Origin of the sequence: Actinomadura sp. KC06, assembly GCF_004348735.1 — a bacterium.
Classification (GTDB): Bacteria; Actinomycetota; Actinomycetes; order Streptosporangiales; family Streptosporangiaceae; genus Spirillospora.
In genome coordinates, this window is sequence record NZ_SMKT01000019.1 from 1 (window position 1) to 56,451 (window position 56,451).

Here is a 56,451-nt window from a genome sequence, read left to right on the forward strand (position 1 = left end):
GCTCACACGAGCCCGCCCGGGCCCGCCCGCACGAGCCCGCCCGAAGCCGGGACGGCCAGGCCCGTGACCGCGTACGACGTCCGGCGGACGCTTCCGCTGCGGGTGGAGGCGGTGCGCCAGTTCCGCCGCCGCCGCACGCTGGTCGCGTTCGGGATCCTGCTCGTCCTGCCGTGGGTGCTGGTCGTCGCGTTCAAGGTCGGCGGCGACCCCGGCACGGACGGCGTGCCCGGCCTGGTCGACGTCGCCACGTCCAGCGCCCTGAACTTCGCCCTGTTCGCGTTGTTCGTCTCGACCGGATTCCTGCTCGTCGTCGCGGTGGCCCTGTTCTGCGGCGACACCGTCGCGAGCGAAGCGGGCTGGTCGTCGCTGCGCTACCTCCTCGCCGCGCCCGTGCCGCGCGGCCGCCTGCTCCGCCAGAAGCTGATCGTCGCGCTGTCGTACGCGGTCGTCGCGGTCGTCAGCCTGCCGCTGATGTCGCTGCTCGCCGGGACGGTCGCGTTCGGCTGGGGCGACGTCGAGCTCCCGACCGGCGGCACCGTCCCGGTGAGCACGGCGCTCGACCGGATGGCGATCATCGTCGGGTACGCCCTCGTCTCGCAGCTCGTCGTCGCGGCGCTGGCGTTCCTGCTCTCGGTCACCACCGACTCTCCGCTCGGCGCGGTCGGCGGCGCGGTCGGCCTCGTCATCGTCAGCAACATCCTGGACGCCGTCACCGCGCTCGGCTCCTGGCGCGACTTCCTCCCGACCCACTGGATGTACGCGTGGATGGACGCCCTCCAGCCCGAGATCGCCTGGACGGGCATGGCCAAGGGCGCGGCCGTCTCGATCGCTTACGCGGTCGTGCTGTTCGCGCTCGCGTTCCGCCGCTTCCGCAGCCGCGACATCGTGTCCTGACCCCGGCGACATCGCGTCCTGACCAGGGGCTGCCGACCGTCCGGGCACACTCCGCGACGTTCGCGCGGCTGAAAATCGGTCGAACGGGCAGAGGTTGTCGCATAAGCTCGGCGAACCTCGCGCAGGGTGAAGGCGTCCTACTTAGAGCAGCGCGACATCGGCTCGATCGCCGGGTTAGATCCAGCCCGGCGGGGGGAGATGATCAACATGGCACGGCAGCAGCTCATCAAACGCCCCAGGCCCCCACGTCAACCGAGCCAGCCCGACCTGCGGACCCCTTCGGGCCGCCTCCTGCCGTACTGACCGCTTCGTCCGCAGGGCCTTCCCGCGTTCGGGAAGGCCCTGCGGCATTGTGAAAGTGCTCACTCGGGGCGGACGCCGCGCTGCGTCCAGTCGGCCAGCCGGGCGAAGGCGATCAGGAAGTCGGCCTGCATCGGGCGGACGAGCGCGGGAAACGCGCCGCTCAGCCCGTCCGTGTGAGTGCCGCCGGGCACGCGGTAGTAGCGGTGCAGCCCTTCCCGCCCGGCCCTTTTGACCATCTGCGCGTACACGTCGCCGTACTTGCTGATCGGCGTCAGGACGTCGAGCGTCCCCTGAACGCTGATGAGCGGACGGTGAATCCGCCCCGTCAACGACACCCGCCGGACGGCGTCCTGCACCTCGCGCGGGCGGGAGCCGTATTCGTAATCGGTATCGCATCCCGCGCCCGTCCCCTCCGCGCAGAAGGGCGTCCCCGCCTCCCGCGCGCCGTCATAGGACGGGTCGAGCTCCTCCCGGACGATCCGCTGGAGGAAATCCCACAGGTTCTTGTGGTGATAGCCCCAGAGCGGCTCCGAACCGGCCGGATATCCGGCGGCGAGCATCTCCTCGTGCGCCCCCGGCTTGCCCGCCGCATACCGCGGATAGGCGCGCAGCGCGGGGGGCAACGTCGTGAGCAGGCTCGGCCCCTTGGACGCGAAGAACAGCGAGTTCCAGTCGACCCCGCCGGTGTAAAGCCAGGGGAATCGTTCGAGCTGCCCGCGGACGAGGTAACCACCGGCCGACAACCCCGCCACGTACGTGTACCGCGGCTCGCGTCCGTACTTCTGCGCCGCGACGCGCTTGGCCGCCTGCGTCAGCTGCGCCATCCGCAGGTGCCATTCCTGAATGGCGTCACCCGGGCGGCGCCCGTCCGTGTGGATGGCCGGCCCGGTGTTGCCCTTGTCCGTCGCCGCGAACGCGTACCCCCTGGCCAGGACGTGGTCGCCGATGATGCGGTCGTTCGCGTACTGCTCCCTTACGCCGGGCGGGCCGCTGACGACCAGCCCGCCGTTCCAACGCCGCGGCAGTCGGATCACGAACTGCGAATCCTGGTTCCACCCGTGCGTTGGGTTGGTCTTGGACGAGTCAGGGAAATGGCCGTCGATCTGGATTCCGGGAACGCCCGACGGATTGACCGTCCCGGGAGCCTCCAGCCCGGCCCAGTCGGCCGGGTCGGTATGCCCGGCCGGAACCGTCCCCGCCGTTGTCAGATCGGGCAGGCAAACCGCGACGGATCGCACGGCGCCCGGAACCCGCAGGCCCCGTTCACCGCACCCCGCATCCGCCGCCGCGCCGACCGGCACTGCCATCGCGGCCAGCAGGACGGAAACGAGCGCTATGGCACGCAACATGTCGAACACCTTCCGTGAGAGACATCACGCACCGTAATGAGCGTCGCCATTCACGGATAAGTGCGAAACAGCCGGACCCGCTTGGCCCGAACGGCACATGACCTTTGGCCAGATTCCGTCCCGCCGGTGGCCGGGGCGTCCACGCCCACGTAGCCTCCGTCCATGGCCTCGACGCGCCCGGTGCCCTGGGTGTCGCCCCTCCTCTGCCTCGCGGTACTGGCCGGAGGCGCGTACTACGCACTCGTGGACACCGGTCCGTCATTCCAGGTCGCGGCCTTCTCCGCGCTCCTGCTCCTCCTGATCGGACTCGACGCCGCCGAACGCCGCGTTCCAGCGGCCGTCCTCCTCCTCGTCCAGACCGGCCTCTACGTCGCCGTCAACGCGCTCGACGACTCCGGCATCGCGCGGGCCCTGTTCGTCCTCGTCCCGTTCACCGCGTACTTCACGTTCGGACGCCGCACCGCTATCGTCCTCGGCACGGCCTTCGTCGCGGCGCTCCCGGTGCTGTTCACCGTCCGGGTCCCGGGCTGGCAGACCCGCGCGGAGCACGTCTCCGACGTCGTGATGTTCGCGCTCGGCATCGTCCTCGCGATCACGATGGCGGCCGTCGCCGTCCGCGAACGGGAGGCCCGCGTCCGGCTGGAAGGGATCATGCACGAGGTCGAGGCGCTGTCGGCGGCCCAGGAGCGCAACCGCCTCGCCCGCGAGATCCACGACAGCCTCGGCCACCACCTCACCGCGATCGCCGTCCAGCTGGAGAAGGCCGACGCGTTCGCCGAGCTCGACCCGTCCGGTGCTCGGGAGGCCGTCGGCAACGCCCGCTGGTCGGCGGACCGCGCGCTGACCGAGGTCCGCCAGTCGGTGCGTGCCCTAGGACGACGCCCATTCCGCCTCACCGACGCCCTGACCGACCTCATCAACCACCTGGACGGCCTGACCATCAGCCTCGACGTGACCGGCGACGAGGAAGGCCGTCCACTCGCCTCCCTCACCGCCCTCTACCGCGCAGCCCAGGAGGCCCTGACCAACGCCTGCCGCCACTCCGGCGCCACCAACGTCCGACTGACCCTCGCCTATGAGGACACAGGCGCGACCCTCACCATCAAGGACAACGGCCAGGGCTTCCCCGCCCATGAAGACGCCGAGGGATTCGGGCTGCGCGGCATGCGCGACCGCATCGCGCTCCTCGACGGCAGCCTCGACCTGGCGAGCGGCCCCGCGGGCACCACGATCTCGATCCGGGTGCCGTGGTGAACCCGGTCCGCGTCCTCGTCGTCGACGACCAGGAACTGGTCCGCGAGGGGATCGCGTCGCTCCTCGGCATCCAGCCCGGCATCGAGGTGATCGGCACCGCCGCCGACGGGGCCGCCGCCGTCGAGGCCGCCGCGTCCGCCGACGTCGTCCTGATGGACGTCCGCATGCCCGGCATGGACGGCGTCACCGCCACCGCCGAGGTCCTCGCCCGCCACCCGTCCTGCAAGGTCGTGATGCTCACCACGTTCGACGACGACGAGTACGTCGTCCAGGCCATGCGCGCGGGGGCGTCCGGCTACCTCCTCAAGAACCTCCCGGCGGCCGAACTCGCCGCCGCCGTCCGGCTGGCCCGCTCCGGCGTCGCCCAGCTCGACTCCACGATCACCCGCCGCCTGGCCGCCGCCCTCCCCGACCCGGGCCTCCTCACCCCACGCGAGACCGAGGTGCTGCGCCTGATCGCCGCCGGCGCCACCAACAAGGAGATCGCCAAGCGCCTCTACCTCAGCGAAGGCACGGTCAAGAACCACATCTCCCGCATCCTGCAACGCCTGGGCCTCCGCGACCGCACCCAGGCCGCCCTCTACGCCCGCGACCAGAACCTCATCTAACGCAATTCACGCTCCAGAACGGCCGCGACCTCCCGATACCGGCTGACCGGCACGAGATGTACCCCGTCGAACGCGCCGCTTTCCCGGACGGCCAGCACCTGCTCGCAAGCCGCCGCGACCCCCGCCGAACGATCCCGCTCAACGGCCTCGACGAGCTCCGCGGGAATGTCGATATCCGGAATGGACGACGCCAAATTCCGGGCCATTCCCCCACTCGCCAAGACCATCACGCCGGCGTAGACGGGACCGTCCACCTCGACGCTCTCCCGCCACCGCAACAGATTCTCGATCGAGTAACTGACCTGGACGAACATGAAGTCCGCGGCCTTCTTCCACTCCGGCACCTTACGCAGACCGGACGTCACCCCGACCTGGAACGGCCCGCAGCCCGCGAACGCCGCGTCGTCCCCGGCGGCCCGCGTCTCGTCCATCATCGCCCGGACGGTCAGCTCACTCGTCCGTCCGCCCGCCGAGGGCTTGTCCCCGTAAACGAACAGGAACCGCTCCACCCCATACGCCGCCGCCGTCAGCAAATCCCGACGAAAGCCCAGCAGATTACGGTCGCGCGAGTTCAAGCAGGCGATCCCCCGCGCCCCCATGGCCTGAACCTCGTGAGCGACGGCCACACTCGACACGGTGGCACGTCCAATATGGTTGTCCGGAATCAGAAACGAATCCGCGACAGGGCTCAGCACACCGATCTGATGCCGCACCCGCGTCAAATCCGGCCGCATCGGCGGCTCGACTTCACAAACGACCTCGAACCCCATCCCCCGACCCTACCCACGTCCTCTGACAGCCGGGTTCACATCACCGGGAAAGGCGCGAGAGAAACCGTTCCCGATCGACGACGACACGCTCAACGCGCCCGCTGCCCACCACTGTGCCGTGCTCATCAGTGGCCGTACACCCGAAGACGAGCCGCGCCCCTTCGACCTCCAGCAATTCGGCTTCGACCGTCACGCGCACGCCCACAGCACTGGCCGCCCGATGCTCCAACTCCACACGCGTGCCGACCGACGTCTGCCCTCCGTCCAGAGACGGCCGGACGGCCTCGACCGTCACCGCCTCCATGACCGCGAGCAGCCTCGGCGTCGCCAGTACGGGGACGTCGCCGCTCCCCACGGTGGACGCGGTGTCCTCGTCCCCGACCACAATGGACGTCTCCGCCCGCAGCCCCGGCTCCACGCGTCACACCTCCGACCACGTGCCAGGACCGGCCGCCACCCCGCCGAATGCCATGCCCCGACCGTACCTTCACAACGAGCCTCCTCCCGGTAGCGCGGACTCCCCCGACCGCGTAGCCGCGAGGTTCAGCCCCGCTCTCAACGGGGATCCCCTCCCCGGCATGACCCGACCGCACCCTCTTCCTTGGGAGTGACCATGACCGACCCGGTGACCCGTCTGGACGAACGGTTCAGCGATCCCAGCGCCCAAGCGACGTCCTGGACCACCACACGCGAAGCGCTGGAAAACGCACAACTGTTCTGGATCACCACCGTCCGCCCGGACGGACGTCCCCACGTCACGCCCCTGGTGGCCGTGTGGCTTGACGACGCCCTGCACTTCTGCACCGGCCCGGGCGAGCAGAAAGCACGGAACCTCGCCGGGAATCCCCAGGTCGTCCTGACCACCGGCTGCAACCGATGGGACGAGGGACTCGACGTGATGGTCGAAGGCACGGCCCAACGCGTCACCGACCGCGCCACCCTCGAACGCCTCGCCACCGCCTGGGCGGCCAAATGGGAAGGCCAATGGCAATACCAGGTCACCGAAACCGGCTTCTCCCACAACAAAGCCGACGACGTGCACGTCTTCACGGTTCGCCCGGCAAAGGCCCTCGCCTTCGGCAAAGGCGACTTCACCCACACCACCCACCGATTCCCCACCTGACCCCTGGCGGCCCATGCCGCACTAGCCTGCCGCTCATGCGCATGCTGCACCTCGGGCTGCGGGTCACCGACCTGGAACGCTCGCTCACCTTCTACACCGCATTGGGCTACGCCGAACTCGGCCGTGTCCCCGAGACGGACTTCGGCAGCCTGACCATGCTCAAGCTGCCCGACGACCCGTTCGTCAGCCTCGAACTCGTCCACGACCCCGCGCGACCGGTCAACGACACCGGCGCCGTCAACCACCTCGTCGTCCAGGTGGACGATCTCGACACCACGATCGCCGACCTAGCGGACAAGGGCGTCACGGCCGAACCGCCGGCGGAACTGGGCCCGGGATTCAGGACGTCCTGGCTGACCGACCCCGACGGCTACAAGATCGAACTCGTCCAGTGGCCCCCCGGCCACCCACCCGGCATGACAGAAGCCGACTTCACCTGACAAACAGCGCAGAGATGCAGCGGCGCGGCCACGGTCGCCGCGATCCTGATCGGCGACGCCCCATCGTGTTCGCTCCGATCGTGGCCGCCTTCTGGGCCGTCTTGATCGTCCTGGGGCGGTGGCCCTCCTGACCTCCCGCATCCTGCCTCCTCTCATAGCCCGCTCGGCGCCGGTCCTTCTGCTTCCGCTGAGGGCTGCACCGGCAGACCCGGGGAATCGCCGGTCGGCTCGTCGGGATCAGCAAGGAAATCAGAATTGACCTTGAGCGGGCCGGCCACCCCTACTGGGAGTACGCGGGCTTCCGCAGCTATTTGTTCTTCCGCCAGCGCAGCACCATTTGCCACCGGCCGACTCTGCGGCGAACACCGTCAACCATCTCCGGCCCCTCTCGGCTGATCTGTTCGTTCCTCGGCTCGTCCGAGTAGGTCAAACGGCCATGCGAGCCCACACCCATTTCCCGGCCGGGGCAGTTTCGGTCACTCCACACTCCGAGGTCAGCGCCTGCACGATCGGCAGGCCCCGGCCGCCCGTCCGGAGTCGTATCCCGGGTTCAGCGCCTCAGGGTCCGCAGCCATGTCACCGGCCACAACGCCCAGCGCCCGCTTACGGACTGGCTTGCCGTCCGAGGAGTCCCACACCGCCAGCAGGACCCCGAGAGGCTCCCGCGCGAGCCTCACCCGGATCTCCCGCTCGTCCCCCATTTCAGTGAGTTGGTCACCAACTCACTGGCGATCAGCGCCATGTCGTCGCGCAGCCTGCCCAGCCCCCAGGACGCAAGCCGCAACTCAACCAGCGTGCGCACCTGAGCCGGAGCCGTCGCCGATGCCAGGAATGTCGTGTCCAGCGCCTCAACGGTCCCCACGCTCGCCGCCGTCCCGCTACGGGTCATCACGACCACCGCCTGATCTGCCGCAGGACCAACAGCGTCCGGTCCGCCGCCGCCGACTCCTTCCCCACATCACCGATGACGTGTCCGCGCTCACCACCCCACCGGAAGCGCTGACCATCACAAGCGATCACTTGCTCACCACGCACGCCCAGCGACACCACGAGCGTGTCCCCGTACACCTGCGCCAGGCATCGCCGCTGGGAGAGTTGCTCCGCCAACTCGTCCAGCGGCCTGCCCGCACCGTCTGCCATGAGCCGTCCTTCCGTCGAGCACGGGGGATGCAAAGGAGCAGCACCCAGCGCCACCGCGATCGACCGGAGTTGACCGGTGGGGAGGTACCGCCGTTCCAGGGCTCTGAGCCTGTCTTTCTCACCGGATCTCCCGGAGGCACCAGCCGGGGAGCCAGGGAGGGGCCAGACTTAAGGGAGAGAGGGGCCAGCGTGGGCGACGCAAAGCGGAAGCGATTCGGCGCGTACCTCGCACAGATGCGCAGGGACGCACACAAGAGCCAGAGACAACTGGCAGAGACGTTGTGCCGGATGTCCGGGACCGTCTCTGTGACGCGGCACGAGGTCAGCCGATGGGAACGAGGTGAGCGCGTTCCGGATGTCTGGCTACCCGCCCTCGCGACGGCCCTGAGCGTTCCACTTGACACGCTTGAACGCGGAGCCGCCCATGCGCGAGGCGAGGACATCAGCGCCGGGCCGCGCAGTCCGGCTGAGGCGCTCGCCTACTTCTTGCCCGATCACGACGTGGATCTTGGCCCCCTAGCGAGCGAAGCAGGCCGCCGAGTGGGAGCCACCACAGCCGCCACCCTTGCCGACCGGGCGCACAGCCTGCGACTGGCCGACGACGTCATCGCCGGTGGCGATCTACTCGCCCCCGCGCTCCGGGAACTGGACGGTGCCATCCGGCTCTACCGGGAGACGACGCATTCCGAGGAGACCGGCCGCTCTCTTCTGAGCAGCATCGGAGAGATGGCGCAGATCACGGGATGGATCGCCAGCGACGCAGGCGAGCACGAGCAGGCGGCGCGCGTCTACCGGCTTGGAGTCTCGGCCGCTAGGGAAGCCGGAGACCTCGCCCTGGTTGGCAACCTCGCCGGAAGCCTCGCCTACCAGCTCTCCAACACTGGCCGCGAAGACGACGGGCTGAGCCTCGCCCTTGCGGCGCTAGAAGAGGCAGGGCCGGACGCCCCGGCCAAGGCCCGCGCGCTCTACCTTGACCGAGTCGCATGGGCCCACACCAAAGCAGGCGACACCCACCAGCGATGCGCGCTCTCGCCGAGGCCCACGAAGCCATGGCCAACGAGGACTCGCAGGAGTCCCCAGACTGGGCCTATTGGGTCTCCCCCGAGGAACTCGATGTGATGGACGCCCGCGTCTACACGGAGCTTCGGAAACCGTTGCGCGCCGTTCCGCTCCTGCAAGAGGTGCTCAGCCGCTACGACTCCACCCACACCCGCGAACTGGCCCTCTACCTCTCATGGCTCGCGGTCGCACTCGTAGACGCGAACGAGCCAGAGGAGGCTGCCCTGGCGGCGCGCAGGATGCTCGACCTTTCGGCCGACTTCGCGAGCGACCGCACGACCCAGCGAGGCCGCATCGTCCTCACGAAGCTGGAGCCGTTCCGCGACATCCCCGAGGTACGCGAAGTGCTCGACACGTACGCGGCCTGACGGGCGTTCCAGCAGGTCAGCCTTTACTCAGCCCGGGCGACGCCCACAGGACAACTAAGGCCCGTGCCGCCTAGGCCGCAGTAGCCGTTGGGGTTTTTATTGCTTGAAAGATACTGCTGGTGGTAGTCCTCGGCGTAGTAGAAGTCGGTGGCGGGGGTTAGGTCGGTGGTGATTTCGCCGTAGCCGGCCTTGGTCAGGACGGGTTGGTAGGCGTCTCGGGAGGCTTCGGCGGCCTTCTTCTGGGCGTCGGTGCGGTAGAAGATGGCCGAGCGGTACTGGGTGCCTACGTCGTTGCCCTGGCGCATGCCCTGGGTGGGGTCGTGGGACTCCCAGAAGACGCGGAGCAGGTCGTCGTAGGTGACCTTGGCGGGGTCGTAGACGACGCGGACGGCCTCCGCGTGACCGGTCTGGCCGCTGCAGACCTCTTCGTAGGTGGGGTTCGGGGTGTAGCCGCCCTCGTAGCCGGCGGCGGTGGAGATGACGCCGGGGGTCTGCCAGAACTTGCGTTCGGCGCCCCAGAAGCAGCCGAGGGCGAACTCGGCGATTTCGGCGCCGTCCGGGTAGGGCGGGGCGAGCGGGGCGTTGAGGACCTCGTGGCGCGGCGGGACCGGGATGGGCTCGTCCCTGCCAGGGAGGGCCTTCTCCGGGGTGACCATCTGGGTCTTCGCGAAGCCGAACATGCCCTCAGGTTAGCTCGCCGCCGGAGTCATGAGTGTTTCTCTTATGGCTGATTACGTCCTGGTAGGTTGCTTTCGTGGTGAGGCGGGGGATCGCGTTCGGGGTCGCGGCGTACGTGCTGTGGGGGTTGTTCCCGCTGTACTGGCCGCTGCTGAAGCCGGCGGGCGCGGTCGAGATCCTCGCGCACCGGATCATGTGGTCGCTGGTCGCGGTGGGGGCGGTGCTCGCCGCGCGGCGGAGCCTGCGGTGGGTCAGGACGCTGACCGTCCGGCAGGTCGTGCTGCTGGCGCTGGCGGCGGTGATGGTCACGGTCAACTGGGGCACGTATATCTACGCCGTCAACAGCGGGCAGACGATCGAGGCGGCGCTGGGGTACTTCATCAACCCGCTGATCAGCGTGCTGTTCGGTGTCGTCGTTTTCCGGGAGCGGCTGCGGACGTGGCAGTGGTGCGCGGTCGGGATGGGCACGCTGGCGGTGGTCGTGCTGACCGTCGACTACGGGCGTCCTCCCTGGATCGCGCTGGTGCTGGCGGTGGCCTTCGGGACGTACGGGCTGATCAAGAAGTTCGTCGACATGCCGTCGGCGGAGGGCTTGGCGGTCGAGACGGCCGTGCTGTTCCTGCCCGCCTTGGGCTTCGTGCTCGTGTTGGAGGGCGGAGGCGAGGGGACGTTCGGGCATCAGGGCGTCGGACAGGCGGTTCTGCTGGCCGCGGCGGGTGTGGTGACGGCTGTGCCGATGATGTTCTTCAACGCGGCGGCGATCAGGTTGCCGCTGACGGTCATCGGCATGTTGCAGTACCTGGCGCCTGTCCTGCAGTTCGCCATCGGAGTGTTCGTCCAGCACGAGGAGATGCCGGCGAGCCGCTGGACGGGCTTCCTGCTGGTGTGGCTCGCGCTGGTGATGCTCACCTGGGACGGTCTGCGGGCCGCCCGCCGCGAAGCGCTCCCCGAGACCGCCTAGGGAGGCTAAAGTGCCGGACGTCACACGCGCCCGGATCCGAGGGAGCTCTCGTTGCGGCTGGTCAGCGTCATCATCCTGGGAACGGCACTCGTCGCCGTCGGCCTCCTGGCTCCAGGAACGGGTGACGCGACCCCGGCCGAACGCGACGGTGTCTCAGTGCGGCCCGAGATAGTGAAGCCGGGAGAGCGGGTCCGGGTCTCGGTTCCGCGATGCGATGGCGTGAGGTCTGCGACGTCCGCGGCGTTCACCGGCCGGGCAGTGGACGGCGCGGCCACCGTCAGGCCGAACGCCGAACCCCGGACGTACGCGGTCGTGGCCTACTGCGGGTCGCGGAAGGTGACGGGCGAGGTGCGGGTGGCGGAGCGTCATGGATGGCCGGACCTGCTGCCCGCCGACCGAAACGTCCGCTGACCTTCCTGCGGACTCGTCACCGGACGATTTCGCAAGCATATTCGATAGCAATTATCCCGAATTGTCGATCGAGCTCAGTTGAGATCTTTCTGACTGGACTGACGAATCGCTTGCAAAGTGAGCCACGTCACGCATGGATGACCAAACCTACCCCCGGCTGGACACTTGTTTTCGTCAAATGATCATGTGATACTTCCTACAACTCGGTCAGAACGCCCATCTAACTACAAAATGCCCACGCAGCTCGATCTGCCTGAAAGTCCTCAAAGGTCACGAGCCGGTGGTCTTCTTGGCGCCGGCTTCACAGAGGGGTCGAGAATGTCCGTCGATGCCCGTATCCGGACCGTCCATAAGGCACAGACGCTCTCAATCAGCCACCTGCCAGGGCTTCTGCGTGACCCTCTAAGAGAGTTCGAGGAGATGGGCAGGGAAGCGGACGGCCGGATCGTGCGCGCGAACCTCGGCCCCTTCCGCCCGTATCTGATCACACATCCGGATCACCTTCAGCACGTCCTGCGCGACAACGTCGACAACTACCGGCGTGACGGCATGATGTGGAAGCCGCTCAGCCGGCTGGTGGGCGAGACCTCCGATGCGGATCCGTCCTGGCCCGTCAAGAGGAGGGTGTACCAGGACCTGCTCTCGGGACCGAGCACCGCGCTGGTCGCCGACAAGATGGTGGCGACGATCTCCGATGCCGTGGGCGAACTGGGCGAACGAGCCGACCCGGAACGACCGGTCGACGCCTACGAGGAGATGACCCGCATCGTGTACCGGACGATAATCCGCGTGCTCATCGGTGATCGGATCTCGGTGTCGCAGATCGACGAACTCGGCCAGGTGATGGTGACCGCCACGACCTCTTCGTTCCGATCGCGGATGCTGATGCCCTTCGTCCCGCTCTCGGTGCCGCTCCCGGGGGACAGGACCTTCAACCGATCCGTCCAGGCGGTGGACGACCTCATCTTCCCCATCGTCCGCGAGGCGCGCCGGAACGGCGCCGGCGGACGGGACGTCGTGTCCCTGCTCCTCAACGCGCGGGGCGAGGACGGCAAGGGGATCGATGACCGCGCGGTGCGGGACGGGATCACGGGCCTGTTCGTCGCGGCCACGGACACCACGGTCTCGGTACTGACGTTCCTGTGGGCGGCGCTGGACCTCAATCCCGAAGTCCGTGCCAGGCTCTACGACGAGATGGACCGGGTAGTAGGGGAGGGTCCGCCGTCGTTCGAGCACGTGGCGGACCTGACCTACACCAAGATGGTCCTGCACGAGGCGCTGCGCCTGTACTCGGTCGCCTGGATCGCCCCGCGGGTCGTCGAGGCGGACGACCTCATCGACGGAGTCCGCATCAAGGCGGGCGCCATCGTCGCCGTCAGCCCCTTCCTCACACACCGCCTGCCCGGAATATGGCCGCAGCCGTACGTCTTCGACCCGGAGCGATTCGCCACGGGCAGATCTCGGCACAGGTTCGCGTTCATGGCGTTCGGTGGCGGCCCCAACCAGTGCGCGGGACGCGTCTTCTTCTTCATCGAGGCACCGCTCATCCTGGCCACGCTGCTCAGCAAGTATCGGCCGATACTTCACAGCCCACATCCGGTTGAGCCGCGAGTGGACATCACGCTGAAGCCCCGCGACCGCGTGAAGATCACGCTTGAGCCCGTTCGGCGCTGAGCGACGGCGCGCCACGTCCGCATCCCGCACCGCGTGAGAAGGCCCGACAATGACCTCCAGCGAGCATGCCCTCGAGTTCGACGACCTGCCTCCCGCCGTGGAGATCGGCAGGATCTGCGCCGTGGCCGGGCAGGCCGCACGAGACACCCAGCGCTGGACCGCCCAGTACGGCCGCCTGTTCTCTGCCAAGCCCTTCGACACGACTCTGTACCACACGGTCTGCCAATGCATGTCATTCAGTGCGCCGTGGGCCGCAAGCGAAGAGTTGCGACTTGCGAACCGCGCGGCGCTGTGGGGCTTCGGTGCGGACTGGCTCGTCGACTACGCGGCGACGTCCCGGACGGCGGTGGAGGAGATCGTGGCCGGGTGCCTGGCCGTTGCGGACGGCGCCGTACCGCCCGACGACGACCTCCTGCTCTCGCTCGCCGACATCCGCGACGAGCTGGCGGAGGCGCCCGCCTGGGGCGCGCTCCGGCCCGTCTGGCGCGACCACCTCGCCCGCTTCCTGCGGGCGATGGCGCGCGAGTGGGACTGGCGGGAGGCCGGGGAGAAGGGGCGTCCCACCTTCGCCGAATACCTCGACAACGCGGACAACTTCGGATTCTCCTTCGCCTTCGTGTCGCACTGGGCATTCACGAGCCCGCCACCGACGGAACATGACATCGCGACCATCCAGAACGCCGGCCTGGCGGCCCAGCGCACAGGACGATTGATCAACGATCTCGGCACCTACGAGCGAGACCTCGAGTGGGGCGATCTCAACGCGCTGCTGCTCGGTGTCGGCCGCGAAGAGGTCGCCCGGCGCATCGCCGAGTTGACTCGCGAGTTCCAGGAGGCGGCGGCCCCGATGCGGGCCGACCATCCGCGTCTGGCCCGGTACCTCGAGCGCCAGCTCGATTTCTGCACCGGCTTCTACGGAGGTTCCGACTACTGGGGAAACCTGTGAGATCCGACTGCGCCTCATCGTGCGGAACTGAGCAGGAGGCTGCGGACACCAACGTGACCGCGGTGGCACATGAGCTACTGACCAGCCTTCTCACTCGTCCCTGGGGGCAGGTTTCCCTGTCCGTCTACGAAACGGGTCGCCTGATCTCGCTGTCTCCGTGGCTCGCGGGCCACAGTCGACGCGTCCAGTACATTCTGGATGCCCAGCGGCCGGACGGTCTCTGGGGCGCACCGGGCGCCTATGCGGTCGTCCCGACGCTGAGCGCGGTGGAGGCCTTGCTCACCGTGCTCCGGAGCCGCGCGGGCGGCGGGACGGATGATGAGGGGAACTCCGCGAGCAAAAGGAACGAGGCGGATCTCGGGAAGGTGTCCGGCGCGCTAGACCGGGCGTTGCCTCCGCTCCTGCGGCGATTGCCCGCCCTGAACTTCGGCATGTTCCCGGACCTGCCCGCGAGCGATCTGATCGTCGGCTCCCTGGTCGGCTCGATCAATCGGCACCTGGACCGGCTCGGCGGCTCCTCTCCGCCGTTCACCGGCCGCATCTCGACAGACGCTCGGCTGGGAACACCGAAGGGTCTGGACGGAGGACGTCTCGCCAAGATGCGCACGGCTCTCATCGCGGGCATCAACCTTCCGGAGAAGGTGCTGCACGCACTGGAGGTCGCCGGCGACCTCGCCGGCGGGGCGCGCACCGTCCACCCGGGTTCCAGCGGCGCGATCGGCGCGTCTCCCGCGGCCACCGCCGCATGGCTCGGCGGACGGGGCGCGTTTCGTCCGCGGCATCCGGCCCGGCTCTTCCTGGAGGCCGTCGCCGATGACCATGCGGGGCCGGTGCCGTGCGGCTTCCCCATCACCGTCTTCGAGCGAGCCTGGGTTCTGAGCACCCTCGCCCGCGCGGGGGTCATCTCCACCGCCCCGGCCGCGCTGATGAGGAATCTCGAGGCCGCGCTCGGACCGGTCGGGACCCCCGCCGCGGAGGGACTTCCCGCGGACGCGGATACGACGTCTGCCACCCTGTACGCCCTCGGACTGCTCGGGGTGTCTCGGTCCCCAGAGGCCCTGTGGACGTATGAAACACCCACGCACTTCTGCACCTGGCCAGGTGAAGGGGGCTTCTCGATCACGGTCAACGCCCATGTGCTCGAAGCGTTCGGCCAGTACCTGCACAACGTCCTGAAGTGCGGAGAGTCCCTCCCGGCGTCCGTTCCGCGATACGCGAAGGCCGTCGACGAGCTCGTGACCCTGCTCAGCGACCAGCAGCGTGCGGACGGAAGCTGGGTGGACAGGTGGCACGCGTCCCCCTACTACGCGACGGCGTGCTGTGTCGCGGCGCTGGCCCGCTTCGGCGGGGCCAGGGCGGCCGGGGTCCTCGAACTGGCCCGCGCATGGGTACTGGAAACGCAGCGTCCCGACGGCTCTTGGGGGCTATGGGGCGGGACGGCGGAGGAAACGGCGTACGCACTGCAGATACTGCTGCCAACCCCCTCGGACACCGGAGCGCCTGAGCCGACAGAGATGTATAAGGAATCCATAACTCGGGGGGATAAATTCCTCTCGGTACTCTGGGCTCGCTCGAACAATGGACACATTGAGGGTCCGGCGCTGTGGCACGACAAGGACCTCTACCTTCCCGTGGCCATCGTGCGCGCCTCCATCCTGGCCGCTCAGCACCTCGCCAGGAAGTACGTCCCGTAGCATCGAACAGACCCAACGGCAACATGTCGTTCATGTTTCCTGCATCACAAGACGCGGCGACATTAACGAAAAACCCATCACTGATGGGAACAAAGTACGTCATCTGAGCCCGCGAGGTTGCTAAGGTACTGGCGCGTGCGAGGCGATCGCTTCCCGTCGCACTGCACGCCCGCTCACCACGGCCCCGAACCCCCTCTGCGGCGGTCCGCCGGCCGCTCGGGAACTCGTTGAGGACTGGTTGATGCGCATCCGCAACTCACGTCTGCGGACGAAAATTGCCGCCCTGCTCCTATCGCTCACCGCGTTGTGGGCCTTCGCCGCATGGGTGACCATGCGGGAGGGACTGAACCTCCTGGCCATCAACACGCTCGACCAGAAGATCGGCCGTCCCGCCGTCGAACTGGTCACCCAATTGCAGCAGGAGCGGCGCCTCTCGCTGGTCTACCTCGGCAGCCAGGGACGCCAGCAGCGGGCCGCGCTGGACCAGCAGCGCCGGAAGGTCGACGGGGCGGTGTCCGACTACCGGGAGAAGACCTCGAGCGGCGCCGTCTCCCGTGTGGCGGGCGACGCCGTCGAGCGACGGATCGAGGAATCATTCGCCCGGCTGGACGCGCTCGGCGCCGCCCGGAGCGCCGTCGACGGCCGCTCCGTAGACCGGAATGTGGCCGCCAAGCCGTTCAACGACGTCATCGACGCGGCCTACCGCCTCTACGGCTCGGCCGGCAACGTGGACGACGAAGCCATCGCCAAGGACAGCCGTACCCTCAACTCCCTGACCAGGGCCAAGGAGGTCCTCTCTCGTGAGGACGCGTTCCTCGCCGGGGTCATCGCGTCCGGACGCTTCACCCCCGCCGAGCATGCGCAGTTCGTCGAACTCCGCGGCGTCCAGCGGTTCCTGCACACCGAGGCCGCGGCGGAACTTCCCAAGGCTGATCTCGCCCAGTACAACGCGGTGCTCAAGAGCGACGCGTACGCGCGACTCCGGCTGCTGGAGGAACGCGTCATCCAGAGCAGGCCCGGCGGTGCGGCGCCGAGGATCCGGGCCGAGGAATGGCGAGCGGCGATGGCCCCCGTCCAGGAGCTGTTGGAGCAGGTGGTCCTCGACGGCGGGGACCGGCTGGTCGAGCGCGCCAAGCCGATGGCCTTCGGCATCATCGTGCGATTGCTGCTGGCCGGAGGTCTGGGACTGCTGGCGGTCATCGCGTCCATCGTGATGTCGATCACCACCGCGCGTGCGCTGGTGCGGCAGCTCGAACGGCTGCGGAGCGCGGCGTGGGAGCTGGCGGAGCAGCGGTTGCCCGGGGTCGTCGAGCGGCTCGGGCATGGGGAGACGGTGGACGTCGCCGTGGAGGCGCCGCCGCTGGAGTTCGGTGCGGACGAGATCGGGCAGGTGGGGCGCGCGTTCAACGCCGTGCAGGAGACCGCGATCCGGACCGCCGTCGAGCAGGCCGAGCTGCGGCGCGGTGTCCGGGACGTCCTGCTCAGCCTGGCCCGCCGCACCCAGACGCTCGTGCACCGGCAGCTGACCATGCTCGACACCATGGAGCGCCGCCGCGACATCGAGGTCAAGGAGCTGGAGGAGCTGTTCAAGCTCGACCACCTCGCGACCCGGATGCGGCGCAACGCCGAGAACCTCATCGTGCTGTCCGGCGCGCTGCCCGCCCGCGGGTGGCGCAACTCCGTCCCGATGGTGGACGTCGTCCGCGCCGCGGTCGGCGAGGTCGAGGACTACACCCGCGTCACCGTGCTGCCGTTCGGGCCGGTCGAGCTGGCCGGACGCGCCGTCGGCGACCTCACCCACCTGCTCGCCGAGCTGATCGAGAACGCCGTGTCGTTCTCCCCGCCCGAGACCGTCGTGCAGGTCGGCGGGCATCTGGTGGCCAGCGGCTACGCGATCGACATCGAGGACCGCGGGCTCGGCATGTCCGACGAGAGGCTCGCCGAGATCAACGCGCGGATCGCCGACCCGCCCGACTTCAACCTGCAGAGTTCTGTCCAGCTCGGCCTGTTCGTGGTCAGCAGGCTCGCCGAGCGGTACAACGTGCAGGTATCGCTGAAGCGCTCCGCCTACGGCGGCACCACCGCCGTCGTCGTCATCCCCCGGGATCTCGTCGTCGAGCAGAGTCCGGCGCCCGCCACCACCAAGAACGGCCTGGAAGTGCGCCGGCCGGCCGCGGTCGGCGCCGCGTCCGGCGGCGGAGGCACGGGGCCGCAGCCCGCGCTGATCGCGGTGCCGCCGCCCGAGTCGGCTCCAGGGGCGTCGGGTGAACCGAACGGGCAGACCGCCGCCGGCGAGCCGCAGGCGGACCAGCCCGCCCGGCACGACGACGGCGACCCACGGCCTGACGCGGATCCGCGGCCCGAGGCGGAGGACTCCCATCCCCGGCCGGAGGACCAGCCGCCAGTGCCCGACATCTCCATCACGCCGTCCGGCCTGCCCGTCCGGGTTCCGCAGGCGAACCTCGCCGAGCCCCTGCGCGGCGACGAACCGGCCGCCGCAGGCGAGCCGGACGAGCACGACGACCCCGGCCGCTCCCCTGAAGAGATCCAGCGGATCATGGGCGCCTACCAGCGCGGGACCCGGCAGGGCCGCACGGACGCAGCCCAGAACGAACAGGCCGTCCCGGCCGAACAGCGCGACAAGATCCTCGGCACCAACGCAGCGGAAGGCGAGGAAGATCAGTGACGCAGAAGACCGGTTCCTCATCCGATCTGGGCTGGTTGCTGGACGACCTGGTCCACCGGCTGCCGCACGCCCGGAGCGCGGTCGTCCTGTCGGCGGACGGCCTGCTCATGGCCGCCTCCGAGGGCCTGCCGCAGGACGACGGCGAGCACCTCGCCGCCGTCGCCGCCGGGATCCAGAGCCTCGCCAAGGGGGCCGGGACCCGGTTCGGCGGCGGGCCCGTCCGGCAGACGATCGTGGAGATGCAGTCGGCGTACCTGCTGGTGACGGTGGCCGGCAAGGGCGCCTGCCTCGCGGTCCTGGCCGAGGAGGACGCCGACGTGGGCCTCACCGCCTACGAGATGGCCATGCTCGTCACGGCGATGGGGCACCATCTCACGTCGCCGTCCCGTGCGGAGAGCGCGGAGGGACAGGCCGGATGATCCCGCCCGACGACCCGTCGCCCGATTTCTGGGCGGAGGCGCCGCCGCCGGAGCCGGAGCCGGAACCGGACGCCGCGGAGCGCTGGCTCGACGAGAGCGCCGGCCCGATGGTGCGCCCGTACGTGATGACGAGCGGCCGCACCGAGCCGTCCCGCGGCACGTTCGACCTGATCACGATGGTGGTCGCGGTCGGCGTGGAACCCGACACCACGATCGGGCTCGGGCCCGAGCATCTGGCCATCGTCCGGCTCTGCCAGGACGTGATGTCGGTCGCCGAGATCACCGGCCACCTCGACCTTCCCGTCGCGACGGTGCGGGTGATGCTCGGCGATCTGCTCGACAAGGGGTTCGTCTCCCTGCAGGAACCCGAACCGGAGGCGGACATGCACGACATCAGGATCTACAAGGCGGTGATCGATGGTCTCCGGGCCCTCTAGGCGCAGCACCCCGGCAGGGGGTGTGCGCGCCCGCCGGCTCCCCACCGCGGTCAAGATCGTGATCGCGGGCGGCTTCGGGGTCGGCAAGACCACCATGGTGGGCACGGTCTCGGAGACCCAGCCGCTGCGCACCGAGGAACTCCTCACCGACCGCGGCGTCGGCGTGGACGACGTCGCCGGCGTCGAACGCAAGGACACCACCACGGTCGCGATGGACTTCGGCCGCATCACGATGCGGGACGAGTACGTCGTCTACCTGTTCGGCACCCCCGGCCAGAAGCGGTTCTGGTTCATGTGGGACGAGGTCGCGCTCGGCGCGCTCGGCGCGGTCGTCCTCGCCGACACGCGGCGCCTGTCCGACTGCTTCCCGTCGGTCGACTACTTCGAGCGCCGCAAGACGCCGTTCGTCGTCGCCGTCAACTGCTTCGAGGGCGCCAAGCGGTACGACCTCGCGGAGATCGAGATGGCCCTCAACCTGGGCCCCAAGGTTCCCGTGATGCTCTGCGACGCGCGCAGGCTCGACTCCTGCAAGGAGGTCCTCATCGACCTCGTCGTGCATGCGATGAAGTACCGCGGCCTGTCCGAGGAGGCCCAGCCGCAGAACGTGTGAAGGCCGCGTCAGCCCGTCCTGGAGACGACGTAGTCGCAGAGGTGGGTGAGGGCGTCGCGGGCCGGGATGGCGGGGAGGGTGAGGAGTTCGGCGCGGGCGTCCTCGGCCCAGCGGCGGAGGTCGGCGCGGGCGCGGTCCATCGCGGGGTGGGCGCGCAGCAGCGCGAGGGCCTCGGCGTGGAGCGCGTCGTCGGACAGGTCGCGGACGAGGAGTTCGCGGAGGCGGGCGTCGTCCGCGCCCGAACCGATCCCGGCGAGGACGTGGTGCATCGGCAGAGTCCGGATGCCTTCGCGGAGGTCGGTGCCGGGGGTCTTGCCCGACTCTTCCGTCTCGGACGCGATGTCCAGGATGTCGTCGGAGAGCTGGAACGCCACGCCGATCTTCTCGCACGCGGACGTGACCGTCCGGACGACCTGGTCGGGTGCGCCCGCGAGCAGGGCGCCGAAATGGCCGGAGACGGCGATGAGGGAACCGGTCTTGTCGGCCACGACCTGCAGGTAGTGCTCGAGCTGGTCGGCTCCGGGACGCGGCCCGACGGTCTCCTGGATCTGGCCGCGGACGAGCCGTCCGAACGCGCGGGCCTGGATCCGGACGGCGTCAGGGCCGAGGTCGGCGAGCAGGTCGGACGCGCGGGCGAACAGGTAGTCGCCGGTGAGGATCGCGACGGTGTTCGTCCAGCGGGAGTTGGCGGACTGCTGGCCGCGGCGGACGGTCGCCTCGTCCATCACGTCGTCGTGGTAGAGGGTGCCGAGGTGCGTCAGCTCCACGACGACCGCGGCGGGGACGACGCCCGGCGCGGACGGGTCGCCGAAGTGGGAGGCCAGCAGCACGAGCATCGGCCGGAACCGCTTGCCGCCCGCCTCGACCAGGTGCTTGGAGGCGTCGGAGAGCAGCGGGTCCTCGCCGCGGACGCGGTCGAGGAGGAGGGCCTCGACGGCGGCGAGGCGCTCCTTGGCGTCGGCCGCGAGAGCCGCGTCGACGGAAAGCCCGAACGGGCCGGTCTCGGTGGCCGGCCCGCCGGGCTTCTCAGTGGAAGGGTTGCTCACCCAGGACTCCCTACCGGACGAACATGTGGGTCGTGGCTTGTCCCGCAAGGTCCAGAATGGGCTGTGGGAGCACGCCGAGTACCACAGTAGCCGTCGCGCCGAGCGCGACCGCGACCGCGGTCGCCGGCCCGGCCACCACGACCGGCCCGTCCGCGTCCGGCTCGCTGAAGAACATGACGACGATCACACGGACGTAGAAGAACGCGGCCACGGCGGACGAGATGACCGCGACGACGACCAGCGGCGTCGCGCCCTCCTCGATCGCCGCCTTGAACACCGCGAACTTCCCGGTGAAGCCGCTTGTCAGCGGGATGCCCGCGAACGCCAGCAGGAAGAAGGCGAACACGCCCGCGACGACCGGGGAGCGTTTGCCCAGGCCGGCCCACCGCGACAGGTGGCCCGCCTCGCCGCCCGCGTCCCGCACCATCGTGACGACGGCGAACGCGCCGACGGAGGTGAACCCGTAGGCGAGCAGGTAGAACAGGGTGCTGGACAGGCCGTCCGGGGACGAGGCGATCACGCCCATGAGCAGGAAGCCCGCGTGCGCGATCGACGAGTACGCCAGCATCCGCTTGATGTCGGTCTGGGTGATCGCGATGATCGACCCGATGGCCATCGTGAGAATGGCCACACCCCACATGAACGGCCGCCAGTCCCATTCGAGGGTCTCGAACACGACGTAGTAGACGCGCAGGATCGCGCCGAACGCGGACACGACCGTGCAGGACGCCATCAGCGCGGTGATCGGCGTCGGGGCGCCCTGGTACACGTCCGGCTTCCACATGTGGAACGGGACGCCGCCGAGCTTGAACAGCAGCCCGACCGACAGGAGCGCGACCCCGGCGAGGAGCAGCGTCTCGTTGCCGGCGTCCTTGCCGATCTGCGCGGAGATGTCCGACAGCCGCACCGACCCGGCGTAGCCGTAGAGGAGCGCGGCGCCGTACAGGAAGAACGCCGAGGAGAACGCGCCGAGCAGGAAGTACTTGACCGCCGCCTCCTGCGACAGCAGCCGCCGCCGGCGGGCGAGCCCGCACAGCAGGTACAGCGGCAGCGACAGGACCTCCAGCGCGACGAACATCGTGAGCAGGTCGTTCGACGCCGGGAACATCAGCATGCCGCCGACGGCGAACATCATCAGCGGGAAGACCTCGGTCTGGATGACGCCCGCCTGGGTGGTTCGCTGCTCGGCCTCGCTGCCAGGCAGCGCGGACGCCTGCGCGGCGAAGTGCCCGCCGACCGCTCCGGCCCGGCCGTCGCCGCGCTCGGCGATCAGCAGGAGGCTGACGAGCGCGAGCACCAGGATGGTGCCCTGCAGGAACAGGGTGGGGCCGTCCACGGCGAGGGCGCCTTCGGCGGCGACGTGGTGCGGGTCGTCGCGCCATGCGAGCGCCGCCGTCCAGGCGAAGCCTCCGGCGAGGCCGAGGAACGCGAGCGGCACCTGCAGGTAGTAGCGCCACGTGCGGCCGACGAACGCCTCGACCAGCACGCCCGCCACGGCGACGCCGAAGACCAGCAGCATCGGGGCGAGCTGCCCGTACTCGATGTGCGGCGCGGGGATGTCACCCCCCTGCGCGAGGATCATGGTCCCGTGGGCGCCGGTGTTCATGGACGGGCTCCGTTCTCGGCGACGTTACCGGTGATGTCCGGCGCCGGGTCGTGCTTGTCGACCCGCACCAGCGTCTCCTTCACCGAAGGGTTGATCACGTTCAGCACCGGCTGGGGGAAGACGCCCATCGCGATGATGATCGCGATGATCGGGGCGACGGCCCATTTCTCGCGGGCGTTCAGGTCCTTCATGCCCTCGACGGCCGGGGCCTTCGGGCCGCCCATGGTCCGCTGGTACATCCACAGGATGTAGATCGCCGCCAGGACGACACCGCTGACGGCGAGCGCACCGGCCCACTTGTAGCGGTCGAACGTCCCGACGATGACGAGGAACTCCGAGACGAACGTGGACAGGCCGGGCAGCGACAGCCCGGACAGGCCCGCGACGAGGAACGTCCCGGCGAGGACGGGCGCCGCCTTCTGCACCCCGCCGTAGTCGGAGATCTTCGCCGACCGCCGCCGGACGATCATGAACCCGATGACCAGGAACAGCGCGCCGGTGGAGAACCCGTGGTTCACCATGTACAGCGTCGCGCCGGACTGGCCCTGCGACGTCATCGCGAAGATGCCGAGGACGATGAACCCGAAGTGCGACACCGACGTGTAGGCGATGAGCCGCTTCAGGTCGACCTGCCCGATCGCGAGGACCGCGCCGTAGATGATGCTGAGCACCGCGAACCCGAGCACGACCGGCGTCGCCCACTTGGACGCGCCGGGGAACAGCTCCAGGCAGAACCGCAGCATCCCGTACGTGCCGACCTTGTCGAGGACGCCGACGATCAGCACCAGCGCGCCGGGCGGGGACTGCTGCGCCGCGTCCGGGAGCCAGGTGTGCACCGGCACCATCGGCGCCTTGATCGCGAACGCGACGAAGAAGCCGAGGAACAGCCATTTCGCCGTCGTCGGGTCGACGTTCATCTTCGACAGCTCGTCGAACATGAACGTGCCCTGCCCGAGGCCGCCCTCGGACGTCGGCCTGCTCGACAGCGGGTACAGCCAGATCACCGCGACGAGCATCAGCAGCCCGCCGAACAGCGAGTACAGCAGGAACTTCACCGCGGCGTAGGAGCGCTGCGCGCCGCCGTAGTACCCGATGATGAAGTACACCGGGATGAGCATCGCCTCGAAGAAGACGTAGAACAGGAACACGTCGGTCGCGGCGAACACGCCGATCATGGCCGCTTCGAGCGACAGCAGCAGCGCGAAGTACGTCTTCACCGAGCGCTTGGCGGGGACGTCCACGCCGCCGGACCGGTCGGCCTCCGTCCAGGACGCCAGCATGACCAGCGGGACGAGGATCACCGACAGCAGGATCAGCACGAGCGCGACGCCGTCGACGCCGACCGCCCAGTGGACGCCGAACTCCTTGATCCACCAGTACTTCTCGTCGTACTGGAAGCGGGCGCCGTCCGCGTCGAACCCGGCCGCCATGACACCGGCGAGGACCGCGACGACGAGGGAGACGCCGAGCGCGAACTGCTTGACCAGCGTCTCCCGCTCGCGCGGGATGACGCTGAGCAGCACCGCGCCCACCAGTGGCAGCGCGATGAGGACGCTCAGCCAGGGAAAGTCGTTCACGAGACATTCACCGCCAGCAGGGCGGCGACCACGAGGGCGGCGCCGCAGAACATTGAGAGGGCGTAGGAACGGGCGAAGCCGGTCTGGACGCGGCGGAACCGGCCGGACGTCCCGCCGATCCCGGCGGCGGTGCCGTTGACGGCGCCGTCGACGCCGCGGCCGTCGAACCAGACCGCGAGCCGGGTCAGCCACTGGCCGGGACGCATCAGCAGCGACTCGTTGAGCGCGTCGCCGTACAGGTCCTTGCGGGCCGCGACGGTGACGAACGAGCCCTTCGGCGCCTCGCGCGGCACCTTCCGGCTGCCGTACTGCCGCCACGCGATCGCCGCACCGATGATCATCAGGACGAAGGTGGCGATGCCGGGCGCGGCGAGCGGCTTGAACTCGTGGTGGTGCTCGGGCGCCCCGACGACCGGTTCGAGGAAGTCGGCGAACCCGCCGAGGACGAGGAACCCGCCCGCGCCGATCGAGCCGACCGCCAGCAGGATCAGCGGCCAGGTCATGACGGCCGGGGACTCGTGCGGGTGGACGTCGTCCGACCAGCGCTTCTCGCCGAAGAACGTCATGAACATGACCCGCGACATGTAGTACGCGGTGATCCCCGCGCCGACCAGCGCACAGGAGCCGAGGATCATCCCGGACGTGCCGCCCTTGTCGAACGCGACCTCGATGATGGCGTCCTTGGTGAACCAGCCGGACAGGCCCGGGAAGCCGATGATGGCGAGGTAGCCGAGCCCGAACGTGGCGTAGGTGAGGATCATCACCGAGCGGAGCGCGCCGTAGTGGCGCATGTTCACGTCGTCCTTCATGCCGTGCATGACGGATCCGGCCCCGAGGAACAGTCCCGCCTTGAAGAAGCCGTGCGCGATGAGGTGCGCGATGGCGAAGACGTAGCCCGGCTTGCCGAGCCCGGCGGCGAGGTGCATGTAGCCGATCTGCGACATCGTCGACCCGGCGAGGGCCTTCTTGATGTCGTCCTTGCCGCACCCGATGATCGCACCGAACAGCAGCGTGGCCGCGCCGACGATCGCGACGACGAGCTGCGCCGTGTCGGACATCTCGAAGATAGGCCCGGCCCGGACGATCAGGTACACGCCCGCGGTCACCATCGTCGCCGCATGGATGAGGGCCGACACGGGGGTCGGGCCCTCCATCGCGTCCAGCAGCCAGGACTGGAGCGGGAGCTGCGCCGACTTGCCGCACGCACCGAGCAGGAGCAGCAGCCCGATCGCGGTGGCGGTGCCGGTGCCGAGCTGGGACGCGAGGCCCGCGTGCTCGGCGCCCTCGCCGAGGATCGGGCCGTAGCCGACCGTCCCGAACGTGGCGAACATCAGCGCGATCGCGATGATCAGCCCCATGTCGCCGACGCGGTTGACGACGAACGCCTTCTTCGCCGCGGTCGCGGCGGTCGGCTTGTACTGCCAGAACCCGATCAGCAGGTACGAGGCGAGGCCGACGCCCTCCCAGCCGAGGAACATGACCAGGAAGTTGTCGCCGAGCACCAGCAGCAGCATCGCCGCGACGAACAGGTTCAGGTAGGCGAAGAACTTGCGCCGCTCGGGGTCCTCGGCCATGTAGCCGATGGAGTAGATGTGGATCAGCGACCCGACGCCGGTGATCAGCAGGACGAAGCTGATGGACAGCGGGTCCACCAGCAGGTCCATGCCGACCTTGAACGAGCCGACGTCGATGAAGTCCCACAGGTGCAGGGTGCGGCGCCTTTCCTCGGCCTCGTACCCGAGCATCTGGACGAACATCGCCGCGCCCACCGCGAACGACGCCACCGACATCGTGACGCCGAGCAGATGCCCCCACTTGTCGGTGCGCCGCCCCCCGAGCAGGAGGATCGCCGCGCCGGCGAGCGGGAGCGCGATGAGGAGCCAGGACGCGGCCTGGATGCCTTCCGCTTTCATTACCGGCCTCTCAGTACTTCAGCAGGTTCACGTCGTCCACCGACGACGACCTGCGGGTCCGGAAGACGGTCATGATGATCGCCAGGCCGACCACGACCTCCGCCGCGGCCACCACCATCACGAAGAAGGCGATGATCTGGCCGTCCAGGTTGCCGTGCATGCGGGAGAACGACACGAACGCCAGGTTCGTCGCGTTCAGCATGAGCTCGACGCACATGAACACCACGATCGCGTTGCGGCGCACGAGGACGCCGAGAGCTCCGATGGTGAACAGGATCGCCGAGAGCGCCAGGTAGTGCCCCGGACTCATTGACCAGCCTCGCCTTCGTTACCGGAGGTGGGAGACCCGGACTTGACGGCGCGGCCCTCGGCGTCGGCGTTCTTCGCGTCCTCCGTGACGGCCTGCACCGCGCGGACGTCCCGCTCCAGGGCCTCTTCCTCGGTCCCGCCGTACAGGTCGGGGTGCCGCTCCGCGGTGTCGGTGCGGGCGGCGATGACCGGGTTGACCGACAGCTCGGACGGCGTCCCGTCGGGCAGCAGGGCCGGCATGTCGACGGCGTTGTGCCGGGCGTAGGTGCCGGGGCCGGGCAGCGGGCCCGGGTGGTCGCCGGACAGGAACCGTCCCTTGGACAGGTCCTTCTGCGTCGGCTTCGGATCGACGCGCTCCCGGTGCGCCAGCACCATCGCGCCCAGCGCCGCGGTGATCAGCAGCGCGCTGGTCACCTCGAACGCGAACACGTACTTGGAGAACAGCAGCCGGGCCAGGCCGACGACGTTGCCCTCCGCGTTGGCCTGGGCCAGGCCCGCCGAGTTGCTCAGCGCCGCGTTCCCGAGCCCGACCGTCAGCAGGACGATGAACCCGACCGCGGCGATCACCGCCCAGAAGCGCTGCCCCCGGATCGTCTCCACCAGCGAGTCGGTGGAGCTGACCCCGACGAGCATCAGCACGAACAGGAACAGCATCAGCACCGCGCCGGTGTACACGATGACCTGGACGAACGCCAGGAACGGCGCGTTCTGGATCGCGTACAGCGCGGCGAGCGACAGCATCACGGTCGCCAGCAGCAGCGCCGAGTGGACGGCCTTGCGCACGAGGATCATGCCGAGCGCGCCGCAGACCGAGACCACGGCCAGCAGCCAGAAGAAGAACGGCTCACCCGACTGCTTGTCCGCGACCTCCGCGGCGAGCAGATGAGCGGAGGTCATTTGCCCTCACCGCCCTTGCGGGACTTCCCGCGCTTCGCGGCCTTCTCCTGCTTGGCCGCCTCCTGCTTGGCGGCCTCGGCGGCGCTGGCCCGCGCGCCGCCCTCGGACGGGACGGTGGGCGCGTCGTCGGACGACTGGAGGCCGAGGCGGTAGTAGTCCTCCTCGGTGTCGCCGAGCCGCATCTCGTGCGGCGGCGCCTCCATGCCCTCGCGCAGCGGCGCCAGCAGCATCTCCTTGGTGTAGATCAGGCTCTCGCGGCTGTCGTCGGCGAGCTCGTACTCGTTCGTCATCGTCAGCGCCCGGGTCGGGCACGCCTCGATGCACAGCCCGCAGAGGATGCAGCGCAGATAGTTGATCTGGTAGATGCGGCCGTACCGCTCGCCGGGCGAGTACCGCTCGTCCGGGTCGTTGTCGGCGCCCTCGACGAAGATCGCGTCGGCCGGGCACGCCCAGGCGCACAGCTCGCAGCCGATGCACTTCTCCAGGCCGTCCGGCCACCGGTTGAGCTGGTGCCGCCCGTGGAAGCGCGGGGCGGTCGGCTTCTTCACCTCGGGGTACTGAACGGTCTCGCTCTTCATGAACATCTGGTGGAACGAGACCCCGAACCCCTTGACCGGGTTCAGGAAATCAGTGAGTCCCACTGGTGACCTCCTCAGGAGGGGTTGCGATGGATGCCCCGGCCGGCTTCCCGCCCCGTCCGTGGTAGTGGGGAGCGTCCATGGGCGGCACCGGGAACCCGCCGGCGGACGGATCGGGCCCGCCGCCCGGCTCCGCCGCGCCCGGCACGATCTCCTTCTCGTCCTCGCCGCCGCGGATCATCTCCCAGACCACCGTCGCGAGCAGCACCACCGCCGCGGCGACCGCGGCGTAGATCACGATCTGCCGCATGTCGTAGCCGTCGTTGCGCAGCGCGCGGATGGTCGCGACCAGCAGGATCCAGCCGAGCGAGAAGGGCATCAGCACCTTCCAGCCGAGCTTCATCAGCTGGTCGTAGCGGACGCGCGGGAGCGTGCCGCGCAGCCAGATGAAGAAGAAGATGAACAGGAAGACCTTGGCCAGGAACCACAGGATCGGCCACCAGCCGGAGTTGGCGCCCGCCCACACCGTGGAGATCGGGAAGGGGGCGCGCCAGCCGCCGAGGAACAGCGTGGTGGCGAGCGCGGACAGCGTCGCGAGGTTGATGTACTCCGCGAGGAAGAACATCGCGAACTTCAGCGACGAGTACTCGGTGTGGAAGCCGCCGACCAGCTCGCCCTCGCCCTCGGGCAGGTCGAACGGGATGCGGTTGGACTCGCCCATCATCGTGATCACGTAGACGATGAAGGACGGCAGCAGCAGGATCACGAACCACTTGTCGTGCTGCGCCGCGACGATCTCCGACGTGGACATCGAGCCCGCGAACATGAACACCGCGACGAACGACAGTCCCATCGCGATCTCGTAGGAGATCATCTGCGCGGACGAGCGAAGCCCGCCGAGCAGCGAGTACGGCGACATCGACGACCAGCCCGCCAGCACGACCCCGTAGATCCCGAGCGACGACATCGCGAGGACGAGCAGCACCGCCACCGGAAGGTCGGTGAGCTGCAGCGCCGTGCGCTCCCCGAAGATCGACACCTCCGGGCCGAACGGGATGATGGCGAACGAGATGAACGCCGGCACCGCCGACATGACCGGCGCCAGGACGAACACGACCTTGTCGACCTGGCGGGGGACGATGTCCTCCTTCAGGGCGAGCTTCACGCCGTCCGCGAGGCCCTGCAGCAGGCCGAAGGGCCCGGCGCGGTTCGGGCCGACGCGCAGCTGCATCCGGCCAATGACGCGCCGCTCGATCCACATCGTCAGCAGGACGGTCACGACCAGGAACGCGAAGACGACGACGACCTTGCCGCCGATCAGCCACCACGGGTCGTTGCCGAAACCCTCAAGCGGCGCCTGCGCGGGGGCCGACGGGTTCGGGTTCATTTCACGCCTCCGGCATTTTCCGTCGCCGCGGCCGTGCCGGACGAGGCAGGCGCGGCGGTCGCGCCCGGGAGCGTCCCGCTCGCGATCTTCACGACGCCTCCGGCGGCCGCGCCCAGGTCCCGGTGGACCGCGCAGCCGGCGGAGTTCGTCGGCAGCCACACCACCCGGTCGGGCAGGTCGGCGGTGATCTCCAGCGGGAGCACGACCTCGCCGCGCGCCGCCGTCACCTTCACCGCGCCGGTCGCGCCGATCTCGGCGGCCGTCGCGGGCGACAGCCGGGCGACCGCGGCCTTGGCGGTGCCCGCGAGGAACGGCTCGCCGTCCTGCAGGCGGCCCCGGTCGAGCAGCAGCCGCCAGGTCGCGAGCAGCGCCTCGCCCGCGTCCGGGTGCGGCGGCAGCGACTGCGCGACGTTCGGCGCGGCCGGGCGCTCGCCCCGGTAGGCGCCGAGCTCGGCCAGCTCGCGGCGCGCCGCGTCCGGGCCCGGGAGGGCCAGGTGGACGTCCATCTCGTCGGCCAGCGCGTCCAGGACCCGCAGGTCGGACATCTTCCCGGCCGCCTTCAGCACGATGTCGAACTGGCGGCCGCGGCCCTCCCAGTCGACGAACGTCCCGGACTTCTCCGCGACGGCCGCGACCGGGAACACCACGTCGGCGCGGTCGGTGACCGCGCTCGGCCGCTGCTCCAGGCTCACCACGAACTCGGTGGCGTCCAGCGCGCGGAGCATCGCGTCCGGGTCGGGCAGGTCGTAGGGGTCGACGCCGCCGACGAGCAGCGCGCCGCGCCGTCCGTCCGCCGCGGCGGCGATGATGCCGTCGGCGGCCTGGCCGGGCGCTGCGGGCAGTTCCGCGACGCCCCAGCGGCGGGCGACCTCGGCCCGCGCCTCCGGGTCGGTCACCGGACGGCCGATCGGCAGCAGCCCGGGCAGCGCCCCGGCCTCGATCGCGCCGCGCTCCCCGGCCCGGCGCGGCACCCACGCCAGCTTCGCGCCGGTCACCTGCGCCAGCCGCACCGCCGCCGTCAGCGCGCCGGGGCTGGTCGCGAGCCGCTCGCCGACGAGGATCACGGCGCCGGGCGTCTCCAGCAGCGTCCGGACGTCGGAGCGCGCCGCGTCCCCGATGACGGAGCCGAGCGTCTCGGCCTCCGCGCCGGGCGGCGTCGCCAGCAGCGTCCCGCCGACCTTGCTGAGCCCGCGCGTCGCGAACGGCGCGACGCCGAACACCTTCAGCCGGTTCTTGCGGTGGGCCTTGCGGAGCCGCAGGAACACGATCGGCGACTCCTCCTCCGGCTCGAAGCCGGCCAGGAGCACCGCCGGGGCCTTCTCCAGGTCGGAGTACGACACCTCGATGGACCGTCCCGCGACGGACGAGGCCAGGAACTGCGCCTCCTCGTCCGACGCCGGACGGGCCCGGAAGTCGACGTCGTTGGTGCCGAGCGCGATGCGGGCGAACTTGGCGTAGGCGTAGGCGTCCTCAAGCGTGACGCGGCCGCCGGTCAGGACGCCCGCGGAGCCGCGCGCCGCCGCGAGCCCTTCGGCCGCGAAGGTGAGCGCCTCCGGCCACGACGCCGGTTCCAGCACGCCGTCCTCGTTGCGGACGAGCGGATGCGTCAGCCGCTCCGGCTGCGTCCCGTAGGTGAACGCCCAGCGGCCCTTGTCGCAGTTCCATTCCTCGTTGACCTGCGGGTCGTCCCCGGCCAGCCGCCGCGTGATCTTCCCGCGCCGGTGGTCGGTGCGCATCGAGCAGCCGGACGCGCAGTGCTCGCACACGCTCGGCGTCGACACCAGGTCGAACGGCCGCGACCGGAACCGGTACGCGGTGCCGGTCAGCGCGCCGACCGGGCAGATCTGCACGGTGTTGCCGGAGAAGTACGACTGGAACGGCTTGCCGTCCGCCGCGCCGACCTGCTCCTTCGCGCCGCGCTCGAACAGGTCGATGAACGCGTCCCCGGCGATCTGGTCGGAGAACCGGGTGCAGCGGGCGCACTGGATGCAGCGCTCGCGGTCGAGCAGCACCTGGCTGGACAGCGGGATCGGCTTCGGGAACGTCCGCTTGACCTCGACGAACCGGGTCTCGCCGCGCCCGTTGGACATCGCCTGGTTCTGCAGCGGGCACTCGCCGCCCTTGTCGCAGATCGGGCAGTCCAGCGGGTGGTTGATGAGCAGGAACTCCATGATGCCGTGCTGGGCCTTGTCGGCCACCGGCGAGGTGAGCTGGGTCTTGACGACCATGCCCGGCATCACGGCGGTGGTGCACGACGCCTGCGGCTTCGGCATCCCGCGGCCGTTCCCGGCGTCGGGGATCTCCACCAGGCACTGCCGGCACGCCCCGACCGGGTCGAGCAGCGGATGGTCGCAGAACCGGGGGATCTGGATGCCGAGCAGCTCGGCGGCCCGGATGATCAGCGTGCCCTTCGGCACCTCGATCTCGAAGCCGTCGATGGTGCACGAGACCATCTCGGTCTTCTCCACCGCCGACTTGTCGTCGGTGACGGTCACTTGGCACCTCCCCAGAGGGTGGACTTGGCCGGGTCGAACGGGCAGGCGCCCTGCTCGAAGTGCCGCACGTACTCGTCCCGGAACAGCTTGATGGACGAGACGACCGGGCTCGTCGCGCCGTCGCCGAGGGCGCAGAACGCGCGGCCGAGGATGTTGTCGGAGATGTCGAGGAGCGTCTCCAGGTCCTCCTCGGTGCCCTGCCCGGACTCCAGCCGCTTCAGCATGAGCTTGTACCAGTAGGTGCCCTCGCGGCACGGCGTGCACTTGCCGCACGACTCGTGCGCGTAGAACTCCGACCAGCGCAGCACCGCCCGGACGACGCACGTCGTCTCGTCGAAGATCTGCAGGGCCCGGGTGCCGAGCATCGACCCTGCGGCGCCGACGGACTCGAAGTCGAGCGGGACGTCCAGGTGCTCCTCGGTGAAGATCGGCGTGGACGAGCCGCCGGGCGTCCAGAACTTCAGCCGGTGCCCCTCCCGGATCCCGCCCGCCATGTCGAGCAGTTCCCGCAGCGTGATGCCGAGCGGCGCCTCGTACTGGCCGGGACGCGTCACGTGCCCCGACAGCGAGAAGATCCCGAAGCCCTGCGACTTCTCCGTGCCCATCGAGGCGAACCAGTCCGGCCCGTTCCCGACGATCGAGGGAACCGACGCGATCGACTCGACGTTGTTGATGACAGTGGGCCCGCCGTACAGGCCCGCCACGGCGGGGAAGGGAGGCTTCAGCCGGGGCTGGCCGCGGAACCCTTCGAGGGAGTCCAGCAGCGCGGTCTCCTCGCCGCAGATGTAGGCGCCGGCGCCGCTGTGGACGACGACGTCCAGGTCGTAGCCGGAGCCGAGGATGTCCTTGCCGAGGTAGCCGGCCTCGTACGCCTCCGCGACCGCCTGGTGCAGCCGGCGGATCACGTGCAGCACCTCGCCGCGCACGTAGATGAACGCGACGTTCGACCTGATCGCGTACGAGCTGATGATGACGCCCTCGACCAGCACGTGCGGGTTGGCCATCATCAACGGGATGTCCTTGCACGTGCCCGGCTCGGACTCGTCCGCGTTGACGACGAGGTAGCGCGGGTTCGGGCTGGTCGGCGGCAGGAAGCCCCACTTCATGCCGGTGGGGAAGCCCGCACCGCCGCGGCCGCGGAGCCCGGAGTCCTTGACCGCCTGGACGATCTCGTCCGGCTCCATCCCGAACGCCTTGCGCAGCGCCTTGTAGCCGCCGTCGCGCTCGTAGCCCGCGCGGGTGAACGAGTCGGCCTGGTCCCAGTTCTTGGTGAGGACGGGGGTGAGCGTGGTCACTTGTTCCGGCCCTCCTGGCTGCCGGGCTTCGCGTCCCCGGGAACGGGCTTGCCCGGCTCGTGCGGCGGCTCGCTGATCTCTCCCGGCCGCACCGGCTCGTCCGGGCGCTCCCGGTCGACGTCGGTGCGCGGGGCGGCCCAGCCGCGCTCCTGCGCCAGCTTCAGGCCGCGGAGCGACTCGGGACCGGCCTGGACGCCCTCGCCGGCGCGCCCGTCCGGGAACCCGGCGAGGACGCGGGACGCCTCCTGCCACGTGGCGAGGTGCTCCGCGCCGCGTGAGGGAAGCACGCGCTCGCCCGAGCGCAGGTCGTCGACGAGCTTCTTCGCCTTCTCGGGAGTCATGTTGTCGAAGAACTCCCAGTTGACCATCATCACCGGCGCGAAGTCGCAGGCGGCGTTGCACTCGATCCGCTCCAGGCTGACCTTGCCGTCCGGGGTGGCCTCGTCGTGGCCGACCCCGGCGTGCTCGCTCAGCTCGTCCCAGATCTGGTCGCCGCCCATCACCGCGCACAGCGTGTTGATGCACACGCCGACGTGGTACTCGCCGACCGGCTTCTGCTTGTACTGCGTGTAGAACGTCACGACGCCGACGACCTGCGCCGGCGTGATCCCGAGCTGCTCCGCGCAGAACTCGATGCCGTCCTGCGTGATGTGCCCCTCCGCCGACTGCACCAGGTGCAGCATCGGCAGCAGCGCCGACCTAGGCCGGGGATACCGGCCGATGATCTCCTTCGCGTCCCGCTCCAGGCGTTCGCGAACGTCGGGTTCGTACGTCATCGGTCCACTCCCCCCATGACCGGGTCCAAACTGGCCACCGCGGCGATGATGTCGGCGACCATGCCGCCCTCCGACATCGCCGGCGTGGCCTGCAGGTTGACGAAGGACGGCTCGCGGAAGTGCACGCGATACGGGCGGGTGCCGCCGTCGCTGACCACGTGGGCGCCGAGCTCGCCGCGCGGCGACTCGATCGGCGCGTACGCCTGCCCCGCCGGCACCCGGAAGCCCTCCGTCACCAGCTTGAAGTGGTGGATCAGCGCCTCCATCGAGGTGCCCATGATGTGCGCGATGTGCCGGGGCGAGTTGCCCATGCCGTCCGCGCCGATCGCGAGCTGCGCCGGCCAGCCGATCTTCTTGTCCTCGATCATCACCGGGCCCTTGGCGGTCTGCAGCCGGTCCAGGCACTGCTCGACGATCTTCAGCGACTCCTCCATCTCGTCCATCCGGACGAGGTAGCGGCCGTACACGTCGCAGGTGTCCTGCGTCGCGACCTCGAAGTCGTAGGTCTCGTAACCGCAGTAGGGCTGCGACTTGCGCAGGTCCCACGGCAGGCCGGTCGAGCGCAGGACGGGGCCGGTGATGCCGAGCGCCATGCAGCCGGTCAGGTCCAGGTACGCGACGTTCTGCGTCCGCGCCTTGAAGACCGGGTTGTCGTCCATCAGCTTCCGCAGCGCCTGGATGCGCTTCGGCATCCGGTCCAGATAGTCGCGGATCTTGCTGGTCGCGCCGCTCGGCAGGTCCTGCGCGACCCCGCCCGGACGGACGTAGGCCATGTTCATCCGCAGGCCAGTGATCTCCTCGAACAGGTCGAGGGTGTACTCGCGCTCGATGAACCCGTTGAGCATCACCGTCGTCGCGCCGAGTTCGAGGCCGAACGTGGCGATCGCGACCAGGTGCGAGGAGATCCGGTTCAGCTCCATCATCATCACGCGGATGATCTGGGCGCGCTCGGGGATCTGGTCGGTGATGCCGAGCAGCTTCTCCACGCTCATGCAGTACGCCGTCTCGTTGAAGATCGGCGCGAGGTAGTCCATCCGGGTGCAGAACGTGGTGCCCTGCGTCCAGGTGCGGAACTCCATGTTCTTCTCGATGCCGGTGTGCAGGTACCCGATGCCCACCCGGGCCTCGTTCACCGTCTCGCCGTCGAGCGTGAGGATCAGCCGGAGCACCCCGTGCGTGGACGGGTGCTGCGGCCCCATGTTGACGACGAGCCGCTCGTCGCCGAGGTCCTCCGCGCCGGCGACGACCTTGTCCCAGTCCTGCCCGCCGACGTCGAACACCTTGCCCTCGGCGGCCTCGTCGGCCGCGTAGGCGTCGTACTCGGTGTACTTGGCCGAGCTCATGTGTACGACCTCCGCTCGTCGGGCGGCGGGATCTCCGCTCCGCGGTACTCGACGGGGATGCCGCCGAGAGGGTAGTCCTTGCGCTGCGGATGGCCGACCCAGTCGTCGGGCATCTCGATGCGCGTGAGCGCGGGATGACCGTCGTAGATGATCCCGAAGAAGTCGTAGGTCTCCCGCTCGTGCCAGTCGCTCGTCGGGTAGACGGGCACCAGCGACGGGATGTGCGGGTCGGCGTCCGGGCAGGTCGTCTCCAGCCGGACGCGCCGGTTGTGCGTGATCGACAGCAGGTGCGTCACGGAGTGCAGCTCGGCGCCCTCGTCCTTCGGGTAGTGCACGCCGGACACGCCGGAGCACAGCTCGAAGCGGAGGGACGGCTCGTCCCGCATCTTCTTCGCGACCTCGCGCAGGTGCTCGCGCTTGACGAAGAACGTCAGCTCGCCGCGGTCGACCACGACCCGCTCGACCGCGTCGCCGAAATCGGGGTAGGCGCGTTCGAGCTCGTCGGCGATCTCGTCGTACTCGCCGGGTTCGGCGGCGCCGCCCGGCCCGCCGTAGGGGCGGGCGGCCGACACCTTCGGGCTCTGCCGGACGATCAGCCCGCCGTACCCGGACGTGTCGCCCGTCGTCCCCGCGCCGAACATGCCCTTGCGGACGACCGGCTGCTCCCGGCGCTCCTCCTCGGTGTGCGCCGGGAGCTTGTCGGCGCCCTGCTCGGCCTGCTGCTCGGGGTGCTCGGAACTCATCTCAGGCCCCCTGTCCGAGCAGCGGGAGCCGGCGGCGCTTGGCCTCTTCCAGCTCCGTGATCTGCTTCGCGCGCTGCGGGCCGAGCTTGGTGTTCTGGATCTTGTCGTGCAGCTTCAGGATCGAGTCCAGCAGCATCTCCGGCCGCGGCGGGCAGCCGGGCAGGTAGATGTCCACCGGGACGATGTGGTCCACGCCCTGCACGATCGCGTAGTTGTTGAACATTCCGCCGGACGACGCGCACACGCCCATCGCGATGACCCATTTCGGCTCGGTCATCTGGTCGTAGATCTGCCGCAGGACCGGCGCCATCTTCTGGCTCACCCGGCCCGCGACGATCATCAGATCGGCCTGCCGCGGCGTCGCCGAGGCGCGCTCCATGCCCCACCGGGAGAAGTCGTGCCGGGGGTCGCCGGTCGCCATCATCTCGATCGCGCAACACGCCAGGCCGAACGTCGCCGGCCACACCGAACTCTTCCGCGCCCACCCCGCGACCTGCTCGACCGTGGTCAGCAGGAAGCCGCTGGGGAGTTTCTCCTCAAGACCCATGTCAGTCCCACTCCAGACCGCCGCGCCGCCAGATGTAGGCGTACGCCACAAGCACGGTGACGATGAAAAGGACCATCTCCACAAGACCGAAAATGCCCATCCGGTCGAAAGCGACCGCCCAGGGGTAAAGGAAGATGATCTCAATGTCGAAGACGATGAACAGCATCGCCGTCAGGTAGTACTTGACCGGGAAACGCCCGCCGCCGACCGGCTGCGGGGTCGGCTCGATGCCGCATTCGTAGGCGTCGAGCCGGGCCCGGTTCCACCGCTTCGGCCCGGTGAGCGAGGCCATGACCACGGAGAACGCGGCGAAGCCGAAGGCGAGCACCCCCAGCACGATGACCGGAATATAGAGATCCATGTCTCTACAGCCTCTCCTCGCGACGTACGGCGTTGTACGGGACAGGGTTGTACGCGTCCGGCCCTCCGCGAGCCGCCGCCACCCTAGCCAAGGCGATCAATAGCACTCCCCTCCAGGGGGTCGGGTAATGCACAATAGTCCGCTCACCTGCGGAAGCTTGGTTCTCAATGCGTGCCTCATGCCGCGGGAGCCACCTTCTGCATCGCGTTGATGACGCGGTCCATCGCGTCCCCGCCCTTGGGGTCGGTCAGGTTGGCGAGGAGCTTGAGCGTGAACCGCATGAGCGTCGGGTGCGGCAGGCCGTGCGCGGTGAGGAACTTCATGATCCGCGGGTCGCCGATGGCCTGGACGAACAGCCGCGCCAGGGTGAAGTAGCCGCCGTGCTCGTCCTTCAGGATGCGCGGGTACTCGTAGAGCGTCCGCTCGCGCTGCGCGGGGGTGCGGCGCGCGAGCGCCTGCACCATGATGTCGGCGGCCAGCCGGCCGGACTCCAGGGCGTAGTCGATGCCCTCCCCGTTGAACGGGTTGATCATGCCGCCGGCGTCGCCGACGAGCAGCATCCCGCGTGTGTAGTGCGGCTGCCGGTTGAAGCCCATCGGCAGCGCCGCGCCGCGGATCTTGGACGTGGCGTGCTCCTCGTCGAACTGCCAGTCCTCGGGCATCTGGGCGCACCAGCGTTTCAGCATGCCGCGGTAGTCGACGCTCTGGAACGCCTTGCTGGTGTTGAGCAGCCCGAGCCCGACGTTGGACGTCCCGTCCCCGACGCCGAAGACCCAGCCGTAGCCGGGCAGGAGGCGCTCGCCGTCCCACAGCTCCAGCCACGCCTCCATGAAGTCGTCGTCGTGCCGCGGGGTCTGGAAGTAGCGCCGGACGGCGACGCCCATCGGACGGTCCTCCCGCCGCCGCAGGCCCATGGCGAGGGAGAGCCGGGTCGAGTTCCCGTCGGCCGCGACGACCAGCGGGGCGTGGAACTCGACCGCCTCGCCCTCGTACTGGGCGGTGACGCCGGTGATGCGGTCGGTGCGCTCGTCCAGGATCGGGCCGGTGACGTTGCAGCCCTGCAACAGCCGCGCGCCCGCCTTCGCGGCGTGCTCGGCGAGGAACTGGTCGAAGTCGGTGCGCTTGCGGACGAGCCCGAAGTCGGGGAAGCTCGCGAGCTCCGGCCACGGCAGCTCCACCTTGACGCCGCCGCCGTAGATGCGCAGGCCGCGGTTGCGTCCCCAGCCTGGGTCGTTGACGTCGACGCCCATGCCGATGAGCGCGCGGACGGCGCGCGGGGTGAGGCCGTCGCCGCAGATCTTGTCGCGCGGGAAGGTGGCCTTCTCCAGCAGGAACACCTCCAGGCCGGCCTGCGCCAACCAGTAGGCGGTCGACGCGCCGGCGGGGCCTGCCCCGACGACGACCACATCTGCGTGTCGGACGTCTGCGTGCCGGGCGGAGTCGGTCACGGCGTTCCTCATTCAGCTCGTTCGCTTGTGAAGCACTTCACAAGGGTCCGGTGGGGAGTCTATTCCTTTATCACGACCGGTGCGTAATTCGGGGCCGGTCGAGCATGGACCGGTCCCGAACTTCGGGCCCGATCCCGCCCGGGATCATCCCGGGTTGACGGCGTGGTGCAGCGCGGCGACCCCGAACGTCAGGTCGCGCCAGCGCACGTTCCCCCAGCCCGCGTCCTGGATCAGCCGGGCCAGGGCGGGCTGGTCGGGCCAGGCCAGCGTCGACTCGGCGAGGTAGCGGTAGGAGTCGGGATTGGAGCTGACCCGCGCCAGCAGCGGCAGCCCGTACCGCAGATGCGTCTTGTGCCCGAAGGCCAGCAGCGCGTTCGGCGGATGGCTCACCTCGCAGACCACCAGCCGCCCGCCGGGCTTCGCGACCCGCCGCAGCTCGCGCAGCGCCTTGCCCGTGTCGGCGACGTTGCGGAGGCCGAACGAGATCGTCACGGCGTCGAACGATCCGTCCGCGAAGGGCAGGCGCAGCGCGTCCCCGGCGACGAAGCTCAGCCCCTGGACGCCGGCCTGCCTGCGCGCCCCGACGCGGAGCATGCCGAGCGAGAAGTCGCACGCCACCGTCTCGGCGCCCGCCTCGGCGAACGGCACCGACGACGTGCCCGTCCCGGCGGCGAGGTCGAGGACCCGCTCGCCCGGACGCGCCGCCAGCGCCCGCACGACCTCGCGCCGCCACCGCCGGTCGCGCCCGCCGGTCATCAGCGTGTTCAGCAGGTCGTACCGCTCGGCGGTGCCGTCGAACATCGCCGCGACGTCGGCGGGCTTCTTCTCCAGAGAGGCGCGGCTCATGCCCCCACCCTAAAAGCCGTGTTCACCTATCCCGCACCCCGGGTGCGTCAGGCGTCCTCACGGGTGACGGACTTCTCGAACTTCGCGCGCTGGGCGCGGGCGCCGCGGGCGACGGCGGCCGACATCCGGTCGCGCTGCCCGGACAGCAGGACGTAGCTGACGACGCCGCTGACCAGCAGCGCCAGCAGCAGGAGCAGGAACCCGCGGGCCCCGAGCAGCGCCAGCACGCCCGCGGTCACCGCGAAGATCGCGAGCCGCGCGAGGGTGTAGAGGATCACGGAACTCATGGCCCTTCGAGCGTAACGCCTACCTCAGGACGTCCAGGAAGAGGGCCGGGTCTACGTTGCCGCCCGACAGGACGGACACGTAGACGTGCCCCTCGGGGAGTTCGGCGCGGTGGTAGAGGTAGGCGGCGGTGGCGACGGCGCCCGCGGGTTCGGCGATGAGACGGGTCTCGCGGGCGAGGCGGCGCATCGTCAGGCGGATCTCGTCCTCGGAGACCGTGACGACGCCCTCCACGAGCGCGCGCATGTGCGCGAACGGCAGGTCGCCGACCTGCTGGACGCGGAGCCCGTCGGCGATGGTGCGGCCCGTCTCCTCCGCCTCCCACGCGACGGGACGTCCCGCGGCCATCGAGTCGCGGGCGTCGGCGGCGAGCTCCGGTTCGACGCCGACCACCCGGGCCTCGGGGCGCAGCGCCTTGACGGCGGCGGCGACGCCCGAGATGAGGCCGCCGCCGCTGATCGGGACGAGCACCACGTCCACGTCCGGACGGTCCCGGACGATCTCCAGCCCCACCGTGCCCTGCCCCGCGATCACCCGCGCGTCGTCGTAGGGCGGGATCATCGTGAAGCCGTGCGCGCCGGCGAGCTTGGCCGCGGTCTCCGAGCGGGCCTGCGCGGTCGGCTCGACGTACACGACCTCGGCGCCGAGCGCGATGCACGCGTCCACCTTCACGCCCGGCGTGGTGTGCGGCATGACCAGGACGGCCTTGATCCCGAGCGCGCGGGCCGCGTACGCGACGGCCTGCGCGTGGTTGCCGCTGGAGTGCGTGACGACGCCGCGCTCGCGCTGCTCGGGCGGGAGGGAGGCGATGGCGGAGTAGGCGCCGCGCACCTTGAAGGCGCCGATCGGCTGCAGCGATTCCGCCTTCACCAGCAGCGCCGGCTCCCCGGCGGATCCGGCTCCGGGCGAGGCGGCGGGGCCGTACGGGAACGGGACGAGGGGCGTCCGGACGGCGACGCCCGCGATGCGTTCGGCGGCCCGTTCGATCTCCGGGAGCGATACAAGATCGGACATGGACGGAGACTACTTCCCAGGGGCCCGGCGCGGCGGGCGCGGCGTGTCGGACGGGACGCTTTCACACCCCCGTTCAATGCGTTACTTGGCAGGTCAAACGGGGTCAGCGGGAGGCATGCCCCGAAAGTCGCCCGCACCGAGGGTGATCGGTCCTGCTCGGAAAACTACGGTGCGTGATCTTTTCCGAAAACAAGGGAGAAATCGGTCTTGACCCGCCACACTGTTAAACAGTCCACCCGCGCCGAGAGCGGGACAAAGGGGGAGAGAAAACGTGGAGAGCACGAGCGAGCGCCTGCTGACCCCAGGAGAGGTCGCCGCCCTCTTCCGGGTCGACCCGAAGACGGTCACCCGGTGGGCCGCCGCGGGCCGGATCAGCAGCATCCGCACTCCGGGGGGCCACCGGCGCTTCCGCGAGTCCGAGGTGCACGCGCTGCTGCGCGGCGATGAGCCCATCGCCGAGCATTCGGCCCGCTGACCTGCCTGAACCTCGCTGATCGCAGGGCCCGCCCGCCGACATCGGGGCCCGCCACCGGCCTCAGCCGCCCGGACCGCCGCGCCGTGGTAGTCCCCCGGGGGAGACCCTCGCCCGGGCGGCCGGGGCCGTTTCGTTTCCAGAACCGAGCCGTTTCCGAGACCCTTTCGCATTTCCCGGGTGTTACCGGTCAGTCGCCGTTCTCTCCGGTGGTCTCCGGCTCCCCTGGCGCGTCGGACTTCCATTCCTCGAACCGGCGGAGCAGGTCGGCGTCCTCGTCCCGCCAGCGGCGCCGTTTCTCCTCCAGCTCGTCCTCCGTCAGCGACTCGCGGAGCAGCCGGTCGTAGTCGGGGTCGCCGGGCCCGATCTCCACGTACGCGTCGGCGATGATCCGTCCCTCGCGCGCCGCGGGCCCGGACCCGCCCTCGCCGCCGTCGGCGAGAACGCTGTGCGGAACCCGGAGCGTGCCGTCCGGGAGCCGGATCACGTACATCGTCGTCCACCCTCGCGATTCGCTTGTGCGCGCCCTGCCATCAGGATGTCCTAGATCCCGTACCTGCGGTTGAAGAAGAGCATGACCTCCAGCGCCATCCGGATGTTGCCGGCGAGCATATCGACGAGGGCCGGGCGCTGCCGGGAGGAGATCGCGGCGAACGCGTCCGCGAAGAACTCGCGGCGGCCGAGCGCGTTCGGCTGGCGGTGGAAGTCGCTCGCGAGATGCGGCAGGCACTCCTCGTACAGCCGCTGGAAGGCGGGGCTGTCGGACGTCCACTCGCCGTCGTCGCCGTCGATGTCGTCGAGCGCGTGCCCGACCTCGTGCAGCATCACGTCCGGCGTCGGCGACGGCCGGTCCCCAACGACGATCTTGTGGTCGCCGTACGCGCCCGCGCAGATGTCCCAGGTGGCGCGGCCGGACGGCAGCGGACGGTCGCGCAGATGGCCCATGTCGTCCAGCTGCGGAACGCCGCCCGGCCCCACGTAGATGCCGTCGAGCCCGGCCGCGAGCTTCTCCTTGAGCTGCTCCGGCAGGGCCGCCAGGCTGTCCACCGCCCCGATCACCTCGCGGCTCGGGGGTCCGTCCCGGACGTCCCACTGCCGGTACAGGACGTTCTCCAGGACGCCGCAGTTCCGGCGGCCGTCGGAGACGTGCGGCATGCCCGGCGGGTACGGCTCCACGCGCAGCCGGTCGTCGTCGAGCTCGAAGTCGCTCCACGAGTAGTCGCCCGCCCGCGGACGGCCTTTCTTGCGGCGCCCGAACCGGCCGGCGAGCAGGCCCGTCGTGTCCCCGCCGTCGCCGTTCTCAGGGGCGTCGCGGTCGCCGTCCATGCCGCCGGGGCCCAGCGCGAAGTCGTCGTCGCGGCCCGCCTTGCGGAACCGGCCGAACCGGTCGCGCGGCTGGTTGCTGCGCGGGCGCACCTGCCCCGAGTCGGGCGGCGACGGGGAGTAGGCCGCGTCGTCCCGCCGGAGCGTGCGGTCCTGGGCCGCGCCGTCCCCGCGCATGCGCCCGCCGCGGGACGGATCGCGATGCCACAGCTCCCTGGGGCGGGGCTTGCGATGGACGCCTTTGAAGCGCATCGGGCTCCTCTGTCAGCGGACCCGCGGGGTAGCGAGCGGCGTCCGCCGCGCGACCGGGTCCCTGAGGAAGGGTAAGCCGGAACCCGACACGCCGTCATCTCCGGGAGTCACGGATCCCCCGAAATCTTCCCGGACGCGAAGTCTTCTCAGGCGGTGAAGTCTTCTCAGGCGTAGGAGTGGAGGCCGGAGAACATGTAGTTCACGCCGAAGAAGTTGAACAGCAGCGCGGCGAACGCCAGGAGCGAGAGGAACGCCGCCTTGCGGCCCTTCCAGCCGGACGTCGCGCGGGCGTGCAGGTAGGCCGCGTAGATGATCCAGGTGACGAAGGACCAGATCTCCTTCGGGTCCCAGCCCCAGTAGCGTCCCCACGCCTGGTCGGCCCAGATCGCGCCCATGATGATCGCGGCCGTCCAGATCGGGAACGCGAACATCGTGACGCGCATCGCGAGCCGGTCGAGGGTCTCCGCGGACGGGACGTGCGACAGCGCACCGCCCCCGGCCTTGCCCCCGGCCCCCGCGCGGGCCTCCTCGCGGGACTTCAGGAAGTAGAGGATCGTGGCCGCGCCCGCGACGGTGAACGCCCCCGTCGCGATGATCGCGGCGGACACGTGGATGGCGATCCAGTACGAGTTGAGCGCCGGGGTCACCGGGCCCACCGAGTCGTACAGCCAGATGTTCGCCGCGCCCAGCGCGATGACGGCCGCGAACATGACGGGCGCGCCGAGGAAGCGCGCCTTGTACCGGACCATCACGACCATGAACGCGGCGACGGCGGCGAACGAGATGGCGGTGAGGAACTCGTACATGTTGCCCCACGGCCACCGGCTCGCGGCCAGCCCGCGCGACACCAGGACGCCGAGGTGCGCGCCGACGCCCAGCACGCTCAGGAAGATCGCGAGGCGGGCCCAGTCGACCTGGGGGCCGTCCGCGCCGTCCTCGTCGGCCACGGCCTCGACCTCGGTGCCGTCGACGTCCGCCGCGCCACCGGCCCCGACCAGGACCTTGGCCTCGGCCTTCTCCCGCACCGACGCCTTGGCGGCGGCGGTCGTCGCCGCGCCGCGGCGGCCGAAGCCCATGTCGGCGGCGTACGCGACCAGCGCGATGATGTACATCACCACCGTGGTCAGCATGAGCTTGTCGCTCAGGTTCGCGAGGTCGGCGTTGCTCACCTCGTCACTCCTTCGATTCGGTCGGGGTCGCCGGGCCATCCGGTTCCCCGGGCTCGTCCGGTTCCGCGGGGCCGGGCTCCTGCTCGGGACCGCGCAGGGCGGTCACGATGTCGTCGAATTCGGAGGTCGGGCTCCCGAGGGTGAGACCGCCGACCTCGACCACCGTACGCCCGCCCTCCGCGGCGCTCGCACGGACCCACACCCTGCGCCGCCTGACCATGAACGAGGTCGCCACGCCCAGCACGGCCAGGATGGCCGCGACCAGCGCGGGGATGCGTCCGGGGTCGTGGTTGACCGACAGGGTCGCGTACTCCTTGAGGCCGTCGAACGTGACCGAGCCGGCGCCGCCGGGGAGCTGGAACGTCTCGCCCGGCTCCAGCAGCTTCTGGCCGTCCTTGACCGGCTGGAGCGTCTTGCCGATGCCTTCCAGCTTGTAGACCGACTGCGGGGAGCCGGAGTCCAGGCCGATGTCGCCCTTGAACGAGGTGATCGTGATGACGGGGCGGAGCGGCGCCGGGAACGCGGAGATGATCTGCTTGCCGTCCTCGCTGGCCATCGCGGTCGGCCACAGGATCGCGTAGAAGGCGAGCTGGTCGGGCTCGGCGTCGGGGGCCTTGATGACGCCTTCGGACGTCAGGTTCCGCGGCTCCATCTCCAGGAACGGCACCGAGTCCTGGAACGCGACGTTGCCCTTGGCGTCCCGGACGGTGAACGTCGGCGCGTACCCGTGCCCGAGCAGGTACACCTTCGCGCCGCCGACCTTCAGCGGATGGTTGATCCGCAGGTCGTGCGTCTTCTCCCCGCCGCCGGGCGCGGCGCGGTAGCGGATCTTGGCGTTGAACTCGGTGGCCTGGCCGCGCTTGTCGCCGCTGGTCTCGTACTCGGCCTTGAAGTCGTCCAGGCTGACGGTGAACGGGGCCAGCTCACCGTCGTCGAACACGCGTCCGGGCGTGAACTGGTCGTACTGGTTCAGCGAGTTCGCGAACGTCCGGCCCTCCATGAGCAGGACGTCGCCGCGGTAGCCGAACAGGTTCCCGATGCCGAGCGCGAACAGCAGCGCCAGCAGCGCCAGGTGGAACAGCAGGTTGCCGGTCTCGCCGAGGTAGCCCTTCTCGGCGGACGCGGCGCCGCTGGAGACGTCGACCCGGAACCGCCGCCCGCGCAGGGCCGTGCGGGCCTCGGCGAGGACGTCCTCCGGGGACGTGTCCGTCTCGTACGTCGCGGACTGCGGCAGCCGTCCCAGGTTCCGGGGCGCGGCGGGCGGACGGGCCCGCATCGACCGGTAGTGCTTCCCCGCGCGCGGGATGACGCACCCGGCCAGCGACACGAACAGCAGGATGTAGATCGCCGCGAACCAGGGGGCGGCGAACACGTCGAACATGGAGAACTTGTCGAGCCACGGGCCGAGCGTCTTGTGCTCGTCCAGGTAGGCCGCGACGTCCTCGGGCGCCTGGCCCCGCTGCGGCAGGATCGACCCGGGCACAGCGCCCAGCGCCACCAGGAACAGCAGGATCAGCGCGGTGCGCATCGTGGTGAGCTGGCGCCAGCCCCAGCGCAGCCAGCCGATGGGGCCGAGGCCCTTCGGGCGCGGCACCTCCTCCGGCGCCTGGCGCGCGGCGGGGGCCTGCGTGCCCGACTCGGGGCCCGATTCCTTGACGTCGTCCCTGGTGTCAGTCATCTCAAATAACCGGTTCGAAGCCGCTGATCCACGACCTCAGCTCGATGGTCAGATCGCCCCACAGGCCGCTCACCAGCAGCACCCCGAGCAGGACGAGCATGCCCCCGCCCGTCCGCATGACCAGGGGGTAGTGACGCTTCACCGCGCCGAACGCGCCGAACGCCCATCGGTAGGCGACCGCGGTGGCCACGAACGGCAGGCCAAGCCCCACACAGTACGCCAGGGAGAGGAGAGCGCCCCGTCCGGCGCTGGCCTCGGTGATGGCGAGGCCCTGCACCGCGCCGAGCGTGGGGCCGATGCAGGGCGTCCAGCCGAGCCCGAACAGGACGCCGAGCAGCGGCGCGCCCGCGAGCCCGGCGGCGGGCAGGTGGCTCGACTTCATGGTCCGCTGCAGGCCGGGGACGAAGCCCATGAACGCGAGGCCGAACACGATCGTGATGACGCCGAGGACGCGGGTTATAGGGTCCTGGTACTCCAGCAGCCACCGTCCGAGCCCCCCGAAGATCACGCCGTAGCTGACGAACACGGCGCTGAACCCGGCGATGAACAGCACGGCGCCCGCGAGGAGCCGTCCGCGCCGCTGGTCGGCCAGGTCGGCGCCGGTCATGCCCGTCACGTACGACAGGTAGCCGGGGACGAGCGGCAGGACGCACGGCGAGGCGAACGACACGAGCCCGGCCAGGGCCGCCAGCGGCGCCGCCGCCACCAGCGAGCCGCTGACGACGGTCTCGCTGACGGTGCTCATCTCGCTGTGCTCATTCTTTCGGGCCCATCGGCTCACGTCCCCGCGAGGGCCTTGGCGACCAGCGGGTTCAGCTTGGAGTACGTCGTCGCGCCGATGATCCGGGCGGCGACGCGGCCCTGCCGGTCCAGGACGAGCGTGCTCGGGATCGCGCTGGGCGGGACCTCGCGGAACGCCAGCGTGACCTGCCCGCCGTCGTCGAACAGGCTCGGGTAGGTGATCTTGAACTTGCGCTCGAACGCCTGCGCGTTGGCCATGGAGTCCTTGAAGTTGACGCCGAGGAACTCGACGCCCTTGGCCTTGTTCTGGTCGTACACGTGCTGCAGGGACGGCGCCTCGCCGCGGCACGGCGCGCACCACGACGCCCAGAAGTTGACGACGACGACCTTGCCCTTGAAGTCGGCGAGCTTGAACGGCTTGCCGTCCAGGCGCCGGCCGCTGACGTCCTGGACGCTCTTGCGGTCGGCGGGCTTGTACTCCGTCACGTTCCCGTCGCCCGAGACGAAGCGCGTGTCGTCGCCGCCCTGCCCGCTCTCCGAGGCGCCCGTCCCGGCGCACCCGGCCAGCAGCCCGCACAGCACGGCGGCAGCGGCGACGGCGCGCGGCGGGGAGACTCGGGGGCTCAACGGACCCTCCAATTCAGGGCGGATTCAGGGCGAGCTACTACAAGACGTAGTACACAACTTAGCGGTGGGGTCAGGCACCGGCGACACTGGGGCCCTTGGCGATTCCCGCCGCGGGCTCGCAGTAGGCGACCTCCACCAGGCGGCTGCCCTCGAACGTCAGGCTCGTCAGGCTGGCCAGCCCGCACTCGCGCCGCTTCGGGTGATGCCAGAGGCGGCGGCGCTCGGCGTGCAGGCGCAGCACATAGATCGGCAGCTGGTGGCTGACGCACACGGCCTCGTGGCCCTTCGCCGACTCCCGCGCCCTGATCACGGCCGAGCGCATCCGGGCGGCGAGCTCGGTGTAGGGCTCCCCCCAGGACGGCTTGAACGGGTTGACCAGGTGCCGCCAGTGCTCGGGACGGCGCAGCGAGCCGGCCCCGGCCCCGAACGTCAGCCCCTCGAAGCGGTTGTCGGCCTCGATCAGACGGTCGTCCACCGTCACGGGCAGGTCGAACGCGTCGGCCAGCGGCGCGGCCGTCTCCAGCGCCCGCTGCATCGGCGACGAGAGGATGGCGGTCACGTCCCGGTCGGCGAACCATTTGGCGACGGCCTTCGCCATGAGGACGCCGTCCTCACTGAGGCGGTAGCCGGGCAGCCGCCCGTACAGGATCCCCTCGGGATTGTGCACCTCACCGTGCCGCAACAGGTGAACGGTCGTTTTCTCGGTCATCGCCAGCAAGATTACCTACGCGCATCTGCGCTTCCGTCCACCGGCATGGCGTTTGCCCGCGGGGGTCAGTGGGAGATGGCGGAGACGGCAGGAACGTCGGCCGAGACGGCCGCGCGCAGGGCGCCGAGAGCGGCGCGGATGGCGGGACGGCGGGCGGCCTCCTCGCGCCACACCGCGTACACGCGGCGCGACAGCGGGTCCGACAGCGGGACGATCGCCACGCCCGGCGGGACGTCGCAGCGCCCGAGCCGCGGCAGGATCGCGTTGCCGAGCCCGGCGGAGACGAGGGAGAGCTGCGTGGCGAACTCGTAGGCCATGTGGTCGATGCTGGGTTCGCTGTCGACGGCGCGGAGCGTCCGCAGGAGCCAGTCGCAGCAGATGCTGTCGGGCGACGAGCTGATCCACGGGTCGCCGGCCAGCTCCTTGAGGTCGATGGTGTCGCGCCCGGCGAGCGGATGGGTGGACGGGAGCGCCACGTCGGCGACGTCCTCGCAGATGACGCCCTTGTGGAGGCCCTCGGGCATCGGCAGCGGCTCGTTGTTCCAGTCCTGGACGACGGCCATGTCGAAGTCGCCGCGCGAGACGAGCGGCATGCTGCGCATCGGGTCCTCCTCGAGGAGCTGGACGCGCAGGTCGGGGTGGTCGGCGCGGAGGGCGCGCAGCGCGGCGGGCATCAGCCCGCGGATCGCGGTGGGGAACGAGGCGACGGTGAGCTGCCCGACGACGGAGCCGCGGTGGGCCTCCAGGTCGGCCTGCGCCTGCTCGACCAGCGACAGGATCCGCTCGGCGTGGGCGACGAGCAGTTCGGCGGCGTCGGTGAGCCGGACGCCGCGGCCGTTGCGTTCGAGGAGCTTCTGGCCGGTCTCCCGCTCCAGCTTGGCGAGCTGCTGGGACACCGCCGACGTGGTCACGTGCAGGACGTCGGCGGCGGCGCTGACCGAGCCGTACGTCGCGACGGAGTGCAGGGCGCGCAGCCGCTCCAAATCAAGCATGTAGTAATACTAAAGCGATGTGTCAAGAAGTTCTCGCTTGTCCTAAAGCGAGTTTCTCGCCCACGATCGGGGCATGAGATCGCGCCACGTCCTGCTGGCCACGCTGGTCGCCGCGCTGTGGGGCTTCAACTTCGTACCCATCCACTGGGCGCTCGACGACATCTCGCCGCTGCTGATGGCGGCGCTGCGGTTCGTCCTCGCGGCGGTGCCCGCGGTGTTCTTCGTCCGGCGCCCGCCGATTCCGGTCCGCTGGCTGATCCTGATCGGCCTGCCGCTCGGCGTCGGGCAGTTCGGCCTGCTGTTCATCGGCATGGACATGGGCATGCCCGCGGGTCTGGCGTCGGTCGTGCTGCAGGTCCAGGCGATCTTCACGGCGCTGTTCGCGGGGCTGCTGCTGCGCGAGCGGCTCGGCGTCCGGCAGGTCGCGGGCATGGCCGTCGCGTTCGGCGGCGTCACCTTGCTCGGCGTGGCCCAGGCCGAGGGCGGCAGCCCGGTCGGCGCGTTCCTCGTCTGCCTCCTCGCGGCGGCGAGCTGGGGGCTGGCGAACGTCGCCATGCGGCGCATGAACCAGGCGGCCACCGGGCGGGTCGACCCGCTGGGCTTCATGGTGTGGGTGTCGCTGGTGCCGCCGCTCCCGCTCCTCGCCCTCTCGCTGATCTTCGAGGGGCCGGGCGCCGTGCCGGACGCGGCGCGCGACCTGTCCCTCGCCGGGCTCGGCTCGATGGCGTTCATCGCCTACATCTCCACGCTGTTCGGATTCGGCGTGTGGGGATGGCTGATGCGCCGGTACGAGGCCAGCACGGTCGCCATGTACTCGCTGCTCGTCCCGCCGTTCGGGCTGGTCTCGGCGGGCCTGCTGCTCGGCGAGCACGTGGACGCGGTCCGGCTCACCGCCGCCGCCCTGATCATCGCGGGCGTCGCCGCGGGCAGCGTCCGCCCGCGCTCCCGCGTCGAGATCGCGCCCGCCGCCGAACCCGAACCCGAACCCGCAGAATTGAGGTGAGACCCGTGCGCGGACTCCACGCGTCGCTCGTGACGCCGTTCACCCGCTCCGGCGAGGTGGACGCCAAGTCGCTCGAACGCCTCGCCGTCCACTGCTTGGACCGCGGCGCGGACGGCCTGGTCGCGCTCGGCACGACCGGCGAGGCCGCCATGCTGAGCCCCGCCGAGCAGCGGACGGTCCTGGAGGTGTGCCGCGCCGTCTCGATCGAGCATGGGACGCCGCTGACCATCGGCGCCGGGACGATGGGCACCGAGGACTCGATCCGGCAGGCCCGCGAGCGCGCTCCGCTCGCGGACGCGCTGCTGGTCGTCGTCCCGTACTACCTGCGCCCGTCGGACGAGGGCGTCGTCGACCACTTCGCGGCCATCGGCGCCGCCGTGGACGTGCCGCTCGTCCCGTACAACATCCCGTACCGGACGGGGAAGCACCTCTCCGCCGGCACGCTCCTGGAGATCCTCGCGCTCGACTGCGTCGCCGCCATCAAGCACTGCGCGGGCGCCGTCGACCACGACACCCTCGTCGTGCTCGCCGCCGGCTCCGGCAAGCCGATCCTGTGCGGGGACGACATGTACATCTATCCGATGCTCCAGCTCGGCGCGTCCGGGGGAATCGCCGCGTCGGCCTGCCTCGCGCCCGCCGCGTACGCCGCGATGGCCGCCGCGGCGCGCGACGGCAACGCGCCGCGCGGGCTCGCGCTGCACAACGCGCTGCTGCCGATGGCGGAGGCGCTGTTCGGCGAACCGTCCCCGGGCGTCCTCAAGGCGTGCCTGGTGGAGGAGGGGCTCATCGACGACGCCGCGGTGCGCGCTCCGCTGCGCGCGCCGCGTCCCGAATCGGTCGCCGCGGCGATGAGGGCGTTCAGGGCCGTCTAGGAGGACGACGCCCGGGCCGCGGCTCGGACGGCGTGCGGGAGGGCGTCCAGGACGCGTCCGAGCGCCTCCTCGTCGTGCGCCGCCGACAGGAACCACACCTCGTACGCCGACGGCGGCAGGTACACGCCGCGGTCCAGCGCGGCGTGGAAGAACGCGGCGTAGGCCTTGGCGTCCTGGCGCTGCGCGGCCGCGAAGTCGCCGACCTTCCCCTCGGTGAAGAAGATCGAGAAGAGGTTCCCGGCGTTCTGCATGGAGTGCTGGACGCCCGCCCGCGTCAGCTCCTCCGACGCGGCCTTCGACACGAGCTCCGCCGCGCGGTCGACCGCCGCGTACACCTCGCCGGTCGCGTGCCGGAGCGTGGCGAGCCCGGCGGCGGTGGCGAGCGGGTTCCCCGAAAGGGTCCCCGCCTGGTAGACGGGGCCGGCCGGGGCGAGCTGGTCCATGATGTCGGCGCGGCCGCCGAACGCGGCGGCGGGCAGCCCGCCGCCCATCACCTTCCCGAACGTCATCAGGTCGCCCGGCACGCCCTCGACCCCGAACCACCCGGACGGCGACGCGCGGAACCCGGTGAGCACCTCGTCCATCACCAGCAGCGCGCCGTACCGCTCGCAGAGCCGCTTCAGCAGCGCGTTGAAACCCGGCAGCGGCGGCACCACGCCCATGTTGCACGGCACGGCCTCGGTGATGACGCAGGCGATGTCGGTGCCGTGCTCGTCGAACACCGTCTCCAGGGCCGGGACGTCGTTGTAGGTCAGGATCAGCGTGTCGCCGGTGGTCGCGCCGGTCACGCCGGGGGTGTCGGGCAGGCCGAACGTGGCGACGCCGGACCCGGCCGCGGCGAGCAGCGCGTCGACGTGCCCGTGGTAGCAGCCCGCGAACTTCACGATCTTGGTGCGTCCGGTGAAGCCCCGCGCGAGCCGGATCGCCGACATCGTCGCCTCGGTGCCGGAGTTGACGAGCCGGACCTTCTCCACCGGGGTCCGGGACGCGATCTCCTCGGCCAGCTCGACCTCGCCGGGCGTCGGCGCGCCGTAGGACGTGCCGCGTCCCGCCGCGTCCCGCACCGCCTCGACCACGGCCGGGTGGGCGTGCCCGAGGATCATCGGGCCCCACGAGCACACGAGGTCGACGTACTCGTTGCCGTCGGCGTCGGTCAGGTACGGGCCGCGCGCCGACGCGATGAACCGGGGCGTCCCGCCGACGGCGCCGAACGCCCGCACCGGGGAGTTCACACCGCCGGGCACCACCCGGGAGGCACGATCGAACAAGTCCTGGGAGCGATCAATACCTGTCATTGACTCAGTCTCTCAGTTGCAGTTCGGGAACTTGCCTTGACCTCGCCGGGTACGGGCCGATATTCCACCAAGTACGACATGGCGCCCTGTCTCTGCCTGCGGTCTCACGGCGCCGCCGGACTCCCCGGGCGGCTCACCGGGACAGGCGTATCGGAGGGATGGCTTACACCGTGGTCAACGGCTGGACGGTCCCGGGCTTCACCCACGAACGGGAGCTGGGTGGCGGCGCCGCGGGCCGGGTGGTGCTGGCGGTCGACGACCTGACCAGGACGAAGGTCGCGATCAAGTACCTCGCCGGCGGGCTGCTCGCCGACGAGGCGTTCCTGACGCGGTTCCGCGCGGCCGCGCGCAGCCTGTCCCAGCTCGAGGACCCGAACGTCGTCGACCTGTACGACTTCGTGGAGACCTCGGACGGCGCCGCGATCGTGATGCAGTGCGTGGAGGGCGTCAGCCTGCGGCGCGTCCTCGCCGCGCAGGGCCCCGCCGGGCCGCTCGCCGCCCTGTCCATGCTCGGCGGGACGCTGCTCGGGCTCGCGTCGGCGGGCGAGCACGGGGTGCCCGTGCACGGCGCGCTGCGTCCGGCGAACATCATGATCGACGCGGAGGGCAACGCTCGGCTCACCGACTTCGCGACGACGCCGCCGGGCACCGAGGCGCAGTCCGGCCCGGCGTACGCGGCGCCCGAACTGTGGGACGGCGTGCCCGCCACCGTCGCCACCGACCTCTACGCCGCCACCGCGGTCTTCTACGAATGCCTCACCGGGCGTCCCCCCTTCGCCGGACGGAACATGGCGCGCCAGCACCGGGAGGCGCCGATCCCGGCCGAGGGGGTCCCCGGGCCGCTGCGCGATCTCGTCCACCAGGGCCTTGCGAAGGACCCGGCCCGGCGCCCCGCCTCCGCCGCCGACTACCTCGCGGCGCTGGAGGAGGCGGCCGTGTCGGCGTACGGGCCGTCCTGGGAGGCGCAGGGCCGCGGACGCCTCACCGAACTGGCCGCGCAGGCCGCCCAGCAGCCCGAACCGCCGAAGCCCAAGCCCGCCCGCAGCAGCGGCCGCAACCCCGTCGTCGCGGCCAAGCAGCCGGGCGGCGGAGGTACCCGGACGCGCTGGGTCCTCGCCGCCGTCGCCGTCCTCGTGGTCGCGGGCGCCGGGGCGAGCGCCGCGACGCTGCTGAACAGCGACAAGAAGCAGCCCGCCGCGCCGGCGACGGCGCAGAGCAGCACCCCGCAGCCTTCGCCGCCGGCCGGGGGCGTCGACGCGAAGGCGCTCGTCGCGCGGATCGACCGGGCCGTCGCGCAGGCGCCCGGCGCCCTGTTCAGCTACCGGCAGACGGGCTGCTGCGGCTTCCCCGCCGGGGGCAAGGGAACTGTCGGCCTGGCGCCGGGCGGGCAGGCGTCCGCCGCGCTGCCGTCGTACTCGCTGACGCTCTCGGGGGCGGGCTCGGCCCGCAAGCCGGTCCGCGCCGTCATCGTCGAGGACCGGTTCTACGTGCGCGTCGGCAAGAAGTGGCGTTCGTCGCCGCTGAGCGGGCGCGGCTACCCGGCGGCGGCCGACCAGGTGCGCCAGGGCAGTTCGGTCGCGAACCTGACGGCGCTGCTGCGGTCGTCCACGAAGCTCACCAAGTCCGGCGCGATCTACGAGGGCGAGGCGCCGGCGGCGGCGCTGGCGCAGGTCCCCGAGCTCGGGCCCATGTACGCGCGGATGGCCGAAGCGACCGGCGTCCAGCGGATCGCGTTCGCCATCAAGCTCGACGCGGGCCACCGTCCGGTCAAGTTCTGGGTCCGCGCCGGGCCGGAGAAGGGCCGCAACCAGACCATGCGCGGCTCCTTCACCAAGTGGGGCCGCAAGCCCGCCATCCAGGCGCCCCAGTCGGGCTGACTAGCCCGCGAGGTCGCAGCTGTCGGAGAGCACTTCGAGGAGCCGCAGCGGGTCGGGCAGCGGGTCGCTGGACGGCGGCCGCAGCCAGCTGACCTCCCGCCCGGACGGCAGGACGGACGGCGGCGCCACCACGTAGCTGTCGCGGCAGTGCCACCGCATGCCGGGCGTCTCCGCGACGTCCTCCGGGGAGCAGTCGAGGTGGCAGGACCACCATTCGTCCTCGTCGACGGGTGCGCCGCGGGTCGCGACGAAGAACAGGCTCCGGTCGCCGCCGACCGACGCGACCGGCCCGACGGGCAGGCCGTCGCGGGAGATCCGGTCGAGCGCGAGGGTGCCCGCGGCGGCGGGGACGTCGAACACGTCGAAGACGCGGCCGGTCGGCAGGATGATGTTGGCCTGCGGGCGTTCGGCCCACCAGCGCCCGATGACGGCGGCGTCCACGCTGGCCTGGTGCGCCCAGGCCGCCGACACCGGATGCGCGCCCGGGTCGGGACAGCCGATCCGGTCGCACGAACACGCTCTGTCACCGCCCTTGCGGTCGGCGGAGTTCGGGGGATGGGCGCCGGGAAAGCTGGGCCAGCCGAGGGCGGCGTACTCCCGCGCCGCCGAGGACATCCGGTCACGTGCCGCTTTCAGCCGCCTGTTCCCCGAGACCGCCAGCATCTCCGCCCCCAATACCCCAAGGTCGAACGTGGGTTCCTGGTCACCGATGATGCCCGGCGCCCGAAAGCCCGGGCACGGCAACCCCCGGAAAACGACCCTAAGTAACTATGAGGCGTCCCAGGACGGCGGGACCCCGGGCCAACCTCTCAGACCGACCATTCAGGCCAGCCGGCGGGCGACTTCCTTGGCCCAGTAGGTGAGGACGATGTCGGCGCCGGCGCGGCGGATGGAGAGCAGCGACTCCAGGATCGTGCGGTCGCGGTCGATCCAGCCCTTCTCGGCGGCGGCCTCGATCATCGCGTACTCGCCGCTCACCTGGTAGGCGGCGACGGGGACGTCCACGGTGTCGCGGACGCGGCGGACGATGTCGAGGTAGGCCCCGGCGGGCTTCACCATGACCATGTCGGCGCCCTCGTCCAGGTCGAGGAGCACCTCGCGGAGCGCCTCGTCGGCGTTCGCCGGGTCCTGCTGGTGGGCGGAGCGGTCGCCGAACTGGGGCGCGCACTCGGCGGCCTCGCGGAACGGGCCGTAGTACGCCGACGCGTACTTCACCGAGTACGCCATGATCGGGATGTCGGGGTGGCCCGCCGTGTCGAGCGCCGCGCGGATCGCGGCGACCTGGCCGTCCATCATGCCGCTCGGGCCGACCACCCCCGTGCCCGCCTCGGCCTGCGCGACCGCGATGGACGCGTACCGCTCCAGTGTCGCGTCGTTGTCGATCTCGCCGGACGCGGTGACGATGCCGCAGTGCCCGTGGTCGGTGTACTCGTCCAGGCACAGGTCCGTCATGATCACGGTCGAGTCGCCGAGATCGGAGTTCAGGTCGCGCAGGGCGTGCTGGACGATCCCGTCCGGGTCGTCGGCGGCGGAGCCGGCGCCGTCCTTGACCGCCGGGATGCCGAACAGGATGAGCCCGCCGACGCCGGCCTCGACCGCCTCGTGCGCGGCCTTGCGGAGGCTGTCGCGGGTGTGCTGGACGACCCCCGGCATGGACGTGACCGGCTGCGGCTCGTCGATGCCCTCCTTGACGAACATCGGCAGCACCAGGTCGGCGGGGCTGAGCCGCGTCTCGGCCGTCATCCGGCGCAGCGCGGGCGTGCGGCGCAGCCGGCGCGGCCGCGCCACCGGAAACTGAGCAGACATGATCCTTCTCCCCGTGAGGTGAGGCGCTACCGCGATCGCGTCATTTGCGGCGCCTGGCGCCGCGGCGCATCTGGCTGGGCTTGCGGGGCGGCTCCCCCGCCTCGGCCCGGGACGTCCGCCATCTCGCACCGTACTCGGCGAGGGCGTCCGCGAGGGCGGAGACCGACGGTTTGTCCGCCATGACGTCGACGCGCAGCCCGTACTCCTCGGCCGTCTTCGCCGTCTGCGGGCCGATCACCGCGATCACCGTCACCTTGTGCGGCTTGCCGGCGATCCCGATCAGGTTCTTCACCGTGGACGACGAGGTGAACAGCACGGCGTCGAACCCGCCGCCCTTGATCGCGTTGCGGATCGGCTCGGGCGGCGGGGCGGCGCGGACCGTCCGGTAGGCGGTCACGTCCTCGCACTCCCAGCCGAGCTCCGTCAGCCGGGCGATGAGCACGTCCGTGGCGATGTCGGCGCGCGGCAGCAGCACCCGGTTGATCGGGTCGAGGTCCTCGTCGTAGGGCGGCCACTCGCGCGCCAGGCCCTCGCCCGACTGCTCGCCGGACGGCACCAGATCGGGCTGGATGCCGAACTCGACGAGCGCGGCGGCGGTCTGCTCGCCGACGGCGGCGACCTTCAGCCCGGCGAACGCGCGGGCGTCGAGACCGTAGTCGGTGAACTTCTCCCGGACGGCCTTGACCGCGTTGGTGGAGGTGAACACCACCCACTCGTACCGTCCGGTGACGAGGCCCTTGACGGCCCGCTCCATCTGCTGCGGGGTGCGCGGCGGCTCGACGGAGATCGTCGGGACCTCGTCCGGGACGGCCCCGTACCCGCGCAGCTGCTCCGACAGCGACGCGGCCTGCTCCTTCGTCCGCGGCACCAGGACGCGCCACCCGAACAGCGGCTTCGTCTCGAACCAGGACAGCTCGTCGCGCCAGCCGACCACGTCCCCGACGACGATCAGCGCGGGCGCCTCCATGCCCTTGGCGTCGGACGCCAGCTTCTGCAGCGTCGACACGACCGTCTCCTGCTCGGTGGTCGTGCCGAGGCTCGTCATCGCGGCCGGGGTGGAGTCGGGGCGTCCGGCGGCGACGAGGCCCTTGCAGACCTCCGCGACCGCGGTCTCCGCCCCGATGATCACGAGGGTCGCGTCGGGGTCGGAGAAGCGCTCCCAGTCGACGCCGCCCTCGGCCGCGTCGATGACCCTGACCTCGCGGTGCTTGGCGTCGGTCAGCGGGATGCCCGCGTAGCCGGGCACGCCCGTCACGGCGGACACACCTGGAACGACCTCGAACGCGACCCCGGCCTTGGCCAGCGCGCCGCCCTCGGCGGCAAGATCGCACGCCAGCCCCGGGTC

57 protein-coding genes (1 of these 57 only partly in view) are annotated in these 56,451 nt (G+C 70.5%); 20 read left to right on the top strand and 37 right to left on the bottom strand.

Annotation, left to right across the window (positions count from 1 at the left end):
- The first annotated feature begins 111 nt into the window (after positions 1-111).
- Positions 112-894, top strand: a complete 783-nt coding sequence (locus E1287_RS09140; protein WP_347813960.1) for an ABC transporter permease subunit — start codon at positions 112-114, stop codon at positions 892-894.
- 362 nt (positions 895-1,256) lie between these two features.
- Here the strand turns inward: E1287_RS09140 and E1287_RS09145 are convergent, their stop codons facing one another.
- Positions 1,257-2,546 carry a tannase/feruloyl esterase family alpha/beta hydrolase gene (locus E1287_RS09145; RefSeq protein ID WP_131964426.1) on the bottom strand — a complete coding sequence of 430 codons (1,290 nt, stop codon included), beginning with the start codon at positions 2,544-2,546 and terminating at the stop codon, positions 1,257-1,259.
- Positions 2,547-2,708: 162 nt separating this feature from the next.
- On the opposite strand from E1287_RS09145, the gene E1287_RS09150 reads away from it, so the two are divergent.
- Both E1287_RS09150 and E1287_RS09155 read left to right on the top strand, forming a co-directional pair.
- Positions 2,709-3,800: a sensor histidine kinase gene (locus E1287_RS09150; RefSeq protein WP_131964427.1), complete on the top strand. Its 1,092-nt coding sequence runs from the start codon at positions 2,709-2,711 to the stop codon at positions 3,798-3,800.
- Positions 3,797-4,408 (top strand): response regulator transcription factor, encoded by a 612-nt coding sequence (locus tag E1287_RS09155; RefSeq protein ID WP_131964428.1) that lies wholly within the window; start codon positions 3,797-3,799, stop codon positions 4,406-4,408. Before E1287_RS09150 ends, E1287_RS09155 begins: the two co-directional genes overlap by 4 nt.
- On the opposite strand, the gene E1287_RS09160 is transcribed toward E1287_RS09155, so the two are convergent.
- Complete coding sequence (locus tag E1287_RS09160; protein WP_131964429.1) at positions 4,405-5,178, bottom strand: methylenetetrahydrofolate reductase; 774 nt, start codon at positions 5,176-5,178, stop codon at positions 4,405-4,407. The two genes, E1287_RS09155 and E1287_RS09160, sit on opposite strands and share 4 nt — an antisense overlap.
- A gap of 40 nt (positions 5,179-5,218) precedes the next feature.
- Complete coding sequence (locus tag E1287_RS09165) at positions 5,219-5,596, bottom strand: hotdog domain-containing protein (protein ID WP_131964430.1); 378 nt, start codon at positions 5,594-5,596, stop codon at positions 5,219-5,221.
- Between the two features lie 195 nt (positions 5,597-5,791).
- On the opposite strand from E1287_RS09165, the gene E1287_RS09170 reads away from it, so the two are divergent.
- On the top strand, positions 5,792-6,301 hold the full coding sequence (locus tag E1287_RS09170; protein ID WP_131964431.1) for a pyridoxamine 5'-phosphate oxidase family protein: 510 nt from the start codon (positions 5,792-5,794) through the stop codon (positions 6,299-6,301).
- Between the two features lie 35 nt (positions 6,302-6,336).
- Positions 6,337-6,741 (top strand): VOC family protein, encoded by a 405-nt coding sequence (locus E1287_RS09175; protein ID WP_131964432.1) that lies wholly within the window; start codon positions 6,337-6,339, stop codon positions 6,739-6,741.
- Between the two features lie 673 nt (positions 6,742-7,414).
- Here E1287_RS09175 and E1287_RS09180 read toward each other — a convergent pair.
- Positions 7,415-7,630, bottom strand: coding sequence for a hypothetical protein (locus E1287_RS09180; protein WP_131964433.1), 216 nt, complete (start codon positions 7,628-7,630; stop codon positions 7,415-7,417).
- Positions 7,630-7,881 (bottom strand): hypothetical protein, encoded by a 252-nt coding sequence (locus E1287_RS09185; RefSeq protein WP_131964434.1) that lies wholly within the window; start codon positions 7,879-7,881, stop codon positions 7,630-7,632. Before E1287_RS09185 ends, E1287_RS09180 begins: the two co-directional genes overlap by 1 nt.
- Before the next feature lie 189 nt (positions 7,882-8,070).
- Between E1287_RS09185 and E1287_RS09190 the strand changes: the two genes are divergently transcribed.
- Entirely contained in the window at positions 8,071-9,000 is a 930-nt protein-coding gene (locus E1287_RS09190; protein ID WP_243718762.1) for a helix-turn-helix transcriptional regulator, read from the top strand.
- Positions 9,000-9,308 (top strand): hypothetical protein, encoded by a 309-nt coding sequence (locus E1287_RS45490; RefSeq protein ID WP_243718763.1) that lies wholly within the window; start codon positions 9,000-9,002, stop codon positions 9,306-9,308. Before E1287_RS09190 ends, E1287_RS45490 begins: the two co-directional genes overlap by 1 nt.
- 23 nt (positions 9,309-9,331) lie before the next feature.
- Here the strand turns inward: E1287_RS45490 and msrA are convergent, their stop codons facing one another.
- On the bottom strand, positions 9,332-9,988 hold the full coding sequence (gene msrA, locus E1287_RS09195) for a peptide-methionine (S)-S-oxide reductase MsrA (protein WP_131964435.1): 657 nt from the start codon (positions 9,986-9,988) through the stop codon (positions 9,332-9,334).
- Between the two features lie 74 nt (positions 9,989-10,062).
- Here msrA and rarD point away from each other — a divergent pair, with 74 nt between their 5' ends.
- From rarD to E1287_RS09245, 9 genes are all read left to right on the top strand, one after another.
- Positions 10,063-10,947 (top strand): EamA family transporter RarD, encoded by an 885-nt coding sequence (gene rarD / locus E1287_RS09200; protein ID WP_243718765.1) that lies wholly within the window; start codon positions 10,063-10,065, stop codon positions 10,945-10,947.
- 219 nt (positions 10,948-11,166) lie between these two features.
- Complete coding sequence (locus tag E1287_RS09205; RefSeq protein WP_131964436.1) at positions 11,167-11,358, top strand: hypothetical protein; 192 nt, start codon at positions 11,167-11,169, stop codon at positions 11,356-11,358.
- Between the two features lie 420 nt (positions 11,359-11,778).
- The gene (locus E1287_RS09210; protein ID WP_165968936.1) at positions 11,779-13,032 is read left to right on the top strand and encodes a cytochrome P450; all 1,254 of its coding nucleotides are present in this window, start codon (positions 11,779-11,781) and stop codon (positions 13,030-13,032) included.
- 49 nt (positions 13,033-13,081) lie between these two features.
- On the top strand, positions 13,082-13,978 hold the full coding sequence (locus tag E1287_RS43605) for a terpene synthase family protein (RefSeq protein ID WP_165968937.1): 897 nt from the start codon (positions 13,082-13,084) through the stop codon (positions 13,976-13,978).
- A 62-nt stretch (positions 13,979-14,040) separates the two neighbouring features.
- On the top strand, positions 14,041-15,672 hold the full coding sequence (locus E1287_RS09225; RefSeq protein ID WP_243718767.1) for a prenyltransferase/squalene oxidase repeat-containing protein: 1,632 nt from the start codon (positions 14,041-14,043) through the stop codon (positions 15,670-15,672).
- 241 nt (positions 15,673-15,913) lie between these two features.
- Positions 15,914-18,358 carry a nitrate- and nitrite sensing domain-containing protein gene (locus tag E1287_RS09230; RefSeq protein ID WP_131964441.1) on the top strand — a complete coding sequence of 815 codons (2,445 nt, stop codon included), beginning with the start codon at positions 15,914-15,916 and terminating at the stop codon, positions 18,356-18,358.
- Entirely contained in the window at positions 18,355-18,777 is a 423-nt protein-coding gene (locus E1287_RS09235; RefSeq protein WP_131964442.1) for a roadblock/LC7 domain-containing protein, read from the top strand. Before E1287_RS09230 ends, E1287_RS09235 begins: the two co-directional genes overlap by 4 nt.
- On the top strand, positions 18,774-19,214 hold the full coding sequence (locus E1287_RS09240) for a DUF742 domain-containing protein (RefSeq protein WP_131964443.1): 441 nt from the start codon (positions 18,774-18,776) through the stop codon (positions 19,212-19,214). Before E1287_RS09235 ends, E1287_RS09240 begins: the two co-directional genes overlap by 4 nt.
- Positions 19,195-19,824 carry an ATP/GTP-binding protein gene (locus E1287_RS09245; protein ID WP_131964444.1) on the top strand — a complete coding sequence of 210 codons (630 nt, stop codon included), beginning with the start codon at positions 19,195-19,197 and terminating at the stop codon, positions 19,822-19,824. Before E1287_RS09240 ends, E1287_RS09245 begins: the two co-directional genes overlap by 20 nt.
- Before the next feature lie 8 nt (positions 19,825-19,832).
- On the opposite strand, the gene E1287_RS09250 is transcribed toward E1287_RS09245, so the two are convergent.
- From E1287_RS09250 to E1287_RS09340, 19 genes are all read right to left on the bottom strand, one after another.
- The gene (locus E1287_RS09250) at positions 19,833-20,870 is read right to left on the bottom strand and encodes a polyprenyl synthetase family protein (protein ID WP_131964445.1); all 1,038 of its coding nucleotides are present in this window, start codon (positions 20,868-20,870) and stop codon (positions 19,833-19,835) included.
- Positions 20,871-20,880: 10 nt separating this feature from the next.
- The gene (nuoN, locus tag E1287_RS09255; RefSeq protein ID WP_131964446.1) at positions 20,881-22,476 is read right to left on the bottom strand and encodes an NADH-quinone oxidoreductase subunit NuoN; all 1,596 of its coding nucleotides are present in this window, start codon (positions 22,474-22,476) and stop codon (positions 20,881-20,883) included.
- Positions 22,473-24,053, bottom strand: coding sequence for an NADH-quinone oxidoreductase subunit M (locus E1287_RS09260; RefSeq protein ID WP_131964447.1), 1,581 nt, complete (start codon positions 24,051-24,053; stop codon positions 22,473-22,475). The genes nuoN and E1287_RS09260 overlap by 4 nt, the downstream gene beginning before the upstream one ends.
- Positions 24,050-25,966, bottom strand: a complete 1,917-nt coding sequence (gene nuoL, locus E1287_RS09265; RefSeq protein WP_207934104.1) for an NADH-quinone oxidoreductase subunit L — start codon at positions 25,964-25,966, stop codon at positions 24,050-24,052. Before nuoL ends, E1287_RS09260 begins: the two co-directional genes overlap by 4 nt.
- 10 nt (positions 25,967-25,976) lie before the next feature.
- Positions 25,977-26,276: an NADH-quinone oxidoreductase subunit NuoK gene (gene nuoK / locus E1287_RS09270; RefSeq protein WP_117401203.1), complete on the bottom strand. Its 300-nt coding sequence runs from the start codon at positions 26,274-26,276 to the stop codon at positions 25,977-25,979.
- The gene (locus E1287_RS09275; RefSeq protein ID WP_131964448.1) at positions 26,273-27,172 is read right to left on the bottom strand and encodes an NADH-quinone oxidoreductase subunit J; all 900 of its coding nucleotides are present in this window, start codon (positions 27,170-27,172) and stop codon (positions 26,273-26,275) included. Before E1287_RS09275 ends, nuoK begins: the two co-directional genes overlap by 4 nt.
- Positions 27,169-27,756, bottom strand: a complete 588-nt coding sequence (gene nuoI / locus E1287_RS09280) for an NADH-quinone oxidoreductase subunit NuoI (RefSeq protein WP_243718774.1) — start codon at positions 27,754-27,756, stop codon at positions 27,169-27,171. The genes E1287_RS09275 and nuoI overlap by 4 nt, the downstream gene beginning before the upstream one ends.
- Before the next feature lie 43 nt (positions 27,757-27,799).
- Positions 27,800-29,137: an NADH-quinone oxidoreductase subunit NuoH gene (nuoH, locus tag E1287_RS09285; protein WP_131964450.1), complete on the bottom strand. Its 1,338-nt coding sequence runs from the start codon at positions 29,135-29,137 to the stop codon at positions 27,800-27,802.
- Entirely contained in the window at positions 29,134-31,632 is a 2,499-nt protein-coding gene (locus E1287_RS09290; RefSeq protein WP_279503834.1) for an NADH-quinone oxidoreductase subunit G, read from the bottom strand. Before E1287_RS09290 ends, nuoH begins: the two co-directional genes overlap by 4 nt.
- On the bottom strand, positions 31,629-32,927 hold the full coding sequence (gene nuoF, locus E1287_RS09295; RefSeq protein ID WP_131964451.1) for an NADH-quinone oxidoreductase subunit NuoF: 1,299 nt from the start codon (positions 32,925-32,927) through the stop codon (positions 31,629-31,631). Before nuoF ends, E1287_RS09290 begins: the two co-directional genes overlap by 4 nt.
- Complete coding sequence (gene nuoE / locus E1287_RS09300; protein ID WP_131964452.1) at positions 32,924-33,703, bottom strand: NADH-quinone oxidoreductase subunit NuoE; 780 nt, start codon at positions 33,701-33,703, stop codon at positions 32,924-32,926. The genes nuoF and nuoE overlap by 4 nt, the downstream gene beginning before the upstream one ends.
- On the bottom strand, positions 33,700-35,046 hold the full coding sequence (locus tag E1287_RS09305; RefSeq protein WP_131964453.1) for an NADH-quinone oxidoreductase subunit D: 1,347 nt from the start codon (positions 35,044-35,046) through the stop codon (positions 33,700-33,702). Before E1287_RS09305 ends, nuoE begins: the two co-directional genes overlap by 4 nt.
- Positions 35,043-35,789, bottom strand: coding sequence for an NADH-quinone oxidoreductase subunit C (locus tag E1287_RS09310; protein WP_131964454.1), 747 nt, complete (start codon positions 35,787-35,789; stop codon positions 35,043-35,045). Before E1287_RS09310 ends, E1287_RS09305 begins: the two co-directional genes overlap by 4 nt.
- A gap of 1 nt (position 35,790) precedes the next feature.
- Positions 35,791-36,336 carry an NADH-quinone oxidoreductase subunit B gene (locus E1287_RS09315; RefSeq protein ID WP_131964455.1) on the bottom strand — a complete coding sequence of 182 codons (546 nt, stop codon included), beginning with the start codon at positions 36,334-36,336 and terminating at the stop codon, positions 35,791-35,793.
- 1 nt (position 36,337) lies between these two features.
- The gene (locus E1287_RS09320; protein WP_131964456.1) at positions 36,338-36,697 is read right to left on the bottom strand and encodes an NADH-quinone oxidoreductase subunit A; all 360 of its coding nucleotides are present in this window, start codon (positions 36,695-36,697) and stop codon (positions 36,338-36,340) included.
- Positions 36,698-36,873: 176 nt separating this feature from the next.
- On the bottom strand, positions 36,874-38,145 hold the full coding sequence (locus tag E1287_RS09325; protein WP_243718769.1) for a geranylgeranyl reductase family protein: 1,272 nt from the start codon (positions 38,143-38,145) through the stop codon (positions 36,874-36,876).
- 144 nt (positions 38,146-38,289) lie between these two features.
- Complete coding sequence (locus tag E1287_RS09330; protein WP_131964458.1) at positions 38,290-38,991, bottom strand: demethylmenaquinone methyltransferase; 702 nt, start codon at positions 38,989-38,991, stop codon at positions 38,290-38,292.
- A 47-nt stretch (positions 38,992-39,038) separates the two neighbouring features.
- Entirely contained in the window at positions 39,039-39,278 is a 240-nt protein-coding gene (locus tag E1287_RS09335) for a DUF4229 domain-containing protein (protein ID WP_131964459.1), read from the bottom strand.
- Positions 39,279-39,297: 19 nt separating this feature from the next.
- The gene (locus tag E1287_RS09340) at positions 39,298-40,290 is read right to left on the bottom strand and encodes a threonine/serine dehydratase (RefSeq protein ID WP_131964460.1); all 993 of its coding nucleotides are present in this window, start codon (positions 40,288-40,290) and stop codon (positions 39,298-39,300) included.
- A gap of 271 nt (positions 40,291-40,561) precedes the next feature.
- Here E1287_RS09340 and E1287_RS09345 point away from each other — a divergent pair, with 271 nt between their 5' ends.
- Positions 40,562-40,765: a BldC family transcriptional regulator gene (locus E1287_RS09345; protein ID WP_131964461.1), complete on the top strand. Its 204-nt coding sequence runs from the start codon at positions 40,562-40,564 to the stop codon at positions 40,763-40,765.
- 187 nt (positions 40,766-40,952) lie between these two features.
- On the opposite strand, the gene E1287_RS09350 is transcribed toward E1287_RS09345, so the two are convergent.
- From E1287_RS09350 to E1287_RS09385, 8 genes are all read right to left on the bottom strand, one after another.
- On the bottom strand, positions 40,953-41,255 hold the full coding sequence (locus E1287_RS09350; RefSeq protein WP_131964462.1) for a hypothetical protein: 303 nt from the start codon (positions 41,253-41,255) through the stop codon (positions 40,953-40,955).
- Between the two features lie 50 nt (positions 41,256-41,305).
- Positions 41,306-42,337: a hypothetical protein gene (locus tag E1287_RS09355; protein WP_131964463.1), complete on the bottom strand. Its 1,032-nt coding sequence runs from the start codon at positions 42,335-42,337 to the stop codon at positions 41,306-41,308.
- 164 nt (positions 42,338-42,501) lie between these two features.
- Positions 42,502-43,506, bottom strand: a complete 1,005-nt coding sequence (ccsB, locus tag E1287_RS09360) for a c-type cytochrome biogenesis protein CcsB (protein ID WP_207934105.1) — start codon at positions 43,504-43,506, stop codon at positions 42,502-42,504.
- 4 nt (positions 43,507-43,510) lie between these two features.
- Complete coding sequence (locus E1287_RS09365) at positions 43,511-45,184, bottom strand: cytochrome c biogenesis protein ResB (protein ID WP_131964465.1); 1,674 nt, start codon at positions 45,182-45,184, stop codon at positions 43,511-43,513.
- Position 45,185: 1 nt separating this feature from the next.
- On the bottom strand, positions 45,186-45,929 hold the full coding sequence (locus tag E1287_RS09370) for a cytochrome c biogenesis protein CcdA (RefSeq protein ID WP_131964466.1): 744 nt from the start codon (positions 45,927-45,929) through the stop codon (positions 45,186-45,188).
- Between the two features lie 32 nt (positions 45,930-45,961).
- Positions 45,962-46,552, bottom strand: coding sequence for a TlpA disulfide reductase family protein (locus E1287_RS09375; RefSeq protein WP_131964467.1), 591 nt, complete (start codon positions 46,550-46,552; stop codon positions 45,962-45,964).
- 70 nt (positions 46,553-46,622) lie between these two features.
- Positions 46,623-47,261 (bottom strand): histidine phosphatase family protein, encoded by a 639-nt coding sequence (locus E1287_RS09380; RefSeq protein WP_131964468.1) that lies wholly within the window; start codon positions 47,259-47,261, stop codon positions 46,623-46,625.
- 65 nt (positions 47,262-47,326) lie between these two features.
- Positions 47,327-48,253, bottom strand: a complete 927-nt coding sequence (locus tag E1287_RS09385; protein ID WP_131964469.1) for a LysR family transcriptional regulator — start codon at positions 48,251-48,253, stop codon at positions 47,327-47,329.
- Positions 48,254-48,326: 73 nt separating this feature from the next.
- Here E1287_RS09385 and E1287_RS09390 point away from each other — a divergent pair, with 73 nt between their 5' ends.
- Both E1287_RS09390 and E1287_RS09395 read left to right on the top strand, forming a co-directional pair.
- Positions 48,327-49,256 (top strand): EamA family transporter, encoded by a 930-nt coding sequence (locus E1287_RS09390; RefSeq protein WP_131964470.1) that lies wholly within the window; start codon positions 48,327-48,329, stop codon positions 49,254-49,256.
- 5 nt (positions 49,257-49,261) lie between these two features.
- Positions 49,262-50,128, top strand: coding sequence for a dihydrodipicolinate synthase family protein (locus tag E1287_RS09395; protein ID WP_165968938.1), 867 nt, complete (start codon positions 49,262-49,264; stop codon positions 50,126-50,128).
- On the opposite strand, the gene hemL is transcribed toward E1287_RS09395, so the two are convergent.
- Positions 50,125-51,423: a glutamate-1-semialdehyde 2,1-aminomutase gene (gene hemL / locus E1287_RS09400; RefSeq protein ID WP_131964472.1), complete on the bottom strand. Its 1,299-nt coding sequence runs from the start codon at positions 51,421-51,423 to the stop codon at positions 50,125-50,127. The genes E1287_RS09395 and hemL overlap by 4 nt on opposite strands.
- A gap of 158 nt (positions 51,424-51,581) precedes the next feature.
- On the opposite strand from hemL, the gene E1287_RS09405 reads away from it, so the two are divergent.
- Complete coding sequence (locus E1287_RS09405) at positions 51,582-53,300, top strand: serine/threonine-protein kinase (RefSeq protein ID WP_131964473.1); 1,719 nt, start codon at positions 51,582-51,584, stop codon at positions 53,298-53,300.
- Here the strand turns inward: E1287_RS09405 and E1287_RS09410 are convergent, their stop codons facing one another.
- From E1287_RS09410 to E1287_RS09420, 3 genes are all read right to left on the bottom strand, one after another.
- Positions 53,301-53,915 (bottom strand): bifunctional DNA primase/polymerase, encoded by a 615-nt coding sequence (locus E1287_RS09410; RefSeq protein ID WP_243718770.1) that lies wholly within the window; start codon positions 53,913-53,915, stop codon positions 53,301-53,303.
- Between the two features lie 207 nt (positions 53,916-54,122).
- Positions 54,123-55,106 carry a porphobilinogen synthase gene (gene hemB / locus E1287_RS09415; RefSeq protein WP_131964475.1) on the bottom strand — a complete coding sequence of 328 codons (984 nt, stop codon included), beginning with the start codon at positions 55,104-55,106 and terminating at the stop codon, positions 54,123-54,125.
- Positions 55,107-55,146: 40 nt separating this feature from the next.
- On the bottom strand, positions 55,147-56,451 hold the 3' portion of the coding sequence (locus E1287_RS09420) for a bifunctional uroporphyrinogen-III C-methyltransferase/uroporphyrinogen-III synthase (protein ID WP_279503873.1). It continues 279 nt past the right edge of the window; only the last 1,305 of its 1,584 coding nucleotides appear in the window; the start codon falls outside the window, past its right edge — the gene reads right to left on this strand; its stop codon occupies positions 55,147-55,149.

Coding starts and splice junctions, on each gene's coding strand:
- E1287_RS09145 (WP_131964426.1), bottom strand. CDS start 2,546: ATGTTGCGTGCCATAGCGCTCGTTTCCGTCCTGCTGGCCGCGATGGCA.
- E1287_RS09150 (WP_131964427.1), top strand. CDS start 2,709: ATGGCCTCGACGCGCCCGGTGCCCTGGGTGTCGCCCCTCCTCTGCCTC.
- E1287_RS09160 (WP_131964429.1), bottom strand. CDS start 5,178: ATGGGGTTCGAGGTCGTTTGTGAAGTCGAGCCGCCGATGCGGCCGGAT.
- E1287_RS09170 (WP_131964431.1), top strand. CDS start 5,792: ATGACCGACCCGGTGACCCGTCTGGACGAACGGTTCAGCGATCCCAGC.
- E1287_RS09175 (WP_131964432.1), top strand. CDS start 6,337: ATGCGCATGCTGCACCTCGGGCTGCGGGTCACCGACCTGGAACGCTCG.
- E1287_RS09180 (WP_131964433.1), bottom strand. CDS start 7,630: ATGACCCGTAGCGGGACGGCGGCGAGCGTGGGGACCGTTGAGGCGCTG.
- E1287_RS09185 (WP_131964434.1), bottom strand. CDS start 7,881: ATGGCAGACGGTGCGGGCAGGCCGCTGGACGAGTTGGCGGAGCAACTC.
- E1287_RS45490 (WP_243718763.1), top strand. CDS start 9,000: ATGGACGCCCGCGTCTACACGGAGCTTCGGAAACCGTTGCGCGCCGTT.
- msrA (WP_131964435.1), bottom strand. CDS start 9,988: ATGTTCGGCTTCGCGAAGACCCAGATGGTCACCCCGGAGAAGGCCCTC.
- E1287_RS09210 (WP_165968936.1), top strand. CDS start 11,779: ATGGGCAGGGAAGCGGACGGCCGGATCGTGCGCGCGAACCTCGGCCCC.
- E1287_RS43605 (WP_165968937.1), top strand. CDS start 13,082: ATGACCTCCAGCGAGCATGCCCTCGAGTTCGACGACCTGCCTCCCGCC.
- E1287_RS09230 (WP_131964441.1), top strand. CDS start 15,914: ATGCGCATCCGCAACTCACGTCTGCGGACGAAAATTGCCGCCCTGCTC.
- E1287_RS09240 (WP_131964443.1), top strand. CDS start 18,774: ATGATCCCGCCCGACGACCCGTCGCCCGATTTCTGGGCGGAGGCGCCG.
- E1287_RS09245 (WP_131964444.1), top strand. CDS start 19,195: ATGGTCTCCGGGCCCTCTAGGCGCAGCACCCCGGCAGGGGGTGTGCGC.
- nuoN (WP_131964446.1), bottom strand. CDS start 22,476: ATGAACACCGGCGCCCACGGGACCATGATCCTCGCGCAGGGGGGTGAC.
- nuoL (WP_207934104.1), bottom strand. CDS start 25,966: ATGAAAGCGGAAGGCATCCAGGCCGCGTCCTGGCTCCTCATCGCGCTC.
- nuoK (WP_117401203.1), bottom strand. CDS start 26,276: ATGAGTCCGGGGCACTACCTGGCGCTCTCGGCGATCCTGTTCACCATC.
- E1287_RS09275 (WP_131964448.1), bottom strand. CDS start 27,172: ATGACCTCCGCTCATCTGCTCGCCGCGGAGGTCGCGGACAAGCAGTCG.
- nuoI (WP_243718774.1), bottom strand. CDS start 27,756: ATGTTCATGAAGAGCGAGACCGTTCAGTACCCCGAGGTGAAGAAGCCG.
- nuoH (WP_131964450.1), bottom strand. CDS start 29,137: ATGAACCCGAACCCGTCGGCCCCCGCGCAGGCGCCGCTTGAGGGTTTC.
- nuoE (WP_131964452.1), bottom strand. CDS start 33,703: ATGACGTACGAACCCGACGTTCGCGAACGCCTGGAGCGGGACGCGAAG.
- E1287_RS09305 (WP_131964453.1), bottom strand. CDS start 35,046: ATGAGCTCGGCCAAGTACACCGAGTACGACGCCTACGCGGCCGACGAG.
- E1287_RS09310 (WP_131964454.1), bottom strand. CDS start 35,789: ATGAGTTCCGAGCACCCCGAGCAGCAGGCCGAGCAGGGCGCCGACAAG.
- E1287_RS09315 (WP_131964455.1), bottom strand. CDS start 36,336: ATGGGTCTTGAGGAGAAACTCCCCAGCGGCTTCCTGCTGACCACGGTC.
- E1287_RS09320 (WP_131964456.1), bottom strand. CDS start 36,697: ATGGATCTCTATATTCCGGTCATCGTGCTGGGGGTGCTCGCCTTCGGC.
- E1287_RS09330 (WP_131964458.1), bottom strand. CDS start 38,991: ATGAGCCGCGCCTCTCTGGAGAAGAAGCCCGCCGACGTCGCGGCGATG.
- E1287_RS09335 (WP_131964459.1), bottom strand. CDS start 39,278: ATGAGTTCCGTGATCCTCTACACCCTCGCGCGGCTCGCGATCTTCGCG.
- E1287_RS09340 (WP_131964460.1), bottom strand. CDS start 40,290: ATGTCCGATCTTGTATCGCTCCCGGAGATCGAACGGGCCGCCGAACGC.
- E1287_RS09350 (WP_131964462.1), bottom strand. CDS start 41,255: ATGTACGTGATCCGGCTCCCGGACGGCACGCTCCGGGTTCCGCACAGC.
- E1287_RS09355 (WP_131964463.1), bottom strand. CDS start 42,337: ATGCGCTTCAAAGGCGTCCATCGCAAGCCCCGCCCCAGGGAGCTGTGG.
- E1287_RS09365 (WP_131964465.1), bottom strand. CDS start 45,184: ATGACTGACACCAGGGACGACGTCAAGGAATCGGGCCCCGAGTCGGGC.
- E1287_RS09370 (WP_131964466.1), bottom strand. CDS start 45,929: ATGAGCACCGTCAGCGAGACCGTCGTCAGCGGCTCGCTGGTGGCGGCG.
- E1287_RS09380 (WP_131964468.1), bottom strand. CDS start 47,261: ATGACCGAGAAAACGACCGTTCACCTGTTGCGGCACGGTGAGGTGCAC.
- E1287_RS09385 (WP_131964469.1), bottom strand. CDS start 48,253: ATGCTTGATTTGGAGCGGCTGCGCGCCCTGCACTCCGTCGCGACGTAC.
- E1287_RS09390 (WP_131964470.1), top strand. CDS start 48,327: ATGAGATCGCGCCACGTCCTGCTGGCCACGCTGGTCGCCGCGCTGTGG.
- hemL (WP_131964472.1), bottom strand. CDS start 51,423: ATGACAGGTATTGATCGCTCCCAGGACTTGTTCGATCGTGCCTCCCGG.
- E1287_RS09405 (WP_131964473.1), top strand. CDS start 51,582: ATGGCTTACACCGTGGTCAACGGCTGGACGGTCCCGGGCTTCACCCAC.
- E1287_RS09410 (WP_243718770.1), bottom strand. CDS start 53,915: ATGTCCTCGGCGGCGCGGGAGTACGCCGCCCTCGGCTGGCCCAGCTTT.
- hemB (WP_131964475.1), bottom strand. CDS start 55,106: ATGTCTGCTCAGTTTCCGGTGGCGCGGCCGCGCCGGCTGCGCCGCACG.